This is a genomic window from Henriciella sp. (assembly GCF_029936995.1).
Classification (GTDB): Bacteria; Pseudomonadota; Alphaproteobacteria; order Caulobacterales; family Hyphomonadaceae; genus Henriciella.
Genome location: NZ_JAPYRE010000001.1, coordinates 280,119 through 336,483, shown reverse-complemented (window position 1 = coordinate 336,483; position 56,365 = coordinate 280,119). Strand labels below are relative to the sequence as shown.

At 60.6% G+C, this 56,365-nt stretch carries 57 protein-coding genes (2 of these 57 only partly in view); 15 read left to right on the top strand and 42 right to left on the bottom strand.

All coding sequences use genetic code 11. The features are described 5' to 3' along the window. The 3 genes from Q1K31_RS01670 to Q1K31_RS01660 all read left to right on the top strand — a co-directional run. Positions 1-1,272, top strand: partial view of an amidohydrolase family protein gene (locus Q1K31_RS01670; protein ID WP_300376035.1) — the 3' portion only. It extends 795 nt beyond the left edge of the window; only the last 1,272 of its 2,067 coding nucleotides appear in the window; its start codon lies off the left edge, out of view; the stop codon is at positions 1,270-1,272. Next, entirely contained in the window at positions 1,269-1,754 is a 486-nt protein-coding gene (locus Q1K31_RS01665) for a YaiI/YqxD family protein (protein ID WP_300376032.1), read from the top strand. Before Q1K31_RS01670 ends, Q1K31_RS01665 begins: the two co-directional genes overlap by 4 nt. 130 nt (positions 1,755-1,884) lie before the next feature. Next, positions 1,885-2,280 (top strand): MerC domain-containing protein, encoded by a 396-nt coding sequence (locus tag Q1K31_RS01660; protein ID WP_300376029.1) that lies wholly within the window; start codon positions 1,885-1,887, stop codon positions 2,278-2,280. A gap of 6 nt (positions 2,281-2,286) precedes the next feature. On the opposite strand, the gene Q1K31_RS01655 is transcribed toward Q1K31_RS01660, so the two are convergent. Continuing rightward, positions 2,287-2,940 carry a bifunctional 2-polyprenyl-6-hydroxyphenol methylase/3-demethylubiquinol 3-O-methyltransferase UbiG gene (locus Q1K31_RS01655; protein WP_300376026.1) on the bottom strand — a complete coding sequence of 218 codons (654 nt, stop codon included), beginning with the start codon at positions 2,938-2,940 and terminating at the stop codon, positions 2,287-2,289. A 79-nt stretch (positions 2,941-3,019) separates the two neighbouring features. Beyond that, complete coding sequence (locus Q1K31_RS01650) at positions 3,020-4,171, bottom strand: alpha-hydroxy acid oxidase (protein WP_300376023.1); 1,152 nt, start codon at positions 4,169-4,171, stop codon at positions 3,020-3,022. A 90-nt stretch (positions 4,172-4,261) separates the two neighbouring features. On the opposite strand from Q1K31_RS01650, the gene Q1K31_RS01645 reads away from it, so the two are divergent. Continuing rightward, on the top strand, positions 4,262-4,564 hold the full coding sequence (locus Q1K31_RS01645) for a hypothetical protein (protein ID WP_300376020.1): 303 nt from the start codon (positions 4,262-4,264) through the stop codon (positions 4,562-4,564). Between the two features lie 3 nt (positions 4,565-4,567). On the opposite strand, the gene mutL is transcribed toward Q1K31_RS01645, so the two are convergent. From mutL to Q1K31_RS01580, 13 genes are all read right to left on the bottom strand, one after another. After that, positions 4,568-6,475 carry a DNA mismatch repair endonuclease MutL gene (mutL, locus tag Q1K31_RS01640; protein WP_300376017.1) on the bottom strand — a complete coding sequence of 636 codons (1,908 nt, stop codon included), beginning with the start codon at positions 6,473-6,475 and terminating at the stop codon, positions 4,568-4,570. 120 nt (positions 6,476-6,595) lie between these two features. Next, complete coding sequence (locus tag Q1K31_RS01635; RefSeq protein WP_300376014.1) at positions 6,596-8,080, bottom strand: pitrilysin family protein; 1,485 nt, start codon at positions 8,078-8,080, stop codon at positions 6,596-6,598. Then, the gene (locus Q1K31_RS01630) at positions 8,077-9,492 is read right to left on the bottom strand and encodes a pitrilysin family protein (RefSeq protein WP_300376011.1); all 1,416 of its coding nucleotides are present in this window, start codon (positions 9,490-9,492) and stop codon (positions 8,077-8,079) included. Before Q1K31_RS01630 ends, Q1K31_RS01635 begins: the two co-directional genes overlap by 4 nt. A 52-nt stretch (positions 9,493-9,544) precedes the next feature. Then, entirely contained in the window at positions 9,545-10,021 is a 477-nt protein-coding gene (locus Q1K31_RS01625; protein WP_300376008.1) for a DUF3035 domain-containing protein, read from the bottom strand. Between the two features lie 16 nt (positions 10,022-10,037). Then, entirely contained in the window at positions 10,038-10,574 is a 537-nt protein-coding gene (gene lspA / locus Q1K31_RS01620; RefSeq protein ID WP_300376005.1) for a signal peptidase II, read from the bottom strand. Further along, positions 10,571-13,510 carry an isoleucine--tRNA ligase gene (gene ileS / locus Q1K31_RS01615; protein WP_300376002.1) on the bottom strand — a complete coding sequence of 980 codons (2,940 nt, stop codon included), beginning with the start codon at positions 13,508-13,510 and terminating at the stop codon, positions 10,571-10,573. The genes lspA and ileS overlap by 4 nt, the downstream gene beginning before the upstream one ends. Positions 13,511-13,715: 205 nt before the next feature. Continuing rightward, complete coding sequence (locus Q1K31_RS01610) at positions 13,716-14,216, bottom strand: hypothetical protein (protein ID WP_300376000.1); 501 nt, start codon at positions 14,214-14,216, stop codon at positions 13,716-13,718. A gap of 79 nt (positions 14,217-14,295) precedes the next feature. Beyond that, a complete protein-coding gene (ribF, locus tag Q1K31_RS01605) occupies positions 14,296-15,219 on the bottom strand; it encodes a riboflavin biosynthesis protein RibF (protein ID WP_300375998.1) in 924 nt (307 codons plus the stop codon). Next, complete coding sequence (locus Q1K31_RS01600) at positions 15,219-15,650, bottom strand: MaoC family dehydratase (protein WP_300375996.1); 432 nt, start codon at positions 15,648-15,650, stop codon at positions 15,219-15,221. The genes ribF and Q1K31_RS01600 overlap by 1 nt, the downstream gene beginning before the upstream one ends. A gap of 56 nt (positions 15,651-15,706) precedes the next feature. Then, positions 15,707-16,561, bottom strand: a complete 855-nt coding sequence (locus Q1K31_RS01595) for a TIGR01459 family HAD-type hydrolase (protein WP_300375994.1) — start codon at positions 16,559-16,561, stop codon at positions 15,707-15,709. A gap of 47 nt (positions 16,562-16,608) precedes the next feature. Next, positions 16,609-17,835: an EAL domain-containing protein gene (locus tag Q1K31_RS01590; RefSeq protein ID WP_300375992.1), complete on the bottom strand. Its 1,227-nt coding sequence runs from the start codon at positions 17,833-17,835 to the stop codon at positions 16,609-16,611. Between the two features lie 306 nt (positions 17,836-18,141). Then, positions 18,142-18,930 (bottom strand): hypothetical protein, encoded by a 789-nt coding sequence (locus Q1K31_RS01585; protein WP_300375990.1) that lies wholly within the window; start codon positions 18,928-18,930, stop codon positions 18,142-18,144. Further along, a complete protein-coding gene (locus tag Q1K31_RS01580) occupies positions 18,923-19,777 on the bottom strand; it encodes a fumarylacetoacetate hydrolase family protein (RefSeq protein WP_300375988.1) in 855 nt (284 codons plus the stop codon). Before Q1K31_RS01580 ends, Q1K31_RS01585 begins: the two co-directional genes overlap by 8 nt. Before the next feature lie 117 nt (positions 19,778-19,894). Between Q1K31_RS01580 and Q1K31_RS01575 the strand changes: the two genes are divergently transcribed. After that, complete coding sequence (locus tag Q1K31_RS01575) at positions 19,895-21,577, top strand: DUF262 domain-containing HNH endonuclease family protein (protein WP_300375986.1); 1,683 nt, start codon at positions 19,895-19,897, stop codon at positions 21,575-21,577. A 31-nt stretch (positions 21,578-21,608) separates the two neighbouring features. Here Q1K31_RS01575 and Q1K31_RS01570 read toward each other — a convergent pair whose 3' ends face one another. Continuing rightward, positions 21,609-22,232, bottom strand: a complete 624-nt coding sequence (locus tag Q1K31_RS01570) for a hypothetical protein (RefSeq protein ID WP_300375985.1) — start codon at positions 22,230-22,232, stop codon at positions 21,609-21,611. 125 nt (positions 22,233-22,357) lie between these two features. On the opposite strand from Q1K31_RS01570, the gene pip reads away from it, so the two are divergent. Together pip and Q1K31_RS01560 are read left to right on the top strand one after the other, a co-directional pair. Next, the gene (gene pip / locus Q1K31_RS01565) at positions 22,358-23,314 is read left to right on the top strand and encodes a prolyl aminopeptidase (RefSeq protein ID WP_300375984.1); all 957 of its coding nucleotides are present in this window, start codon (positions 22,358-22,360) and stop codon (positions 23,312-23,314) included. A 96-nt stretch (positions 23,315-23,410) separates the two neighbouring features. Beyond that, complete coding sequence (locus Q1K31_RS01560; RefSeq protein WP_300375982.1) at positions 23,411-23,836, top strand: hypothetical protein; 426 nt, start codon at positions 23,411-23,413, stop codon at positions 23,834-23,836. Positions 23,837-23,884: 48 nt separating this feature from the next. Here the strand turns inward: Q1K31_RS01560 and Q1K31_RS01555 are convergent, their stop codons facing one another. From Q1K31_RS01555 to Q1K31_RS01505, 11 genes are all read right to left on the bottom strand, one after another. After that, positions 23,885-25,303 (bottom strand): sodium-dependent transporter, encoded by a 1,419-nt coding sequence (locus tag Q1K31_RS01555; protein ID WP_300375980.1) that lies wholly within the window; start codon positions 25,301-25,303, stop codon positions 23,885-23,887. 81 nt (positions 25,304-25,384) lie between these two features. Next, positions 25,385-26,557 carry a rod shape-determining protein RodA gene (gene rodA, locus Q1K31_RS01550; RefSeq protein WP_300375978.1) on the bottom strand — a complete coding sequence of 391 codons (1,173 nt, stop codon included), beginning with the start codon at positions 26,555-26,557 and terminating at the stop codon, positions 25,385-25,387. Further along, positions 26,557-28,476 (bottom strand): penicillin-binding protein 2, encoded by a 1,920-nt coding sequence (mrdA, locus tag Q1K31_RS01545; protein WP_300375976.1) that lies wholly within the window; start codon positions 28,474-28,476, stop codon positions 26,557-26,559. The genes rodA and mrdA overlap by 1 nt, the downstream gene beginning before the upstream one ends. Beyond that, the gene (locus Q1K31_RS01540; protein WP_300375974.1) at positions 28,473-29,033 is read right to left on the bottom strand and encodes a hypothetical protein; all 561 of its coding nucleotides are present in this window, start codon (positions 29,031-29,033) and stop codon (positions 28,473-28,475) included. Before Q1K31_RS01540 ends, mrdA begins: the two co-directional genes overlap by 4 nt. A 3-nt stretch (positions 29,034-29,036) precedes the next feature. Further along, positions 29,037-29,942 carry a rod shape-determining protein MreC gene (gene mreC / locus Q1K31_RS01535; RefSeq protein ID WP_300375972.1) on the bottom strand — a complete coding sequence of 302 codons (906 nt, stop codon included), beginning with the start codon at positions 29,940-29,942 and terminating at the stop codon, positions 29,037-29,039. 86 nt (positions 29,943-30,028) lie between these two features. Next, the gene (locus tag Q1K31_RS01530) at positions 30,029-31,069 is read right to left on the bottom strand and encodes a rod shape-determining protein (protein ID WP_300375970.1); all 1,041 of its coding nucleotides are present in this window, start codon (positions 31,067-31,069) and stop codon (positions 30,029-30,031) included. Positions 31,070-31,294: 225 nt separating this feature from the next. Next, positions 31,295-32,827: a 2-isopropylmalate synthase gene (locus Q1K31_RS01525; protein WP_300375968.1), complete on the bottom strand. Its 1,533-nt coding sequence runs from the start codon at positions 32,825-32,827 to the stop codon at positions 31,295-31,297. A 154-nt stretch (positions 32,828-32,981) separates the two neighbouring features. Next, a complete protein-coding gene (locus tag Q1K31_RS01520) occupies positions 32,982-33,725 on the bottom strand; it encodes a VTT domain-containing protein (RefSeq protein WP_300375966.1) in 744 nt (247 codons plus the stop codon). Positions 33,726-33,766: 41 nt separating this feature from the next. Next, positions 33,767-34,627, bottom strand: a complete 861-nt coding sequence (locus Q1K31_RS01515) for a methyltransferase domain-containing protein (RefSeq protein WP_300375965.1) — start codon at positions 34,625-34,627, stop codon at positions 33,767-33,769. Between the two features lie 43 nt (positions 34,628-34,670). Then, positions 34,671-35,075, bottom strand: coding sequence for a cupin (locus Q1K31_RS01510; protein WP_300375964.1), 405 nt, complete (start codon positions 35,073-35,075; stop codon positions 34,671-34,673). Between the two features lie 15 nt (positions 35,076-35,090). Further along, positions 35,091-36,062: an oxidoreductase gene (locus Q1K31_RS01505; protein WP_300375962.1), complete on the bottom strand. Its 972-nt coding sequence runs from the start codon at positions 36,060-36,062 to the stop codon at positions 35,091-35,093. Positions 36,063-36,208: 146 nt separating this feature from the next. Between Q1K31_RS01505 and Q1K31_RS01500 the strand changes: the two genes are divergently transcribed. From Q1K31_RS01500 to Q1K31_RS01475, 6 genes are all read left to right on the top strand, one after another. Further along, positions 36,209-36,805 carry a tetratricopeptide repeat protein gene (locus tag Q1K31_RS01500; protein ID WP_300375960.1) on the top strand — a complete coding sequence of 199 codons (597 nt, stop codon included), beginning with the start codon at positions 36,209-36,211 and terminating at the stop codon, positions 36,803-36,805. Further along, entirely contained in the window at positions 36,802-37,182 is a 381-nt protein-coding gene (locus Q1K31_RS01495; protein WP_300375958.1) for a VOC family protein, read from the top strand. The genes Q1K31_RS01500 and Q1K31_RS01495 overlap by 4 nt, the downstream gene beginning before the upstream one ends. Continuing rightward, a complete protein-coding gene (locus Q1K31_RS01490; protein WP_300375956.1) occupies positions 37,179-37,637 on the top strand; it encodes a Gmad2 immunoglobulin-like domain-containing protein in 459 nt (152 codons plus the stop codon). The genes Q1K31_RS01495 and Q1K31_RS01490 overlap by 4 nt, the downstream gene beginning before the upstream one ends. A 64-nt stretch (positions 37,638-37,701) precedes the next feature. After that, positions 37,702-38,478 (top strand): GGDEF domain-containing protein, encoded by a 777-nt coding sequence (locus Q1K31_RS01485; RefSeq protein ID WP_300375954.1) that lies wholly within the window; start codon positions 37,702-37,704, stop codon positions 38,476-38,478. 64 nt (positions 38,479-38,542) lie between these two features. Next, on the top strand, positions 38,543-39,553 hold the full coding sequence (locus Q1K31_RS01480) for an LLM class flavin-dependent oxidoreductase (RefSeq protein WP_300375952.1): 1,011 nt from the start codon (positions 38,543-38,545) through the stop codon (positions 39,551-39,553). A 55-nt stretch (positions 39,554-39,608) separates the two neighbouring features. Continuing rightward, positions 39,609-40,529, top strand: coding sequence for a DMT family transporter (locus Q1K31_RS01475; RefSeq protein ID WP_300375950.1), 921 nt, complete (start codon positions 39,609-39,611; stop codon positions 40,527-40,529). Between the two features lies 1 nt (position 40,530). Here Q1K31_RS01475 and eda read toward each other — a convergent pair whose 3' ends face one another. The 11 genes from eda to miaA all read right to left on the bottom strand — a co-directional run bounded on the left by eda (position 40,531) and on the right by miaA (position 51,463). Next, entirely contained in the window at positions 40,531-41,172 is a 642-nt protein-coding gene (eda, locus tag Q1K31_RS01470) for a bifunctional 4-hydroxy-2-oxoglutarate aldolase/2-dehydro-3-deoxy-phosphogluconate aldolase (protein ID WP_300375948.1), read from the bottom strand. Then, entirely contained in the window at positions 41,169-42,149 is a 981-nt protein-coding gene (locus tag Q1K31_RS01465) for a glucokinase (RefSeq protein ID WP_300375946.1), read from the bottom strand. The genes eda and Q1K31_RS01465 overlap by 4 nt, the downstream gene beginning before the upstream one ends. A gap of 3 nt (positions 42,150-42,152) precedes the next feature. Next, positions 42,153-43,985, bottom strand: coding sequence for a phosphogluconate dehydratase (gene edd, locus Q1K31_RS01460; RefSeq protein ID WP_300375944.1), 1,833 nt, complete (start codon positions 43,983-43,985; stop codon positions 42,153-42,155). Then, complete coding sequence (zwf, locus tag Q1K31_RS01455) at positions 43,982-45,451, bottom strand: glucose-6-phosphate dehydrogenase (protein WP_300375942.1); 1,470 nt, start codon at positions 45,449-45,451, stop codon at positions 43,982-43,984. Before zwf ends, edd begins: the two co-directional genes overlap by 4 nt. Positions 45,452-45,646: 195 nt before the next feature. After that, positions 45,647-46,063, bottom strand: a complete 417-nt coding sequence (locus tag Q1K31_RS01450; RefSeq protein ID WP_300375940.1) for a DUF3617 family protein — start codon at positions 46,061-46,063, stop codon at positions 45,647-45,649. Positions 46,064-46,179: 116 nt separating this feature from the next. After that, positions 46,180-46,479 (bottom strand): hypothetical protein, encoded by a 300-nt coding sequence (locus Q1K31_RS01445; RefSeq protein WP_300375938.1) that lies wholly within the window; start codon positions 46,477-46,479, stop codon positions 46,180-46,182. After that, the gene (gene ilvC / locus Q1K31_RS01440; protein ID WP_300375936.1) at positions 46,448-47,467 is read right to left on the bottom strand and encodes a ketol-acid reductoisomerase; all 1,020 of its coding nucleotides are present in this window, start codon (positions 47,465-47,467) and stop codon (positions 46,448-46,450) included. The genes Q1K31_RS01445 and ilvC overlap by 32 nt, the downstream gene beginning before the upstream one ends. A gap of 6 nt (positions 47,468-47,473) precedes the next feature. Further along, on the bottom strand, positions 47,474-47,983 hold the full coding sequence (locus Q1K31_RS01435) for a hypothetical protein (RefSeq protein WP_300375934.1): 510 nt from the start codon (positions 47,981-47,983) through the stop codon (positions 47,474-47,476). Then, on the bottom strand, positions 47,980-48,531 hold the full coding sequence (gene ilvN, locus Q1K31_RS01430) for an acetolactate synthase small subunit (protein ID WP_367187510.1): 552 nt from the start codon (positions 48,529-48,531) through the stop codon (positions 47,980-47,982). Before ilvN ends, Q1K31_RS01435 begins: the two co-directional genes overlap by 4 nt. 28 nt (positions 48,532-48,559) lie before the next feature. Further along, positions 48,560-50,338 (bottom strand): acetolactate synthase 3 large subunit, encoded by a 1,779-nt coding sequence (locus Q1K31_RS01425; protein WP_300375930.1) that lies wholly within the window; start codon positions 50,336-50,338, stop codon positions 48,560-48,562. 192 nt (positions 50,339-50,530) lie between these two features. Beyond that, the gene (miaA, locus tag Q1K31_RS01420; RefSeq protein ID WP_300375928.1) at positions 50,531-51,463 is read right to left on the bottom strand and encodes a tRNA (adenosine(37)-N6)-dimethylallyltransferase MiaA; all 933 of its coding nucleotides are present in this window, start codon (positions 51,461-51,463) and stop codon (positions 50,531-50,533) included. Positions 51,464-51,511: 48 nt separating this feature from the next. Between miaA and serB the strand changes: the two genes are divergently transcribed. Beyond that, entirely contained in the window at positions 51,512-52,441 is a 930-nt protein-coding gene (serB, locus tag Q1K31_RS01415) for a phosphoserine phosphatase SerB (protein WP_300375926.1), read from the top strand. 10 nt (positions 52,442-52,451) lie between these two features. On the opposite strand, the gene Q1K31_RS01410 is transcribed toward serB, so the two are convergent. After that, entirely contained in the window at positions 52,452-53,309 is an 858-nt protein-coding gene (locus tag Q1K31_RS01410) for a prephenate dehydratase (RefSeq protein WP_300375924.1), read from the bottom strand. A 285-nt stretch (positions 53,310-53,594) separates the two neighbouring features. Between Q1K31_RS01410 and Q1K31_RS01405 the strand changes: the two genes are divergently transcribed. Beyond that, positions 53,595-54,440 carry a cytochrome c family protein gene (locus tag Q1K31_RS01405; protein WP_300375922.1) on the top strand — a complete coding sequence of 282 codons (846 nt, stop codon included), beginning with the start codon at positions 53,595-53,597 and terminating at the stop codon, positions 54,438-54,440. Positions 54,441-54,443: 3 nt separating this feature from the next. Here Q1K31_RS01405 and Q1K31_RS01400 read toward each other — a convergent pair whose 3' ends face one another. The 3 genes from Q1K31_RS01400 to Q1K31_RS01390 form a co-directional block, all read right to left on the bottom strand. Next, positions 54,444-55,346: an NlpC/P60 family protein gene (locus Q1K31_RS01400; protein ID WP_300375920.1), complete on the bottom strand. Its 903-nt coding sequence runs from the start codon at positions 55,344-55,346 to the stop codon at positions 54,444-54,446. Further along, positions 55,309-55,707 carry a MarR family transcriptional regulator gene (locus Q1K31_RS01395; protein WP_300375918.1) on the bottom strand — a complete coding sequence of 133 codons (399 nt, stop codon included), beginning with the start codon at positions 55,705-55,707 and terminating at the stop codon, positions 55,309-55,311. The genes Q1K31_RS01400 and Q1K31_RS01395 overlap by 38 nt, the downstream gene beginning before the upstream one ends. Before the next feature lie 105 nt (positions 55,708-55,812). Beyond that, positions 55,813-56,365: the end of a Do family serine endopeptidase gene (locus tag Q1K31_RS01390; protein ID WP_300375915.1), read on the bottom strand. The gene runs 926 nt beyond the window's last position; 553 of the gene's 1,479 nt are visible here — the last part of the coding sequence; the start codon falls outside the window, past its right edge — the gene reads right to left on this strand; its stop codon occupies positions 55,813-55,815.

Genomic DNA, 56,365 nt, shown 5'->3' with positions numbered 1-56,365 from the left:
GACCCGGAGACCATGGCACTGACCGAGCCGAAATCCGTGCTGGTCGAGGGCGACCGGATCGCCGCTGTCGAAGCTGCGGACGCGCAGGCTGGCACCGGCGAATATGTCATTGACGGTGAGGGCGGCACGCTGGTGCCCGGCCTGTCCGACATGCACGGGCACATGGGCCAGGACGACGCGATGCTGAACATCGCCGCGGGCGTCACATTCGTGCGCGATATGGGCAATGATAATGAAGTGCTCTCAGAGCTGATCGAAAAGATCGACGAAGGCGTGCTCGCAGGTCCACGCATCATCAAGTCCGGCTTTATTGAGGGCAAGAGCCCCTACAATTCCAATAATGGCATCATCGTCACCAACCAGGAAGAAGCCCTCGAGGCGGTACGCACCTATGGTGAGGATGGCAGCTTCTTCCAGATCAAGGTCTACAACTCGATGAAGGGGGCGTGGGTGCCACAGATGGTCGAGCTGGCCCATGAATACGGCATGCATGTTGCCGGCCATGTCCCGGCCTTCTCACGCGCCGACAAGATGATCAAAGCCGGTTATGACGAGCTGACGCACATCAACCAGGTGATGCTCGGCTGGGTGCTTGAACAGGGCGAGGACACGCGCACGCTGCTGCGGTTGACGGCCCTGTCGCGCCTGCCGGATCTCGACCTCTCCTCCGAAGCTGTAAAGACGACGCTTGACCTGATGGTCGAGAATGATGTCGCCATCGACCCGACCGTGGCGATCCATGAGGCGCTTCTCCTGTCGCGGGATGGCAGTTTCCGCCCGGGCGTCAGCGACTATATCGAGCATATGCCGATCAGCGTGCAACGCGGCGCCAAGCAGGCCTGGTCGAAGATCGAGACCGCTGAAGACGATGCCGCCTATGCCGGGGCATTCGACCGGATCATCGAGACGCTGACCATGATGCGCGAGCGCGGCATCTTAATCCTGTTCGGCACTGATATGGGCGGGTCCTTCAACCTCCACCGCGAACTGGAGCTCTACCAGCAGGTCGGCTTCACACCGGGCGAAATCCTCGCCCGCGCGACACTTGAGTCGGCGGAATATCTCGGACACAGCGAGGACTATGGCTCCATCGAGGCAGGCAAATATGCTGACTTCTTCCTGGTGCCAGGCAACCCGGTCGAGGACTTCAAGGCCATCAAGACGATCCGCATGGTAATGAAGGACGGCACGGCCTACTTCCCGACCGAAATCTATCCGGCCTTCGGGATCGAGCCCTTCACGGACGTTCCGGAGATCGTTGCGCCGGAATGAGTTCTTCACAAGACCAGCCGGGCGGTATCCGCATCCATGTCGATGCCGATGCCTGCCCGGTGAAGGACGAGGTCTACAAGGTGGCGCTGCGCCATGAGGTGCCCGTAAACGTGGTCGCCAACAGTTTCATGCGCGTGCCGCAGCACCGGCTTTTTACCCGCGTGACCGTGCCCGAGGCCCCGGATGTCGCCGATGACTGGATCGCCGAACGCGCGAATGCGGCGTGCGTGGTCATCACCTCCGACATGTTGCTGGCCCAGCGCTGTCTCGAAGCAGGCGCGCGCGTGCTTGCCCCGAACGGCAAGCCTTTCACCGAGAACTCCATCGGCCAGGCTGTCGCCACCCGCGCCATCATGGAAGACCTCCGCGCAACAGGCGAGCAGACGAGCGGGCCGAAAGCCTTCAGACCGGCAGACCGCTCGAATTTCCTCTCGGCGCTGGAAGTGGAAATGCAGAAACTGAAACGCCGCGCGCGGCCATAGGATACCTACCCTCACTTCATCTGCATATTCCGCTACACACAGCCCCTTGTGATAACATTATGTTATAATATAACTATTTTGAGCTAAAGGCATCATTCGAGCACCCGGCAGCCTAACAGAGGACACGAGCATGACATTTATGACCAGACCCGCCCAGATGATGGATGGCTCCGCGCTGACGATCTCTGGGCTTTGCATCATTCACTGTCTCGCCTTGCCCGTCGCGGCCCTTTGGCTCCCGCTTGCCGGTACCTTTGCAGAGGCTGAGTGGATCCACAAAGTGCTCGTTCTGATTGCCCTTCCTGTCTCGGGCATCGCCTTCCTGGGAAGCAGGACCTCTCGCACCGCAAGGGGATGTATATTCCTGGCGGTTGCCGGCCTCAGCCTCATGCTGGCCTCGGCCTTCCTGGAAGCCCTGCATGAAGCCGAAACCGCACTGACGGTTACCGGCGCCCTGATGGTCGCAGCCGCACATATCTGGCGATGGAGACGGCACGCACGCCACGGCCATACGCCGCCCGGATGAGCGGACTTATGGCCCTGTGCTGATCCGCGCCACCTTCTTCGCCACGATAAACTCTGCCGATCGTCCACCGGGCACAAAGTCTTCAGCAATGCTGAACCCCGCACCGGGCAGGTAGCCGCGTAGTTTCTTCGAGGAAAACATGGAGACGTGCGGGGCCTTGCCGAAGAGCCGCATCAGCGGAAGGACCGGGCGGATATAGGGCATGGAGCTTGAGAGGCAGGCCGTCGACTGGATGAAATAACCACCCGGCTTGAGCAGGCTGTTCACTTTCTGCATTACCGCCAGAGGCTCCTTGCAGAGATGGATGATGTTAAGACCGAGTACGACATCGAACTCGCGGTCGCCCGCATCATAATCTTCTATCCCGGCCTGCTTGAAGGTGATGTTCTTCACATCGGCATCCTCGGCGCGCTGGCGGGCGATTTTCAGCATGTTCTCCGACACATCGGTTGCCAGGATATGCTTGGCGTGTGGCGCGTGCAGGATCGCGGTCGAGCCGGTACCGCAGCCGAATTCAAAGACCTCGCTTTCCGGTGTCAGATACTTCCGCGTGAGCTCGAGTTTCTTCTGGTAGGTGTCCTCGTCGGCAATCGGGCTCTCGGCGTAGCTTTCAGCCGTCTTGTCCCAGAAACGCCGGTCCTTTTCAGCAATCGGTAGCATGGCCTTCTTCCTGTCTTGTCAGGACACACCCAATACCATGCCTTACTGATAATTATACCAAGATGGCATGTGCAGCTGATTACATTTTTGGAATGCGCAGAAGCTCCGGATCGAGTTCGGAGATTTTGGTCGCGCCGAGAAGCGCCATCGTGCTGCGGAACTCTTCCTCGATGATTGTGAGGGCACGGCGCACGCCCGCTTCGCCACCCGCTCCGATGCCATAGAGCGAGGCCCGGCCGAGGGCGACACCCGTGGCCCCGCGCATAAGCAGCTTGGCAACATGACTGCCCCGGCGCACTCCACCATCGGCGATGATGTCGGCACGGCCACGCACGGCTTCGGCGATTTCCGGCACAAGGTCGATGGTGGGAACGGAGGTATCGAGTTGGCGCCCGCCATGATTGGAGATCCAGACCGCATCTGCCCCGACATCAACCGCGCGCTTGGCATCCTCGCCGCGCGAAATGCCCTTGATGGCAAAGCCCGGTCCCCAGAACTCACGGATCCACTCGACATCCTTCCAGGTCACCGATCGGGAGAATTGTGAGTTTACAAAGCCCATCAGGCCGCCCTGATCGCCTTTGCCGATCATATGGGAGAAGTTGGCAGGGCTCATTTTAGGGCTGCGGATCAGGTCCCACATCCAGCCGGGTTTTGTCGCCACCTGCCGGGCAAGCGACAGGTTCGGCTTCGGCGGAACTGAGAACTGGTTGCGCGGATCGCGTTCGCGCTTGCCGGCCACGGCAAGGTCAACTGTCAGGAGGCACCCGGTAAAGCCGGCTTCCTTTGCGCGGGTCAGGAACTCCTTCACGATCTCCTTGTCCTTCCAGACATAGAGCTGCACCCATTTCGGGCCGGGATTGGCCTTCGCGATATCTTCCACTGTCTGGGTGGCGAGGGTCGAACAGGCATAGATCACGCCGTGTTCCCTGGCTGCCCGCGCCATGGCCAGCTCCCCCTCGGCCGGATGGAACAGCCGGGTCGAGGCGGTGGGCGAGATGAAGAAAGGCAGGCGCGTGTCCTGGCCCATGATGGTGGTCGAGGTGTCGATCTCCGCGACATCCTTCAGCACGCGCCAGGTCATGCCGTAATCGTCATAGCGCGAAACCGCGCGGCGCAGCGTCACCTCATCGTCGGAACCGCCATCGATATAGTCGAACACCATGCGTGGCAGCTTGCGTTTTGCAATGGTGCGCAGGTCATCGATGTTGAGCGCGTCCTTGAGCTTCATGGCACCCGCCTCCCTCGTTTTTTGTCTTGTTCTTCCGTGAGTAATAGCATCCCCTGCATACGGTCAATTTGAGCAGGGGAAGGTGAGCGGATGGAGACGGCAAGGATACTGAAAGCCTGTGGCTGGAGCGGTCTGATCCTGGCCGCGGGGAACCTCTCTGCCTGCCAGTCGGATCTTGTGGGCGGGCCGTGCAGCTATGAAAGCGATATAATCGAGGCAAAGGTGGCCGGGACTGAAGGGGACACGGTCATGTTCAATGGACCGGATGGGGACTTCCGTCTTCCCGCAAGCTCACTGGAAGGACCGCACGAAACCGGCCAGACCGTGACGCTCGAACGCCAGCGCATCGTCTCCGGCACCTGTACGCCTGTCATGTATAATAAGTCCGGGTAAGCCTCACCGTCGCCCGAACAGTTTCTCGATGTCGGCGAGCTTCAGTTCGACATAGGTGGGCCGGCCGTGATTGCACTGCCCCGAATAAGGCGTGTCTTCCATCTGCCGGAGGAGCGCGTTCATTTCCTCGGCGTTGAGGCGGCGGCCTGCACGCACGGCCCCGCCGCGACAGGCCATGTTGCCCATGACATCCTCGAACCGCTCCTTGAGGGCGAGGCCGGACTCGTATTCGGCGAAATCATCCGCCAGGTCACGGACAAGCCCGGCGGCATCCATATTGCCAAACAGGGCGGGTGTGGCCCGCACGCAGACGGCCCCTGCCCCGAACGCTTCGATCTCCAGACCCATCTCGGCAAGCTCACCGGCACGTTCGATGACGCGGGCGGCTTCATCCTCGCCCATCTCGACCACTTCGGGGATCAGCAGGGCCTGCCGTTTTACCCCGTCCGCCGCCATCTGCGCCTTCATCTGCTCATAGACGAGGCGCTCATGTGCGGCGTGCTGGTCGACGATGACTATGCCGTCCTTTGTCTGGGCAACAACATAGGTCTCGTGCAGCTGGGCCCGGGCGACGCCGAGCGGGAAATCATGCTGGGGCGAAGCATCGGACACGTCCTCGAAACGTGCAGATGGCGCGTCATAGCGCTGGCTATCTTCCGCCATGCCGGACGGTGCGGGCGGGGCAGGCTGCCAATCCTGTTGTGGTGCGGGACGCGGCGGTGTGGACCCGTAGGAATCGCGAAACAGGCTTGAGCGGTCCCAGACCGAAGGGCGGGGCAGCGGCTCATCGCGCGCGCGCTCAGGCGTTTCGCCCTGCATCTTGCCAAGCGCATAGCCTGCAACGGTCGTGCTCGCCCGGTGGCCGGCCGCGGCGAGCGTGTGGCGCAACGAACCGATAATCAGGCCACGGACATTCCCGGCATCGCGGAATCGGACCTCGGTCTTGGCCGGGTGGACGTTCACATCGACCAGCTCCGGATCGCAGTCGACGAAGAGCGCTGCCATAGGATGGCGATCGCGCGCGAGAAAATCCTGATAGGCAGCGCGGATCACACCCGTCAGCATACGGTCCTTTACCGGGCGTCCGTTGACGAACAGGAACTGGTATTGCGCATTGCCGCGATTGAGTGTCGGCAGCCCGGCGAAACCGGACAGGGTGACGCCGTCACGTTCGGCCTCTATAGCGAGCGCATTCTCGCGGAACTCCCGGCCCATGATCGCGCCGAGGCGTTCGAGATGGCCCTCCGGCGTCGGTGTATGTGCAGCATATCGGAATGTGGTTCGGCCATTGCTCTCAAGCGAGAAGGAAACACCGGCATTCGCCATGGCAAGACGCTTGAGCGCATCGGTGACGGCCATCGTCTCGGCGCGTTCGGACTTCATGAATTTGAGACGCGCAGGTGTCGCATGGAAGAGGTCGCGTACCTCTATGCGCGTGCCGTTTTCGCCGCGCCCTGTCCAGGCGGCGGGTTTCGGACCTTCGACACGGCCAGCCTCGACGAAAACTTCGGCGGCATCCTCACTCTCAGCCCTGGAGATGAGGCTCATGCGCGAGACACTGGCGATTGAAGGCAGCGCCTCGCCCCGGAAGCCCATTGTGTGAATGTTCAACAGGTCGATGCGGCCATCATCACCGGGGGCGAGTTTGGAGGTGGCGTGGCGCTCAAGCCCCATCAGCATCTCGTCGGCATTCATGCCGCAGCCATCATCCTCGACACAGATACGTTTCAGCCCACCCGCTTCAATCGATACGGCAATTGAGCTTGCCCCGGCATCGAGCGCGTTCTCGACCAGCTCCTTCACGGCTGCTGCCGGGCGTTCGACGACTTCGCCTGCCGCAATCCGGTTGACCGCATCAGGCGGAAGTTGGCGGATCACGGGCCGCGTGGAGATGCGTGCAGAATCAGGCATGGATGTGAAGTGTAGCAGGATTCCAAAAGCGGGTGCAGGCAGGGCATACCGCTCACCCACAGCAAAAAGGGCGGCCCACCCTGGACCGCCCTCTTCTCAGGTCTTGTCAGGAGGCGTGCCCTATTCGGACTCGCTTGCCTCTGCAGACGCCTCTTCGCCGGCCGCTTCCATGCTCTCTTCATCCGTGGAAGCTTCAGCTCCCTCATCGAGCCCCTGCGGCTGGCCAACGACGAAGAAGCTGAAATTCTCAGGCTTGAGATACTCCGCGGCGACGCGGTTCACATCTTCCAGTGTGACGGCCTGGACGAGTGCATTGCGGCGATCGAAATAATCGACACCTAGGTCTTCGAGACGCACCCCCATCAGGTTCGAGGCGATCTTGGAGTTGCTGTCGAAGGAAAGCGGGTAGGACCCGGTGAGATAGGCTTTCGCATCTGAAAGCTCTTCTTCGGTCACGCCATCCTCGACGATGGACAGCATATTCGTCTTGATGCCTTCGATGAACGCGCCGACGCTTTCATTCTTCGTCTGGCCGCCACCGCGCCATGTGTTGAGATGATCGCCTGTGGAGATGCCAGTATAGACGCCATAGGTCAGTCCCTTTTCGACGCGCAGATCCTTCATCAGCCGGCTCTCGAAACCGCCACCACCAAAGGTGTAGTTCAGCACGTAAGCGGGAAAATAGTCCGCATCGTCGCGCGCCATGGCCGGACTTGTGAAACTTACGAGGCTTTGCGGTTGCGGCAGGTCGACGACGACCGGCTCGGCAAGCGGAGCCTTGAGCTCGACATCGCCGACCGGCTCAAGACCGGTCTCCGCTGGCAGCTCCGACAGGGCGGCATCAAGCAGCGGGGCAAGCTCTTCCGGAGACATAGCGCCGACAGCCGTCACATAGAGGCCCTCATGGGTCATGATCTGGTCCTTGCGCCCGGCAATCAGTTCCGGCGTGATCGCATTGATGCTGGCTTCACTGGTCTCGCGCGAGAACGGATGGTCCGGCATCAGGGCCTGGTTGCGCGCTCGTCCGGCGAGGTAGTTCGCATTCGTCTCACGCGTCTTGATCGAGATAAGCTGCTCACGCTTGAACCGCTCGATCGGGCCGGTATCGAAGCGCGGCTCATTGAGGGCAAGCGCGACGAGGTCCATCGCCTGGGACGCATTGTCTGTCAGCATGTTGGCCGAGCAATAAGTATTCTCATTGCCCGATCCACAGCTAAAGCTCATGTTCAGCTCTTCCATGCGGGTCGCGAAGGCGAGCGAATCCATGTCGCCGGCACCTTCGTTCATCATGTAGGTCATCGCGCCGGTGAGCCCTTCCAGGTCTTCCGGATCGGTGGCCTCGCCCTGCTCCCAGGCCATGCGCACCGACATGATCGGGATGGATGGCTCCTCAACCAGCCAGACGGAAATCCCACCCGGTGTGGTGAATTGCTGGATGGTGGCGAAGTCGCCCTCGTGCACGGTGACGTCGAGGCTTTCAGCCGTATTGGCCGCATCAGCCGGGGCGGTGTCAGCTTGCTGCGGGGCTGCGAAGGCCAGTGGCGCCGCAAGAATGAGCGCGGACGCTGTGGCAGCGCCAAACAGCGGGGTCAGGTTCATTTTCATTGCTCGCTCTCCCCTTCAGATTGGCCTTCGGTCTGGCTTTCATCTTCAGCCGCTGCCTCTTCAGCTTCCGGCAGAAGATGGCCTTCGACATAGTGCCTGTCGTCTGCCAGCACGCGGCGGAGCGCGGCGATGGCATCCTCTTTCGTGACCTGACGGATATCGTCGGGATAATTCATCACGTCCTCAACTGACCCGCCGACAGCCAGCGTGCGGCCATAGAGGTTGGCCATGCTGGACTGGCTGTCACGCTGGTAGATGGAACTGGCGGCCAGCGAATTGCGGGAGCGTTCGACTTCCGCCTCGGTGAAGCCGTTTTCCAGGACCTCGTTGACGACCTCCATATAAGCCGTTTCCAGCGCATCCAGGCTGAAACCGTCAGACGGAGACGCCGAGAGAATGGCCGGTGCACGGTCGTGAAGGGAGAGGTACGCGCCTGAGGACGCCTCGACAGCAATCTTCTGGTCTTCGACAAGCGCCTGATAGAGACGGCTAGTACGTCCGCCGCCGAGCACGTCCATGGCCACATCGAGGGCATAGGCGAAGTCACGGTCCTGCGTATAGGAGGTCGAGAGGTACCAGCGCTGCCATTCCGGCTGGCGCACTTTCGGATCACGATGGGTAATCAGCTGGGTCTCTGCCAGCGGCTCGACATCCTGCCAGCCGCGGGCCGGAGGCTCGGTATCCTCGACCTCGATCGTGCCATAGGTGGCCTTTGCAAGGTCCAGCACCTCTTCCGGCTGGACATCACCCGCAACGACGAGGATGGCCTCCGAGGGAGTGTACCATTTGTTGTAGAAGGCCAGACCATCTTCAGGGGTCAGCGCACCAACCTCTTCCATCTTGCCGATCACGGTGATGTTGTAAGGATGGTCCTGATAGAGCGCGCTAAAAATCTGCTCCTGCAGGATGACGCCGGGATTGTTGTCGATCCGCTGACGGCGCTCCTCCTTGACGACATCGCGCTCTGAAATGAACGGGCCTTCCGGATCGTCATTGATGACGAGATCCGTCATCCGCTCGGCTTCCAGCTCCATCATCGTCCTGAGCTGGTCCTTGGCGACGCGCTCATAATAGGCGGTATAGTCCCAGGAGGTGAAGGCGTTCAGCTGGCCGCCATTGCGCTGGACGATCGAGGTGAACTCTTCCGGGCCGATATCATCGGTCTCCTTGAACATCACATGTTCGAAGAGGTGTGCGATACCGGATTTTCCGGGGTCTTCATCGACTGCGCCAACCTTGTACCACACCATATGTGTAACAACCGGCGCGCGATGGTCTTCGAGGACAACGACGTCCATGCCATTGTCCAGTTCATATGTTGTCGGCGACCAGTCCGCCCCTGCTGTATCCGCGATCGCAGGGCCGGCTGAAATGGCAAGCGCCGCCAGACCCCCCGCAAGAATTGTTCTCATCTTCATCCTCCGGTCCTTGGTCTGGAAACTCTATCTGTGATTTTGTGGCTTGTCAGGTCCCCGGCAGCTTCACCTTGTCGCCGCTACCGCGTGCAATGGTGACATCGCCGCCGCCAGTCGCATTGTCCTCGACAGTGCCATCGCCACGGTAGCCGATGATCTGGTCAGCATCTTCACGGGACTTACGGACAGTGCCGGACTGCTCATAATCCACGACAGAGCGGATCGTCGGGCTCACTGCATTGGCACCGGCGGCGCTCACAAGCGCACGTTCGACAGCACTGGCATCCGCGCCGATGCTCGTACCGAAAGCGGCGGAGACTGGTGCGCGCGACGGGTCGGCTTCAGCTGGAACGGATGTTCCCGCTGCAGGCGGACGCAAGCTGTATTCCGGCGGAACAGACAGGGGAGCCTTGGTCACGACGCGGAATTCGTCCGGTCCGGATGGGCCGCTATTGCCGAACATGGAGCATCCGCCAGCCGCAAGGAGCGCCCCCATCGCCGTCATCGTCAGAATAGCTCGTCTCATTGGCGTCCTCACTCGATTAATTCCTGCTGGTCCCTGTTTCAGACTTGGGACCGGAACGTGACATTAAAAACTGATCGAGAAACAGCAAGACCGCGCCCACAGTTATTGCCGAATCCGCAATGTTGAATACCCACGGGAAATACATTCCCGAAAAGTCCAGGAAGTCAACGACAGCGCCAAACCTCACCCGGTCGACCAGGTTGCCGATGGCCCCGCCGATCACCAGCGACAGTGATAGCGCGGTCAGCCAGCGTTGAGCCCGCGTCAGCCAGATGGCAAAGGCCACCGCAATACCGCTTGTCGCCCCGACCAGCACCCAGCGCATGATCCCGTCAGACTGGAAGGTGCCGAAGCTGATACCCCGGTTCCACAGCATGGTCAGGTCAAACAGCGGTGAGACCTTTATCTGTCCACAGGCAACCGTGACATCCAGGCAAGCCCGCGCATTGAAGGCAGGCGTGTTCAGCACCATCCATTTCGTTACCTGGTCGGAAACGACCACGACGAGGATGAGGCCCAGCCAGGCGTACAGGTTTCCCGCCCGGCTGCTCATGCTGCACCCCGGATCGCACGGACTGCTACCGCATCGCGCGGCGTGATGTCCGGGAACTCAGGATCGGCTGTGGCCGGGTCGAAATACTTCCAGCTGCGCTCGCACTTCACGCCATCGGCCTTCGACGGCACAACAGCCACGCCAGGGGTGTCCTCAAGCCGGTAAGTATCTGCCGGACCTGCCCCTTCTATCAATTTCGCACCCGAAGTGATGAACAGGTCTGCCGGGTTTTCGCCCTCGAACGCCTCGATGAGGGACGCATCCTCGATATAGACATCGGGGCTGGCCTCCAGTGAGGCACCGATCCGCTTTTCCTTGCGCTCGATCTCCAGCGCGCCGGTGACGACGCGGCGGACCTTGAATATCCGCTCCCAGCGCTCGGCATGGGCCGTATCGCGCCAGCTTTCCGGTGTTTCCGGGAAGGTCAGCAGGTGGACACTGTCTGCCCGTCCCGCGAAATGGCTCATCAGGAAAGCCTCTTCGGTGGTGAACGGCATGATCGGAGCAAGCCAGGTGACGAGCCGCTCCAGTATCAGGCTCATCACGGTGCGGTTGGCGCGGCGGCGCAACTCATCCGGCGCATCGCAGTAGAGGCTGTCCTTGCGGATGTCGAAATAGATCGCAGACAGGTCCACGCTGGCGAAGTTCAGCATAGCCGCCATGATGCGTTTATAGTCGAAATTCGCATACGCCTTGCGGACAAGCGCATCGAGTTCGGAAAGGCGGTGCAGCATCCAGCGCTCGAGGCCCGGCATGTCCGCCGGGGCCACGGCATCGGCTTCGCTGTAGCCATCCAGCGCGCCGAGCATGTAGCGCAGCGTGTTGCGCAGGCGGCGATAGGATTCGGCATTGGTCTTCAGCGTGTCGTCGGACATGCGCAGGTCTTCGGTGAAGTCCGAGCTTGCCGTCCAGAGGCGGAGTATCTCGATGCCGAACTGGCCCGCAACCTGCTCCGGTTCGACCGTGTTACCGAGCGACTTGGACATCTTCTTGCCCTCGGCATCGACAATGAAGCCGTGGGTGACGACGTTCTTGTAGGGGGCCATGCCGCGTGTGGCGCAGCACTCCAGAAGCGAAGACTGGAACCAGCCGCGATGCTGGTCTGAGCCTTCGAGATAGACATCCGCCTGCCCCGTCTCGCCATCTATCACACCCCGGTCACGCAGGGTGAAGGTGTGCGTCGTGCCGCTGTCAAACCAGACATCGAGCACGTCCGTGACCTTCTCCCAGCCTGCCGGATCGGCGATGCCTTCGAGGAAGGTTGCCGGGTCTGCGGAAAACCATGCTTCCACACCCCCCGCGGCGATGGCATCGAGGATGCGGGTGTTGACCTCGGCGGCCTTGTCTTCCGGCAGGGCAGCGGTATGCGGCTCGCCTTTCTCATTGACGAGAATGGTGATCGGCACGCCCCAGTTACGCTGGCGCGAGATCAGCCAGTCCGGCCGGTCGGCGACCATCGACGTGATCCGGTTGCGCCCGGAGGCCGGCACGAAGCCGGTCTCATCCAGCGCCTTCAGCGCCATTTCGCGCAGCGGCGGGCTGCCATTGGCGCCCGGCTTGTCCATCGCGATGAACCATTGCGGGGTTGCCCGGCGAATGACCGGCGCCTTGGAACGCCAGCTATGCGCATCGCGGATCATGGTCACACCGCGCGAGAGGAGATTGCCCGCCTCGGTCAGCAGCTTCATGACTTCCGGGTTCGCCTTGCCCGGCTCGCCGCGCTTCTTGCCCGACGTGCGGATCACATCGAGCCCCTGAAGCGCATCCGGCAACTCGTCATGTTCGTAGACGCCGTCTTCGTTGACGATAGCGCGGATGTCGGAGGCCTTGTGACCACTGGCGATCCAGACGAGGAAGTCGTCCTCACCGTGGGCCGGCGCGGTATGCACGAAGCCCGTACCGGCATCATCGGTGACATGCTCGCCCGCGAGCATCGGGATGTCGTGCTTGTAGAAGTCGGACAGGCCGGCGAGCGGGTGGGAGAGCGTCCAGCCTGTCGGGTCCGCGTCGCCAAGGCGCTTGAACGCGCTGACCTTCGCGCTGTCCATGACGCTGTCGGCCAGCGCATCGGCGATGACATATTTGTCGCCCGGATTGGCGAAGGGCGCAAAACCAAGCTCCTCCTCACTCATCACACGCTCGACCTCGTAGAGGCCGTAAGTGATACCAGCGTTGAAGCTGACCGCCTGGTTGGCCGGGATGGTCCACGGCGTCGTCGTCCAGATAATGACGGAAAAGTCCTCGCCCTGTACCGGAAACTTCACCCAGATCTGCGGCACCTTGCGGTCGTGATACTCGACTTCCGCTTCAGCGAGCGCGGTGCGTTCGACCGGGGACCACATCACCGGCTTTGCCCCGCGCACCAGACGTCCGCTCATCGCCACGCGCAGAAATTCCCGCACCGTCGCAGCCTCGGATTCATAGTTCATGGTGAGGTAGGGATTGTCCCATTCGCCCTCGACGCCGCAGCGGCGAAAGCCGTCTTTCTGCACCTCGATCCATTTGGCGGCATAGTCCCGGCAGGCGCGGCGGAATTCGTCGCCCGGCACGTCGTCCTTGGTTCGGCCCTTGGAACGGAACTCCTCTTCCACCTTCCACTCGATCGGCAGGCCGTGACAGTCCCAGCCCGGAATGTAGGAGGCGTCGTATCCGAGCATCTGGTGGCCGCGAACCACCATGTCCTTGAGGATCTTGTTCATCGCCGTGCCGAGATGGATCGGCCCGTTTGCATAGGGTGGCCCGTCATGAAGGATGAAGGGCTTGGCCCCGCGCGCCTTCGCATCCTCGCGCATACGGTCATAGAGGCGCATCTCGTCCCAGCGCTCGATCCATTTCGGTTCCGCCTTTGGCAGGCCGCCGCGCATGGGGAATTCAGTTTTCGGCAGGAACAGCGTGTCGCGATAGTCAGCCGTGGCTGTCTTTGTGTCGTTACTCATGTGTCTTGATCAGTCTCGAACCAGCAGTGTGTCTTTGGGCGAAAGGCAAATCCCGGCTTCAGCGTGACGCCCCTGTTCGAGGGACCCTCACCGCCGAGCCGGGCGGCTAATTCGTATCGCGGAAGGCTTTGGCCAAATCATCATGGCCGCAGGCTCTAGCAGAGCGTTCCCCGGATGTCATCTCCCCGGACGCAAGCCAGGCAGACTACTGGGCCTGGCTGCTTCCCTCAGCCTGATTCAACTGCTCCGTCACCAGGGACACATAGGTCGGGAAAATTCTCATCTCGAACGCCAGATGGGCAGGCGAAACGCCGCCATCGAGAATGAGATAACGCTCAAGTATGACGACTTCAGGCGTGTACCAGAGCTTCAGAGGCGACATTTCCCGGTTGATTGTATTGATTTTCCCGTAACTGACCGTACCGGCTGGCTGATGACGCGCCATCAGCTTGATACCGCGGCAACCGCCCTGCTCGCAGGCTGTGCCAACGGCATAAAATGTGATCCCGTCCTGGGTGCGCACTTCGATGCCGGGAACCCCGTCTCCGCCAATATTTGACGGTTGGGCGGAATGGCCCGCAGACTGCGCGATATTGAGCAGGGACTGCTGGTTGGCGGTGTTGACGTTCACACCATCCTGCGCGTGCGCTGCTCCCGCAAGCCAGCAAGTTACAACGGCCAGAACCGCGATCACACTCAATCTCATGGGATGCCCCTTCAGTTTCTCTCGCGCCAGTCTGACGTGCGAGGGGGGCTTTGTCACCCATGCGGCAGAGAAACAGTCCTCAGGCGCCAGCCAGAACGGCCCGGGCCTGCTCTGTGTCCTTTTTCATCTGCTCGATCATCTCTTCGAGTGACGGGAAATGCAGTTCCGGACGCAGGAATTCGTGCAGCTCGACCTCGAGCGGATGGCCGTAGATGTCGCGGTCGAAATCGAAGATGAAGGTTTCCAGCACCGGGTCACGCATGCCTGTTGTGGGCGTGCGCCCGAAATTGGCAACACCGGGCAGCCAGTCGCCCGCCCGGTCAATGCGGGCCTTCACGGCATAGACCCCGTGGCGGGGATGGATCAGCTCACCCAGGTGGATATTGGCCGTCGGGAAGTCGATCGTGTGCCCCCGGCGTTCACCGCGCTCGACAATGCCGTCAGCGATCCAGGGGTGGCCGAGCATGCTGGCCGCCTTGCGGGGCTCACCCGCGATAAGGGCTTCGCGAATGGCAGTGGAGGAAGCCTTGGCTGTGTCGGGTGTCTCGATCTTCTCCACGACGGTGACACTGAAGCCCAGCGACCGACCAAGCGAGGAAAGCCGCGCGGCATCGCCCATGCGGCCGCGTCCGAAACGGAAATCGAAACCGACCGCGACATGCGTCACACCCAGTCCTTCATGCAGGACGTTGCGGCAGAACTCCTCATCGGTCATCGAGGCCATGTCGGTATTGAACGGCAGCTCGAAGACCGCTTCCGCGCCAAGCTCGATCAGCCGGGCATTCCGGCGGGCTGGCCGGTAAATGCGGAAGGGCGGGTCGTTCGGGCGGAAATGCGCGCGTGGCGGCGGCTCAAAGGTGGCAACGCCAAGCTTTGCGCCATCTATGCGGGCGGCATCTATGACCGCCCTGTGGCCGGCATGCACGCCATCGAAATTGCCAAGCGCGACGGAGAAGCCACGTGCGCTGTCCGGCAGGTGTGTATAGCCCGCATGGACTGCCATCAGTCCTCCCGGCCCGGCACCATGACCTTGGCCTCGCCGCCGACGACGACCTTGCCATTAACCGAACAGGTGATCTTCAACGTGGCACGTTTGCCGCGTTCGATTGTCTCAATGATTTCGGCGCGCGCGGTGACCGTATCGCCGATGAAGACCGGGCGGCGGAAGCGCATCTCCAGATGTGTGAAGATCGCGCCGGGGCCCGGCAGGTCATTGCCAAGGATGCCGGAGATATAGCTCGCCGTCAGCGCCCCGTGGGCCACACGCTGGCCGAAAGGTGTGTTTTTCGCATACTCGTCATCGACATGGATCGGGTTGTGATCACCCGAGACTTTCGCAAAGAGGTCGATATCTTCCGCCGTGATCGTGTGCGTGCGCTCATGCGACATGCCGACACTCAGATCCTCGAATTTGTAACCTTCCTTGGCACTCATCTACCTTACTCCAAATTGATAGGGCCGACGTCTGTTACAATGACAGCGCCCCGGCGTCACCACCTCAAAGCCGGCATGGCATAACGGGCCGATGTTTCATACTTTTCGAGCAGGGCTGCAACCTCAGCTTTGAAATCGTGGCCGTGTTCGGCCAGTCCGGTGCCGACATAAAGGGCGTCATGGCCTTGCTGTGCTGCCCCGCGCATGTCGGTAGCCGGGCTGTCACCGATGCAGAGAACCGAGGCCGGGCTGTCGCCGCGCGCCCGCGCTGCCCGGCGCAATGCAAGCTGGTAAATCGTCGGATGCGGCTTGCCGGGATAGATGACGCTGCCGCCCTCTTCCTCATAGATCGCGGCCAGTGCACCGGCGCACCAGACCAGCCGGTCCCCGATACGGACCTTGATATCCGGATTGGCGCAGATCATCGGCAGGCCACTTCCGGCACCATCCTTCAGTGTTTCGCGGTAATCTTCCGGATCGTCATCTTCCTGGTTAGCCAGTCCGATACACAACATGGTTTCAGCCGCTTCGGGCTCGACGAAAGTCAGGTCCAGGCCACGATAGAGAAACTGGTCCCGCTCCCAGCCACTGTCGACACCCAGGCGCCAGATCTTCTCATCGCTGCGCCGGGCCAGTTCTTCGCGTGTCGCATCCCCGGAGGAGACACAATCGTCGAAACAGCTGTCTGGAACGCCCATCGGCTTGAAGTATGAGATCACCTGCTCTTTCGGCACCGGGGCATTAGTGATGAGGATGACGGTTCCACCCTGGTCGCGATAGCGGCTGAGCGCATCACACGCTTCGGTAAAGGCTCGCCGGCCATTATGAATAACGCCCCACACATCGCACAGGACAGCGTCATATTGTGCGGCAATCTCTCGGAAGCCTTCCGGATGCTCAGGTCTTTTCATGGCAGCTCAGTAGTCAGACGCAGTACAGGCGTCAAACCTCACGAACATCATCCGACGGCACGCAGCCGGGCCATGAACTCCGCCGATGGGGCGGTTGCTTCCATGAGCGAGGACTTGATCGGTTTCGGCGCACCAAAGACGTGCCCCTGCCCATAAGGAATGTCGTATTCGAGAATCTCGACGACATTGACTTCCTCTTCAAGCTTCTCAGCAATCAGCGTCACACCGAAGCGCGAACAGACCGCCGAAACCTCTTCTCCCTGGAGGTGGCGATTTATGGTGGACTGCGGGCGGGGTCCGGACGGGTCACGAAGCTGGTCGATCAACTCGCCGCCATTCATCTTGATGAAACGCACACCGGCATCCTGAAGGCGTGGCAGGTCGATATTGAGGTCATGGGCATGATCAATCGAGAAACGGAAGCCGAGCGCCGTGAGCTGCTCCATACTTTCACGCATTTCGCGGTTACGGTTCTCGAAGCGGTCAGCGGGGATTTCAAAGATAAGCGCCCCGGCAAGATCCCTGTTTTCCCGCATGAAATCCAGGAATTGCGGGAAGAAGGACGGATCGGTCAACGAACTTGGCGAGATGTTGCAGAACACACCGACGCGGCGGTCCCGCTCTGACAGCCTGCGGACAATCTGCACACAGCGAAAAAGCAGCATGTTGTCGATCATTCCCATGAGCCCGGCACGGCGGGCCGCATCGAGGAATTCTGCCGGCAGAATCAGCGAGCCATCCGGGCGACGCAGACGGGTAAAACCTTCGTAGAAAGCGACACGACGCTGGGGCAGGGAAACAATGGGCTGCAGATGCAGGTCAACGCGGCCATCCTGCAAGGCGGCCTTCACACTACGCAGCGCGGCATCTTCACGAGGCGGAGCTTCCGGCGCAGAGTTTTTGGAAAGGCGTCCCTCGAAACTCTTGGCGAGACGTCCAATAAGCCCTTCAAGCTGGCGCATCTCGTTGACCAGCGCATCGCGGCGCTCTGTCAGCTCGTGCTTGACGGTGTCTTCAAGGCTTTCGGTGCGCGACTCGATCAGATCGACGCGCTCACGGTTGCCTGCAATCCCCCGCTCGAGCTTGTAGAAACGTTCTTCCGATTCCGCCCGGCCGGTCACATGCGAGATGATGAGGTGTAGCTGGCCGAGCACCATGGTCGTCACAGCCCCGAGCGCGACGGAAATGCCTATTCCCAGACCTGCATAGAACCAGAGACCGAGCCCGAGCGCGGTACCGAGCGCAATGTAGAAGATGAAAAGTATACCAATCATGACTCACTCAGCCCCGAACACGATTAACGTTAACAAATAGACGCCAAGGGTTAACGAATTCCCAGCATTGAGGTGATTTGCGCAGCTTGCCAATGCCCAAGGTCCGGACACTCCACAGCGTGTTTTTCATGACACACTTTTAATCTTGATGGTGTCTGGAGGCTCAAACCGGTTTGACTTGCTCTGAAACGCCTATAGAACCTGCCCCAAGACCCACGCCTAATAAGTCCGCGGCCTGATTGGCCGGACGGGGGCGTCTCGGGGGAGACCGGGGTCCCGCTTGATCGAGCGGGACCCCGTTGCTTTTCAGCCGCTGGATTTCTCAACAAACAGTGCAGCGTCGAGCGGCCAGACGGCCGCGAGCTCACCATCGCCTCCACATCCAACCGTCACTGTGTTTTCAAGTGTCCCCGGATAACTGCCGGGCTGCATGTCTGCGCTGCTGCTACAGGGCACAAGCAGGGCCTCATGCCACGTCTCGTCGATATCGCGATAGCCGACCCGATAGGCCAGACCGCTGGCCTGCCCGGTCATGGCGCGGACTTTCAGGTCTCCACTGTCATAGACGAGCGCATCCTCACGCACATCCGAGGCGACAGAGAGAAGCGCGGCGACATACCCCCCTGACGGGGCGCCATCTTCCACGAAACTGATTGCGTCCGGCTGCTCATAGGCAAGATTGAGGCCCTCGACAAAGCTCCCGGTTCCCTGCGGACCTGTAACCGGCAGGGCGTCGCCACGGCCTGCCCGCCAGCCGTAATAGCGCAGCTCATCAGCGCCCGCGACATCCTCAGGGTGAAGCGAGAACAGCATCAGGGCATCAAGACTGGCCCGGTCTTCCGGACCGAGCCCATTGGCTGCGCCTGCGGGGGCACCGAACATCAACCGTTTGCCGCCCGCCATGACGAAGGCACAGGGCCGGTCCGTTTCTGCCTTGCACGGCAGGAGCACGAAATCACCCGGAGCGATTGCGGGTCTGGTCGATTCCTGCACCCGGTCAGATGTCAGCTCATTCCCCGCCGGCGAGCAGGCCGCAAGACCTGCCACTGAAAGAGCCAGCAGCAAGCCTGCCGGGATTGCCGCACGCCTAGCCAATCCGTTCAGTCTCCGGCTCTTTGATAACCGGGTTTTCCAGCGTCCCGATCTTCTCGATCTCGACTCGCACGCAGTCTCCGGCCGTCAGCCATTTTGGCGGGGTATGGCCTGCACCAACGCCAGCCGGTGTGCCCGTAAACAGCACGTCGCCGGGCTCCAGCGTGAAGGCTTCACTGAGGTGGGCAATCTGGTCGGTTATGGAAAAGATCATGTCGCCCAGCCGCCCTTCCTGGCGCAACTCGTCATTGACGTAGCCGCGAATGGACAGGCCATCGAGGGGGCCTGCCTCATCGGGCGTTACGAGATACGGACCGAAGGGTGCATGGGTATCGAACCCTTTGCCCATTATCATGGTCGGGCTCGCCTTCTGCCAGTCGCGCACAGACACGTCGCAACCGCAGCTGAAGCCGGCCACGATCTCCATGGCGCGGTCGGCAGGGACGTGGCGGCCATGCTTTCCGATGACAACAACAAGCTCGGCCTCATAGTCCATCTGGTCCGAGACACGCGGCTTGTGGATCGCCCCACCCGGCCCATTGGCGGCGGTAGCCTGTTTATTGAACCATTTCTGAACCTCCGGCGCGTCATTCCTGATGAAGCTGACACTCTCCGAAACATGGGCAGCATAATTCAGCCCGATACCGAGTATCTTGCCGGGCCGGATGACCGGCTGGCGGACCAGGACATCTTCAAGCGCGATGGGTGTAGAGCTGCGCGCGTTCTCTGCGCGCGCGCTAAGGTCCGGCAGGGCCTGGCTGAGACAGCCACGGGCAAGCGGGTAGACCTTGTTACCCTCCAGCAGGCCGCAATGGAGCTCTCCGGCGTGGTCAAAATTTAGCCATCTCATCTTTTTGCGTTGCCCTCCTGTCACACTTGCCCGAAATCAACCCGACAGACAGTGTATCAAGGGGCAAGGACCGCTAGTGAGTAAATCAGACCACTAGTCTTTCCAGCGGGGATTTCAATGGATTCAGGACTGGCCTACCTGGACTCCGGTATACGGGCGCGCGAATGCGGCCTTTCCGAGATTCTCTCGCCCGGCCATGCCCTGAAGATGCCGCCTTACCAGCGCAGTTACTCATGGGAAGAAAACGAGGTCCGCGAGCTTGTCGACGACCTGCTGAATGCCAGCGAGACGGGGCGGTATCATTTCATGGGCGCGGTTGTCCTCGTCGGCATGGAAGACCACAGCTTTCAGGTCGTCGACGGCCAGCAGCGCCTGACAACGCTGACCATGATCCTTGCCACACTGCGCGATCTGGAAACCGATCCGCTGATCCGGTCCGGCATCCATAACCTGATCGGAGACCCGGCCCGGCCCTTGCTGGGGGAGAGTGCCGTCTGGCGGCTGACGCTCAACGATGTCGACAACCCCTTCTTCCGTGAGGCGGTCCAGACCGATGGCGCCACCCGGCGCCGGGATATCGAGACAAGCGCGCATTCCAATCATGAAGGGATGCAGAAGAACCTCACCTTCCTGGACGAAATCCTGAGCGCGCTCTCCATCGAGGCGCGCCGCAACCTGTTCTATGCTGTGCGCGACCGGATCGTGCTTGTGCGAGTCGTCGTGCCCGACTGGGATGGCGGCTACGACGTATTCCGCGTCCTGAATACGCGCGGAAAGGCCCCGAACAGCCACGACATCATCAAGACCGAAATCCTCCAGCACGCCAATTTCAGCGTCGAGGAAGCCGGCCACTATGCCCGCGAATGGCTGGACCATGAGGCTGCACTTGGCGGCGGCGGCCTCGACGAACTCCTGCACATCATCCGCCAGCTCTATAGCCGCAACACAAAGGGCAAGACCGCCAATGTGTTTGCCAAGGCGGTTCTCTCACGGGTCGACCCGCGGACCTTCATCGATTCCGAGCTGCCCCTGTATGTCGAGGCCTACCGCGTCATCCTGAGAGGCGATACCGACCTCGGAGAATATAATGAGCAGCTGCGCGCCACGCTGAACCATCTCAGGCTTCTGGACCACCAGATATGGCGGGTACCGGCTGTGGCCTATCTCTATCACTATCCCGGAAACGGGGTAGAGACCCTGCGATTCTTCCAGCTGCTTGAGCGGCTCGCTTTCGCCATGATGCTGAACTTCACGACGGCCGGGGCACGCCAGAAGCGCTACCAGAAGCTCACCCAGTTGATTCTCAATGGCAAACCCCTGTTTGAAAAGAGCAGCCCGTTGCGCTTCTCGAAGGATGAACGCAAGAAAGTGCGCGAGCGCATGATGGGGCGTTATGCAACCTTCGGCCAGCGCCGGGCCATCGTGCTGCGCGTCAATGCCGCCCTGGAAAACGGCGAGGCGATCACGCTGGAGGACGATGCCACTGTCGAGCATGTCCTGCCGCGGGCCGTTCCAGATGGCTCCTACTGGAACACCACCTGGCCAAACCTCCATGTCCAGCGCGAACTCTGCGAAACACTCGGCAATTTCGTGATCGTGCCCCAGCAGGTCAATCACCGCGCCGACCGGCTGGATTTCCGGGAAAAGAAGAAAATCTTTTTCGGGGATGGTGCGCGCGTCTTCGCGCTGACCGAGGATTTGCGCCACCGCAACACGTGGACCCCTGAAGACGTACGCGCACGCACAGCACAGCTCGTCGACATCATGATGGATGTCTGGTTCGACGGGTCGGGTATCTAGGAGGCGTAACCTGCCTGCCTATATGCCATGTCTAGCTGGCGGCGGAGGTGGACTTGTTGCTTTCAGCATACGCGTCGGCAAGTTCATCAGCCGTTTCGCTGGCAGCATCAATCCGCGTGGCGAAATCAGCGAGCGCACGATCGGTTGTGTCCAGTCCGGCGGTCTGGCCTGCACGTTCCGCGGCAAGGCCCGTGGCCTCGGCAAAGGCGCGGTGGACCTTCTGCGCGGTCACAAGCGCGGTCTCGAAATGGATAAGGTCCTGGCGAACGACCGTGCCGCTGGCCAGCCTGTCACTCGCAAGCGACTGGATCTCCGCGAATCCCTCTGAGGCCGCTGCCGCGTCGGCGGTTATCGTCTCGAACACTGTCGCGGGCGCAGCTTCCGAAGCTGAAATCCGGGTGGCATAGCTTGCGCCCTTGCTGGATGCATTCTCAGGCCCGCTGCTGAACAGGGCGCTCGCATAATCCATGAGCCCGCGCTGTTCGCCAACCCAGCCTTGCGTTTCGGCCGTCTTGGTAAAGGCTTTCGACGAACGGGCAAGTTCGGAGCTTTCCTCCGAGGCACCGGTTTCGACAATTGCCTCCTTGGACACCATGGATACAGTAGCGCACCCGGTAAGTGAAAGGAGAGCGGCGAAGGTCAGTGCTTTGATCATCGATAGTCAACTGGCCCTGAGGACATGCGTCAGAGCGTTTTAGATTGCAGAATAGCTGTTACACGTCCAGAGCTATAGCACATAAAGAATGACAACACATGAAGAGGGCGTGAACAGGTTAGACTATGCTCAAACTTTACCCACCTATCGAAGCCAAGAGAACCGGCCGTCTGAAAGTATCAGACCTGCATGAAATCTACTGGGAAGAGTCGGGCAATCCGGACGGCCTGCCCGTCATTGGCGTGCATGGCGGGCCGGGCGGTGGCTCAAGCCCCGAAATGCGGCGCTTCTTCGACCCCGAACTCTACCGCATTATCCTGTTCGACCAGCGCGGCTGCGGTAACTCCCGGCCGCATTCAGAGCTGCGCGAGAATGACACCTGGGCGCTTGTCAGCGACATGGAAGTCATCCGCGAGCATCTGGGCATCGACAAATGGGTCGTGTTCGGCGGCTCATGGGGCTCGACGCTGTCGCTTTCCTATGCGGTGACTCACACCGAGCGCGTCGTTGGCCTGATCCTGCGCGGCATCTTCATGATCACAGAGGCCGAGATTCAGTGGTTCTACCAGGACGGGGCAAGCCGCATCTTCCCGGATGCCTATGACCGCTATGTCGCCCCCATTCCGGAAGAAGAACGCGGAGACCTGCTTAACGCCTTCCACAAGCGCCTGACCGGCGATGACCGCAAGACCCGTATCGAGGCAGCAAAGGCCTGGGCCTGCTGGGAAGGCGAGACAATCTCCATCCAGGGCCCATCCTCACGCCCGGCCAAGTTCCAGGAAGACGATTTTGCCGACGCCTTCGCCCGCATCGAGTGCCACTACTTCGTCAACAAGGGCTTCTTCCCCGAAGATGGCTGGCTGCTCAAGCAGGCAAAGGAAAAGCTCAAGGGCATTCCCGGCGTGATTGTGCACGGGCGCTATGATGTCGTCACACCGCTGGCGACCGCATGGGCGCTGTCCAAGGTCTGGCCGGACGTGAAGTTGCACATTGTCGGCGATGCGGGCCACTCGAGCCTCGACAGCGGCATCGTCGATCAGCTCATCCGCGCCACGCGAACCTTTGCGAAAAGCTACGGCTAATCTGCTCTATTAATGATTGTAAGCCCACTCAATTGGGAGTTGATATTATATGATGTTCGTGTAATGTGATACTATATCATAAATAGGGAGACTCAAATGAAGCACTTCATTACCCTGTCGACGTTTGCTTTCGCCGGACTGTGTGCGGAAGCCCAGGCCTGCACTGTAAACAGCTTCAGCAGCAAGAATGGAGCGATCTATCTAGAAGCGGAAACGGCGCTTCTACAGGAGCATGACCCGCAAGAGGCGCTTGCCCTGTCAGATACGCTCTTTTCCTCCGAGCTCAACTGCTATGAGCGACAGGCTGTAAGAAAGCTCCGCGCTGCCATCTATGTGGAACTGGGTGAACATACCAACGCGGCCATGATGCTTATACCGCTTGTATCTGACAAAAGCCTGTCAGCCAGTGAGCGCTCCACTCAGGCTCACAATATAGGCCAGATATTTCTCGCAGCAGGCGATGAAAAAGCAGGCAGTAAGTGGCTTAAGATGAGCAAGGATATTGCTTCTGAAGGCAATTAGAGTTCCGGCTGGACGATCAAGCCATCCAGCCGGAAATCCGGGTCTGCCCTACTCCCCCGCAGGCAGCTCTGCGTTCGGACCGAGAAGCATGGTCATGAAACCGGGCAGCGGAACATTGTATTGTTCCTGGATCTTGTCGAAAAAGCCGAAGAACAGGACGAAACCGAGGAACGCCGGCACGAACCAGCGCATCAGGAAACGCCAGACATTCATGATCGTGCCTTCGCCGATTTCTGTCGTCAGCATGTCACGTGAGAGCACCCAACCGGCAAAGATAACCGCCAGAAGGCCGCCGAGCGGCAGCAGCAGGTTGCCCGTCACGAAGTCCATGAAGTCCAGGTATTCCGGCCCGAAGACATAAGCCGAACCGACCAGGAAGAGGATCACGCCCATGCCGAGCGCGGCCCCGAACCTGGTCACGCCCTGGCGTTCCTCAAGCCATGAGACCGACACCTCCATGAGGGAGATCGACGAGGTGAAGGCCGCGAACAGCGCAAGACCGAAGAAAATGATGGCCATGAAACCGCCGCCCGGAATGGAACCGAAGGCAACCGGCATGGAGACAAAGAACAGGCTCGGCCCGCCGGCCGGGTCAAGGCCGACGGCAAAGACGATCGGGAAGATCGCGAAGCCTGCGACCATCGCAACCAGCGTATCGGACCCGGCCACGATGCCGGAAGATTGAGGGATGTTCGTCTGGCGCGACAGGTAGGCACCATAGGTGATCATCAGGCCGACACCGATACCAATGGAGAAGAAGGCCTGGCCGATGGCTTCAAGGAAGGTGTTGAAGCCGACATCCCCCCATTTCGGCGTAAGGAGAAATTCTGCAGCCGCGGCACCGTCTCCGGTTGTCAGTGCGAAACCGACGACCACGACCAGCATGATGAAGAAAGCCGGCATGAGGATGGTGGCAGCACGTTCAATACCGCCTTTCACACCGCGCCCCACGACGAAGATGTTTGCGGCAATAAAGATGCCGAGCAGAAGCAGCATGTACCATTTGGAAACCAGTGGGTGCTCACCCTGGCCGATCGTGTTGTTGAAATTGGTGCCCGAGCTCGCAGCATCCATGCCGGTAAAGTTACCGCCAAGCGCCTGGAACGTGAAAGCCATCAGCCAGGCCGAAATCACAAGGTAAAAACTGAGAATGAAGGTCGCCGTCAGCGTGCCGACCCAGCCGACGATGCCCCAGTTGAGGCTCTTGCCCTCGGCACGGGCGAGCGACTGCACACCCTCAATGGCCGACATGCCGGATTTGCGGCCCATGGAGTATTCCGCCATCAGCAACGGCAGGCCGACAAAGGCCACCGAAACGAGATAGATCACGATGAACGCCCCGCCGCCATTTTCGCCGGCGGTGTACGGGAAACGCCAGAAATTGCCGAGGCCCACCGAAGAGCCCACTGCGGCCATGATGAAGCCGAATTTCGAGCCCCAGGTCTCAGTCTTGCGGCCAATTTCCATATTTTGCTCCCTCCAGGAAATGATTTTCGCGGGACAGTATATATCGTGGGACAGACGTCAACGCATCTGCCGCAATAGGGGTTAAATCACCCCCTGCGCATTCAACCTTTCATCCCGCCCCAGGTGCACCGACATGATGATGCCGAAACAGGCCATCGTCGTGAACATCACTGTGCCGCCATACGAGACCAGCGGCAAGGGCACACCCACCACTGGCACAAGGCCGAGCACCATGGCCACGTTGAACAGGATGAAGAACCCCACCGTCGCCACACAGCCGGCTGCGGCAAACCGGCCGAACAGGCTCGACGAGCCCCGCGCGATAACCATCCCCCAGACGAGGATGATCGCCCAGATCACCAGCAGGCCCGTGGCCCCCAGGAACCCGAACTCCTCGGCAATGACTGTCAGGATAAAGTCGGTATGCTGTTCGGGGATATAGTCGAGCTGGGCCTGGATCCCTTCCATGAAGCCCCTGCCCTGCCAGCCGCCTGAGCCAATGGCGATCTTGGCCTGTTCGATCTGGTACCCGTCATCCAACGTGTTCACTGCCTGGCCTGTCAGCTGCGCCAGAAAAGTGTCGACACGCTCGCGCTGATAGTCTTCCAGGACGAACTGGTAGACCGGCCAGATACTGACCAGGCCCGTCACGGCCACCGCAGCAATGACACGATAATAGAGGCCCGCGAGATAGATCAGGACACTACCGGATGCGAACAGGGCAAGCGTGGTGCCGAAATCCGGTTGCTTGAAGATCAGCGCGGCGGGGATGAGGATCATGAACAGTGCAGGCAGGTGAATGAAGAACCGCCCCGAATCGCTTGTCAGGTTGTTGTGGTAATAGCGGGCCAGCGCCAGGGTGAGTGCCAGCTTCATGAACTCCGACGGCTGTACATTGACCGGGCCGAGCGGCAGCCAGCGCTGCGCGCCGCCGCCACTCACGCCGAAAAGCTCCACACCGACCAGCATGGCGAGCGTCACGAAATAGGCTGGCCAGGCCGCCCTCAGCCAGATCTTAACGGGCACGAGCGCGATGACAAACATGATGCCCAAAGCCACGACAAAGCGGATGGCATGCCGGGCTGGCAGAGCGGATTCGGCCGGATTGGTGTATGTAGAGCTGTAGAGCGCAGCCGTGCCGATCAGCGCCATGCTGATCAGGAGCAGGATCAGCCCCCAGGGCAGTTCACCCAGCGTGCCAGCGAAAGTGCGGTCTTCAAAACGTATATTCGAGGCACGCGCAGCCCGGGCCATCAGGGCGCGCTCCGTTTTGTCGAAACCGATGGCGCAACAGAGGCTGTCTGCCAGCGTGCCGCACGTCGGGAATCCCGGCGGATCGCGGCCGCGAGAATGTCGCGTGCAACTGGCGCGGCCGTACTGGAACCGCCTTCACCGTGCTCGACCACAACGGAAATCGCATATTTGGGATCATCAGCCGGCGCATAGGCGACAAACAGGGCATGGTCGCGCAGTTTGCGGGCAATGTCCTCGCCCTTCAGGATACCACTACGCCGCTCAGCCGCAGAGATCCGGCGCACCTGCGCTGTGCCTGTCTTGCCGGCCAGTCTCGGGCCGCCAAGCCCCAGGTCCCCGGAACGCCAGGCCGTGCCTCCCGTTTCCGACGTCACGCCGTACATCCCCGCCTTCATGACATCCATGATTTCAGGATCCAGCGGTTCGGCATAGGGAATCGGCTCGTTCGGCCGCGGGCCATCCCCAATGATATATGGCTCGATCAGGCGTCCGCGGGCCGCGATTCGGGCCGACATGACAGCCAGCTGGAGCGGGCTCGCCGAGAGATAGCCCTGCCCGATGCCGTAATTGAGCGTCTCGCCCTGATACCACGGCTCTCCGAGCGCCTTGCGCTTCCACTCATCGTTCGGCACCGTGCCGCTGCGGCCGCCGGTCATGCCGAGTTCCCAGCGCTGCCCAAAGCCGAACCGCTTGGACACTTCAGCGATCTTTTCCACGCCCGTTCGCTTGGCGATCTCGTAGAAATAGGTGTCGCAACTGCCCTTGAGCGCCCAGTGAAGGTCCACGGAGCCATGACCACCACGCTTCCAGCAATGCCATGTCCGGTTCCCGAAGCGGTAGTGGCCGGGGCAGTAAACGTGCATGTTCGGATCGATACCGCTCTCGATCGCTGCGGTCGCCACCACCATCTTGAACGTCGAGCCCGGCGGATAGGTGCCGTCATAGGCCTTGTGGTAAAGCGGTGAGCGGTCATTCTCCCGCAAGGCATTATAGTCAGAATAGGAAATGCCGTTGACGAAATCATTCGGATCGAAAGCCGGGGTCGAGACGAAAGCGAGGATCGCGCCCGTTTCAATATCGAGCACGACGGCCGCCCCGCTTTCTTCCCCGAACCGGTCAATCGCAGCGCGCTGGAGTTCAGCATCGATCGTCAGCCCGATATCGCGCCCGGGCACTGGCGCGAGATCGTCACTGTCGAGTTCCCGGATGACACGCCCCGCAGCGTTGGTTTCCAGCTTGCGAAACCCTGGCTCCCCGCGCAGCCACTTTTCAGCATAGCGCTCCACGCCGGACCGGCCTGTCCGCATGTCGGGGTGGCGGAACAGGGTCCGCAGGAGCTTGGCCTCTTCCTGGCTCTTTCCATCCGTCAGGCGGGCCAGGTCATCGCCGCTGGCCTTGGCGACATATCCCAGAACATGAGCGACATCACGGCCGCGCGGATAGGAACGCGTTGAGGCCATATCGACATGCACACCGGGAATTTCGGCCGCCAGAAGCGACATACGCGCGAAGTCATCATAGGAAAGTTCGCTTTTCACGATGGTCGACTGGAAGGAGGCCTGCTGGCGCGCCTGCTGGACGATGCGTCTCTGCTCCTCCTCCGGCAGGTCGATATGCCTTGCCACTTCACGAAGAGACGCTTCCAGATCGTCGGCCTGTTCGCGCACGATAGACACACGACCGGCCTGGCGTTGTGACGCCAGCGGCAGGCCGAACCGGTCAACGATATTGCCCCGCTCCGGCGGCGCGAGTTCGAGCTTTACGCCGTTTTCATCGGCGATCTTCTGGTATCTCTTGCCTTCGACCAGCTGAAGCTGTGCGAGCCGCGCGACAAGGCCGGAGAACATAAGTCCCCCGGCAAGGCCTGCCGTGACGGTCCGCCGGTCGATACTCTCTTCAAAGTCGTTCTGTTTGCTCATGACAGTGTTCCAGCCATTGTGCCGGCCCGGCGGCCAAGGTCAAATACAGGGGCGATCACGATGTGTAGCGCGTAGGTGACAGCATACGCGCTTACCAATGGCGAAAGCTGGACCATGTGATTGCTGTTGAAGCTCGCGAACAGCCAGACAAGCGCAAAACCGGCAGCATAGACAAGGATTGGCGACAGCGTGGTAATGATCGGCGACCTGTCACGGTCGAAATGGTAATGGATCAAGGCACTCATTCCGAATGCTGTCAGGTTGATAAAGCCGAAACAGCCGAGCGGCGCATAGGCCGTCACGTCCTGCACGACACCAAGCAGCATCAGGACGATCATCGGCCGGAAGGCAAGCCCGCTGCGCCCCCAGCCCATGGCGGCAATGAGGGCAGCATAAGGCCAGATAAGCTCCGTCCCGAACACGCTCTTCGGCGTAAGACCGACCAGCCCGATCGCTATGACAAGCACAGTGCCCGCCAGGAGGCGGCTTGTTGGTCCCGCTTCAGCCCAGATACGGCCAAATCCGGAAGGGCGGCTATCGGACTTCTGCCTCGCCATCGCTCAACGTCCTCCCGGATTGCCAGAAGGATCATCGCCCTCTTCCGACGCAGCGGTTTCTGTCGCCTCGTCATCTTCAGGAACATAGGGCTCGATCGGATAGGCTTCCGGCTTCGGAATCTTTGTCGATGGCATCAGGCGGACGAACCCGCCCGTGGCCCGCGTCATGCTGAAATCGACACGCTGGTCGCCACTGCGCTCGACAATTTCACCCACTACAATACCGCGCGGAAAAACACCTCCATCGCCCGAAGTCAGGACACGCTCGCCTTCGATGAAGCTCCCCTTCTCCGGCATGTCGGTGAGCGTGCCGAGATCATCGCGGTCACCGTAGACGATGGCGCGCATACCACTGGCTTCGCCGACGACTGGCACACGCGAGTTGAAGTCTGTCACCAGGAGCACGCGCGATGAGCGCTCGCCAAGCTGGACGACACGCCCGACAAGACCGCCTTCATTTTCTGCGTAGGCCCCCTCTTCCACACCCTGAAGCGCGCCGGCATTCACGAGGATTGCCTCGCGGAACGGGCCATTCGTCTCAGACGTCGTACGGGCGGTGACACCGCGCACGGGCGGCTCCCCCATCATGTTGAGCATGTCCTCATAGGACTCAAGCCTTGCGGCCATGGAGATCGCGACCTGTCTGTAACGGGTCAGCTCGCGAACTTCTGCTTCAAGTTCGCGGATGCGTTCCTCCCGCGCCGAGCGGCCGGTGATGCGATCCCACAGCCCCGGCCGGGCGGAACTTGCCAGCTGGTCGGCCGCCATTGTCCGGGCCGGGTCGACCATGGCGCGGAGACGTGGCGATGTCTGGAGCAGCAGAATGGCGAAAAGGCCGGCGAGGGCAACAAAAAGGGCGTATCGCCTCAATGGGCGGCCTTTAAGTCGCTTTCCTCTCATACGGACCATGGACGTCCCTTCCGGCCTCCGACCACAGATCTAATCCTGAGACGATCCGCACCTGTCTGCAACTGCCGAGTCAGCAGGACTGCGGATCAGACTTCCGGTGACAGCACGTTTTTCATGCGCACCATGTGCTCAAGCACGTAACCACAGCCATGGGCGACGCATTTCAGCGGATCATCGGCAACCATGACGGGCAGCTGGGCCTGCTCGCGGATGACAACATCAAGATTGCGCAGGAGCGCGCCGCCGCCTGTCAGGACAATACCACGGTCCACGATGTCTGCGGCAAGCTCCGGCGCCATGGCCTCCAGTGCCAGGCGGATCGCATCGACAATGTCATTCACCGGGTCGGCGACAGCTTCAGCCATCATGGCCTCGGTCACTTCAACCTCGTTTGGCACGCCGTCGATAGAGCTCCGGCCACGGACCGTCACAGTCAGACCTTCGCCGTTTTCCGGGGCCTTGGCTGAACCAATTTCGTGCTTGATCCGTTCGGCCGACATTTCACCAATCATGATCTGACGGTTCTTGCGCAGATAGTTGATGATGGCGTGATCCATCTTGTCGCCGCCGACACGGACCGAACGCGAATAGACAATACCGCCGAGAGAGAGCACAGCCACTTCCGTCGTACCGCCGCCAATGTCGACAACCATGGACCCGGCAGGCTCCTCGATCGGGAGACCTGCACCAATCGCGGCCGCCATGGGTTCCTCGATCAGCTGCACATCACGGGCGCCCGCGGCAAGGGCGGACTGGTGGATCGCGCGGCGCTCGACGTTCGTGGCGGAGCTCGGCACGCAGATAATGATGAGAGGGGACACAAAGGCGCGGCGATTATGCACTTTCCGGATGAAGTGCTTGATCATTTCCTCGGCCACCTCGAAGTCGGCAATAACGCCGTCACGCATGGGCCGGATGGCTTCCATGTTGAGCGGAGTCTTACCAAGCATCTGCTTGGCCTGGTTACCGACAGCGTAGACGACCTTACGCCCACCCTGGTTCATGTATGATACCACCGAGGGCTCATCGAGCTTGATACCCTGACCCTTGACGTAGACGAGCGTATTCGCTGTCCCGAGGTCGATGGCCATGTCCGTGGAAAGCATGCCGAGAAGGCTACCGATCATATTATCTTGCCGCTTTTTGTCTGTTGCGGCAGACCCCTGACTACCGCATGCCTTTACCTGATTCTCATCAGCCCACTCCCTCCATGCCGTTTCCCCGCATCAAACGCAAGGCCGACACTGACCGTAGGCGGAACGAACCGTTCCGCCTTACCAAACCATAATAATGGCGGGCTCTTCAGCCCGCCCCCTCATTTTTTGGTTAATTGTTTCTAAAACGAAACGTTCTCAGGCCGCCATCCGCTTCATGCGACGGGCTTCAAGTTTGTTCAGCGCATAGATATAGGCCTTGGCGCTGGCCACGAGCGTATCGGGGTCGGAGGCCCGCCCGACCGCCATGATCCCTTCGCCGTTGAGACGCACGCTGACCTCGGCCTGGGCATCGGTGCCCCCAGTAACCGCGTGGACCTGATAGAGGTCGAGCCTGGCATCATGGTCGACGATCTGGCGGATCGCGTTGAACACGGCATCAACCGGGCCATTGCCCTCGCAGCTGGTGGACGCCTCATTGCCATCGACAAGCACGGCGAGGTCGGCCGTCTGCGGTCCTTCAGACCCCGCAATGACCCGAAGGCTGCGAAAAGCGACGCGTTCGCCAATCGCCGAGAGCTGGTCATCTATCAGCGCCAGTATGTCGTCGTCGAAGATTTGTTTCTTCTTGTCGGCCAGCGCCTTGAAACGGCGGAAGGCTTCATCCAGCGAATCCGGATCGAGCTCATAGCCAAGCGAGCCTACCTTGTCGCGAAAGGCATTGCGGCCCGACAGCTTGCCCATGACAAGCGAGCTTTTCGAGACGCCGACATCTTCCGGCTTCATGATCTCGTAGGTCTCGGTATTCTTCAGCATCCCATCCTGATGAATCCCGCTTTCATGGGCGAAAGCGTTCTTGCCGACGATGGCCTTGTTATACTGGATGGGAAAGCCAGTGATACGGCTCACCATCTGGCTGGCGCGTGCAATCCGCGTTGAATCCACCCCCGTCTCGAAAGGCAGGGAGTCACCGCGCACCTTGAACGCCATGACGATCTCTTCAAGCGCCGCATTGCCGGCCCGTTCCCCGAGTCCGTTTATGGTGCACTCAATCTGACGCGCACCATTCTGCGCGCCGGCAATCGAGTTGGCGACCGCAAGCCCGAGGTCATTGTGGCAATGCGTCGACCAGATCACCTTGTCGGAATTCGGGATCGTCTCACGCAGGGACCGGATCAATGCGCCATACTCGTCAGGGTGGGTGTAGCCGACCGTATCGGGCACATTGATCGTGGTGGCCCCGGCATGGATCGCCGCGTCGATACATTTGCAGAGAAAGTCGAACTCTGTCCGTGTGGCATCTTCCGCGCTCCACTCGACATCATCGACGAGATTGCGCGCCTGGGCGACCGAGCGGCCAACGGCCTCCAGCACGGCATTCGGCCCCATCTGGAGCTTGTGCTTCATATGAACGGGGCTGGTGGAGATGAAGGTGTGGATGCGTGGACGGGCGGCCTCGCGCACAGCCTCGCCACAGCGGTCGATATCCTTTTCGGTCGCCCGTGACAACCCGCAGATGGTGGAGGATCTGGAGCGGCGCGCAATCTCACGCACGGCCTCGAAATCGCCTATCGAAGAAGCCGGGAAGCCTGCCTCGATAATGTCGACCCCCATTGTTTCAAGCACATCTGCAAGCTCGAGCTTCTCGGCATGGGTCATGGAAGCGCCGGGCGACTGCTCGCCGTCACGCATTGTGGTGTCGAAAATCAGGATGCGGTTATTGTCACTCATCGGATACTGGCCTGCTGGAAACGTTAGGAAATACGAAGCTCAACGTGTCCCCTGGCCAGGCGCCGGATGTCAGGACCCGGCGGCGACCGGCCAGGGGCCGGTAAGGAGCAGGCTTAGCAGCCTGATATGGGGCAGGTTCTTGCGCATAACGCGACTAATCTGCGTTATCGGCGTCGCTGTCAACCGGTTTACCCTGAAATGGCGCAATAACTTTGCCGGTCTGATGCCTGTGACGGGCAAACAGCCAGACACCGCCAAAAATGATCGCTGCAATGAGCGCCAGCCCGGCGGCAATCAGAGGGGATCCACGCATCGCGGCTGTCAGGCTCTGGCCTGCAAAAGCGACCAGCAGGATCTTGGGAACAATGCCGATAGCCATGCCTGCGACAAAGCCGGGAAAGTTCGCCCGTACCGCGCCGAATGCCATGTTCACGATCAGGAACGGGCCTGTTGGCACATTGCGCACGATAAGGCTCGCGGCGAAGGCATTGCGGTTCACGAAACGGGTGAAGCGTTCTCCGCGCTTGCCGGAAAAGCGCGCCACGGCCGCCTGCCCGCTGAAGCGGCCGAGCCAGAATGTCACCGAGCCGGACACCATGTACGCCAGCCAGGAATATATCGCGCCATAGAGCGGCCCGAAGGCGACAACGGCCGCCCCGATGAGTGCAAACTGCGGTATGCCGACGAATGCGCCAGCCGTGAACAGCGCGATCACGGCTGGCAGCGCCCAAGGCGTGTCTGTCAGCTGCTGCATCTGGGTGATGAAGGCTTCCAGCGAGCCGATGACGCCGGTCTTGCCGAGAACGAAAAGGACGATCACGGCCCCGCCAAAGGCGAGGCCAAGCCAGAGGGCCTGGCGCGAGCGCGCGGCGGGAACGTGACGTTTCTCAGTCTGCATCGCCGCTCCTCTCCATCAGCCGCACGGGTCCGTCAAGGACATCACTCAGGTGTCGGCGGGAGTGCAGCCGCGCGGCGTTCCGGCGGCTGGTTTATCGGCTTCTCGAATTTCATCATGAACTGGTCGGTTTTGCCTCGCACCGCCTCGTCGAACACGCTTGCATCGAGATCATCGTCCGGATTGTCGTAAAGATCATTCTCCGAAATGAGAACGAAACCGGCTTCACGGGCGAGATCGCGCACAATCTGCGGGTCTATGCGGTGCGTGTCCCCGCCGGTCGACGCGGGCGCCCCGCTGGGCGCAGCATGGTCGATCACGATGAAGCTGCCGCCAGGCTTCAGGACACGTTTGATTTCCGGGAAGGACGCTTGCGGATTGCCGACCAGCATCGCCCCGCTTTCCGGTGTGTACCAGAGCTCATGCGGCCCCTGAAACCAGGTCACGACATCCACAGAGGCATCATCAAGCGGGATGTCGTCAAAATTGGAACGGACATATTCGACATTCTCCAGACGCTCGAGGCGCTTTGCTGGCGCATCGCCAAGGAAAGAGTCGAAGGCCGCCGGGTTCTGCATGTAAAGCTCTCCCTGCGGACCGAGATAGTGGGAGAAAATCTCGGTAAAGTAGCCGTCACCCGCCTCCATTTCGAGCAGCGTATCGCCCGGCATCAGCTCCATATAGCTCAGCACCGCTGCGGGCTTGCGCAGCTCGTCGCGTTCCACATCGGTTTCAGGACGCTCTGGATTGACGATGGCCTCATTGATCTGCGCGTCTGAGACATTTGCGGTTCCCATCATGGGCGGGGCAGGCACGGTGGCCTCAGGCAGGTCGCTTTCCTGCATGGAACTACAGGCGGCAAGCATTAGAAGCGGCGCAGCTGCCACCATGATGTGTCTTCTCATTCCGGTCTCCCTCGGGCCTGAAGCCCTTGTATGCGGCCCTGCCTCAGCGCGGCCTGTGGTCTGTACCTTCACCGGCGGTGATGAAAACCGCCGTGGCGGGCGCTTCAAGCACGTCGGCAGTATGCCAGACGCCGGGCGCATTGATAATATATTCGCCAGGCCCGATCGTCGCTTTCGTAGTACGTCCGTCTGGATGCTCCTGGATCAGCCGCATCTGTCCGGACGTGCACAGCACGACTTCGTGGCCCCGTGGATGGACTTCCCAGCTATCCCAGCTTTCACGGAACGTATGCATGGAGACCAGCCGCCCATCCGGGCCGTCATCAGCATGGCGTGCGCCATAGGCCATGTACCATTCCATGTCGCCGGAGAATTCTGGCTCGATCTCCGCCTTTCCCTTCTTTCCCAGGTGAACGGGGTGGGTCTCAAGCCTCGATGGTCCAGACATGCCGAAACCTCCTGTTCAGGCCTCTGCGAGCATTTTCTCACTCATCTTCCAGAGACGATCGGCCTTTGCTTCATCGGTGATCCATTCGCGCGCATGCTGCCAGCGCTGGCTATTCTCGTCGGCCAGCTGGGCAATGTCACAATCCTCGCAATATTCCCCGCCACGCGCTTCGAGCTTGGGCGATGTGGCCGCCCATATCGCTGTCGATGCGCCCTGCTCTGGCGTCTTGAACATGGCCTTGACCCGGTCGGGGATCGTGCCGTCCGGGTTTTTCCAGCCCAACTGCACCATTTCTTCGTCCTCAAGATGGCGCTGAAGATCCGTGAAGATACCGCCGGGATGAGCCGAAAAAGCCTGGAAGCCATTGCCACCCCATTTGCGGTTCAGGGCATTGGCGAAAAGGGCATCGGCGGACTTGGATTGCCCGTAAGCCTGCCACTTGTCATATTCGTGCTGCTCGAAATGCGGATCGTCCCAGTGAACATCTGTCAGGATATGCGCAGTCGATGAAAGGGCCACCACACGGGCATTTTCAGCGCGCTTGAGTGCAGGTTCCAGTCCCAGCGTCAGGGCCATGTGGCCGAGATGATTGATCGCGAACTGCGCCTCCCAGCCCGGCCCGACACGGTCCAGTGGAGAGGCCATGATACCAGCATTGTTGATGAGGATGTGCAGCGGCTCTTCCGCGCCGGTATAATCAGCGGCAAACCGCGTGACGCTTTCCAGGTCAGCCAGATCCATTGCGGCGACCGTGATTTCACCCGGCATTTCAGCGAGAGCCTCCTTTGCCGCGTCGGGTCGGCGCGCAGGCACTGTGACTTGCGCCCCGGCACCAGAAAGCGCACGCACCATCTCAAGGCCGATGCCGCTATAGCCGCCCGTAACGATGGTCTTCAGGCCTGTAAGGTCGTGCCCCTCCAGCACCTCACTGGCCGTCGATTTCGCCCCGAAGCCCGATCCGAGCGGTTTCTGATCCTGTGCAGCCATGCTGGTGAGCCCCTTTTTCCATTTCTCTTGCGTTCCCCGAGGAAGGTGCATCTCCTGCCCCGGTCTGGCAAGGCTGGAGCAGGTCACTTGTCAGAAAATGGCCTTAATTGGATGTGTTATTGTATAGCATGATGCGGAGACAGAACATGACCCCCAGAATTCTCGCCTTGCTGGCCGCCATGATTGCCGCGATCGCGCTTGCGCCCTCAGCGTCGGCCCAGTTCGGGCGCGACCAGATCGCCAGTCCTGACGCCAAGGAGCTTTATGCCGACCGGGCCGTGAAAAAAGGCTGGTATGACGACGCGATCGAGAACTATTCAACTGCCTGCAACGACAAGGACCGCCAGCGTGCGGTCTGGGCCCGCAACTGCCGCAAGCTCGCTGACCTCTATCGCCGGGGCAAGGGCAGCCAGCAGGATTATGGCGCTGCCCGTTCGCTCTACAATGAAGCCTGCCTTAAGGGCCGCGACGCGGAAAGCTGCCGCCAGCAGGCCTATCTGAGCTTTCAGGGTGTCGGCGGAGATGAAGACATGCCTCACGCCCGCAAGCTTTATCAGAAGGCTTGCGAACTCGGCGACCAGACCGGTTGCGGCGGCTATGGTTCGATGCTGTACCGTGGCCAAGGTGGCCCGATGGAGCGCGACAAGGGCAAGCAGTATCTGCAGGATGCCTGCGCGGCCGATGATGAATGGTCCTGCGAACGCGCCCGCGGCTTCGGCCTGCCAGAGCGCACGGGCCTATGAGCCTGCACAGGGGCATCAGTGCACTCACCCTGTCGACCCGTGACATGGCCCGCGCCGTGGCGTTTTACGAAACACTTGGTTTCCGGCTCGATTTTGGCGGGCCGGAAGCAGACTTCTCGACGCTGTGGGCCGGTCCTTCGGCACTTAACCTGACGCGAGAGAGCGGCCACGCCCCGCCCGGATTCTGGGGCCGGGGCATTTTTGAGGTTGAAGATGTCGACGCGTTTCATGCGCGCATCACTGCTGCCGGGATCGAAACCGATTTCGCGCCCCGTGATGCGCCCTGGATGGAACGCTACTTCCACCTCAAGGATCCAGACGGCCACGAGCTGAGTTTCATGACTCCCATCGGCAAGAAGCGGAGCCATCACGAATGACAATCCATGCCTTCATGCTTACCGGACTTGGCGCTGCAGCCCTTGCACTCACCGCCTGCTCGCCTGCCGAAGTAGACAGCAAACCGGAAACGACAGAACCGCAGGAAGGAAGCCCTCAGGCCTCCATTCCCGCAGAAATGGTTATCGACAACCCGCAACCCGGCGCTGAAGTGACCAGCCCTATTCAGCTTGGCGGATCGGTCCCGGGCACCTGGTACTTCGAGGGCAGCTTCCCGCTGGAAATCGTCACGGCGGAAGGCGAGGTGATTACCGAACACTATGCGAGTTCTCAGGGCGAATGGATGACGGAAAAGCCCGTAAAATTTGAATCCGAAATCGAGTTTTCCGTTTCCCAGCCGACACAAGCAACGCTTGTCCTACGCGAAGATGACCCGAGCGGACTACAGGATACACGCGAAGCCAGGGTGCCACTGGTCCTCACGCCCACGCCTTGAAATTCAATAAAATTCAATAGAAGCAGTTACGCGGTTTTTCGCAATCTGGTGGTATCCAGAGCGTATGGAACCGCAGTATCGCCTCCTTGATGCAGGTCGTGGCGCAACAATCCGCGCCCTGACCTTCTTTGGATTTGTTCTGGCGGCCGCCCTGTCACTGGCAACCATTTTTGCAGTGGTTCTTGGACACTTCGGCTATGTGCCGACCAATCAAGGCGAACTTGTCACGACAACACTGGTCATCGCGAGTTGTGTCGCCGCTCCGATGGGGGCGCTCGCGGCACAGAACCAGTACCGCATGGATTGCTATCACTCGACGCTCTACGCCCTGGCCTCGACAGATCCGCTGACCGGCCTCCTCAACCGACGCTCCTTCGAGAAGCTTGCCAATGAAGAACTGATGCGCATGAACCGCACCCAGACCACGGCTGCGATTGCGTTGTTCGATCTGGATCATTTCAAGCAGTTCAATGACATGTATGGCCACGGTTTCGGGGACCGCGTCCTTCTCGAAATTGCCAGCCTCAGCCATTCCGAACTGCGCGGGCCATTTGACCGCCTCGGCCGCTGGGGCGGTGAGGAATTCGTCATACTGTTGAGCAATCTGACCCTGGAACAGGCAGAGAGCGTCTGTGAGCGTCTGCGTCAGCGCATTGAAAGGGCCGAGACCTCTTACAAGGATCGCAAGGGCCGGGTAACAGCCTCGTTCGGCGTTGCTGCGCTTCATCAGAACGATGGATTGGCGAAGGCTCTGGAAGACGCTGACGAGATGCTCTACCGGGCAAAGAACACTGGACGCAACAAGGTAGTCTGCACGGGCAAACTGCGCGTCGTGGCCTGAATTTGAACGGCATTCCTTTGCGGAAGAATTGAGACTCGGTCCCGGCGTTCATAAATAGCTTTGCATGATACCGTTTTCCGTTCTCGATCTCGCCCCGATCGTTGAAGGCAGCGATGCGCGCGAGGCGCTTGCCCGTGCCCGCCGCCTCGCTACCCATGCCGACAGGCTCGACTATAACCGCTACTGGCTGGCCGAGCATCACAACATCCCCGGCATCGCCAGCGCGGCGACATCCGTCATGATCGCTCATGCCGGACAGGACACGGAAAAGATAAGGCTTGGCGCAGGCGGCATCATGCTGCCCAACCATGCGCCCATCATGGTGGCCGAACAGTTCGGGACGCTGGACGCAATCTATCCGGGCCGCATCGACCTCGGCCTTGGCCGTGCGCCGGGTGGCGATCAGGCCGTCGCCCACGCCCTGCGCCGCACCCTGATTGGCGGGGAGGACCGCTTCCCCAAGGAAGTTGTCGAACTGCAGGCCTATCTCGACGACACAGAACCCGGCCAGCGCGTTCAGGCCGTACCGGGAGCCGGGACAAAAGTTCCGCTCTGGATTCTCGGCTCCTCAACGTTCGGCGCCCAGCTCGCCGCACATCTCGGCCTGCCCTATGCCTTCGCATCGCACTTCGCCCCCGGCGCGATGAAGCAGGCCATCTCGATCTATCGCGAGACCTTCCAGCCCTCCGAGCAGCTGAAAGAACCCTATGTCATGCTCGGCTTCAACATGATTGCCGCCGACACTGACGGCGAGGCCCAGCACCTTGCCACATCCCTCAGACGCACCTTCGTCAACCTGCGCCGAGGGACACCAAAACAAATGGCTCCGCCTGATCCGGGCTTTGAGGACGAGATCCTGCCGCATGAACGCACCATGCTGGATCAGGTGCTTTCCTGTTCGGCAATCGGTTCGCCCGAAACGGTGAAGGAGAGCGTCAGCAAGTTCGTCAGCGAGACTGGCGCCGATGAATTGATCCTGGCAACAAGCGTCTTCGACGAGAAAGCACGCATGAGATCCTACGAGATCGCCGCCGATGTCCGCGAGAGCCTGGGTCCCGCAAAGGCAGCGGAATAGCAGGCCCAAACAATCTCTGGCCGGAAGGCAGCTTAGCGGTTACAGGCTCGGCGCCATGCTGAACCGTTTTCTTGCCGCGCCTGTCCTTGTTGCACTCATCGCCATTGCGATGGGCAGCGGTATTGATGCGCTCGTCAAAGGCGTAGCGCCCGGTGCAGGCCTGCATCACCTGTTGGCCTGGCGGTTCCTGTTTGGCGGGATCATCGCTTTTGCCGTCTTCCGCGCCAGGAAACGCCCGCGCCCGTCAAATGCCGCAATACGCTTCCATACAATGCGCGGGCTTTTGCAACTCTTCTGCGCCTTCACCTTCTTCTACGCCCTGACACAGCTTCGCCTGGCGGAAGCCACCGCGCTCAGTTTCACGGCCGCGCTGCTGGTTGCCCCTGTGGCCCGCATCGTCATAGGCGAACAGATCAAGCCCGTCGCGGTCGTTGCGGCTTTCCTGGGGTTTAGTGGCGTGGCCCTGGCCGTCTGGGGGTCCAGCGGGGATGCCAGTGCCGTTGTGGCAGACAACCGGCCACTGGGCCTCATCGCCCTGTTCGTCTCGACAGTGGGTTATGCCTTCGTTCTCGTCCTGCTCAGGATGCGGGCCACGAAGGAAGACGCAGACACGATCGCGATGTTCACCAATGTCGTCCCTGCCATTGCCATGCTGCCCGTGACGGTTGGCCTGTTCGGATTTCCGGCACTGGCGTCCATTCCCTTTTTCCTCGTGCTCGGAATGCTCGGTTACTCGGTCTGGTATCTCATGACGCTGGCCTATGCGCGCGCACCCGCCCAGCAACTGGCGCCCCTGGAATATACCGCGCTAATCTGGAGTGCTGTCTTCGGGCTGGCCTTCTTTGACGAACTGCCCGGATGGCCCCTCTGGGCCGGTGCGGCAATCATCATCGTGAGCTGCCTGATCGTCGCTTTCGCAGGGAAATTCAGCACACGGCGCGAGGCCCGTATGCCGGCCAGTGACCTGCCAGAGTAAGCTAGCTTCCCCGCCGCAACTTGGTCGCTGCCTTCGCCTTCTCCGTGATCGCACTCCAGTCGCCTCTTGCCATCTCGTCTTTCGTGGCGATCCAAGAGCCGCCGACCGCAATGACATTGGGCAGGGAGAGATAATCGGCAGCATTGTCCGGCGTGATCCCACCTGTCGGCATGAAGTCCATGTGCGGCAACGGGCCGGCCAGCGACTTCAGAAATTTGGCGCCGCCAGCCGCTTCTGCCGGGAAGAATTTCAGCACGCCATAGCCCTCATCGAAACGCGCCATCGCTTCGCTTGCCGTCGAGATGCCCGGCAGGATCACACCGTCGTGACGTCCGAGTGCATCCAGCAGCAGGGGCGATGTGCCCGGTGTGACGAGAAAGTCCGCGCCCGCCTTGAGCGCGGCATCCACATCGCCTTCCGAAATGATCGTACCGGCCCCGACCAGCAGCCTGTCCTGCGCGGCCTTCATGATACGGATGACATCGAGAGCTGCCGGGCTGCGCAGTGTGATTTCCGCCGAGGTCATGCCGCCTTTCACCAGTGCTTCGGCCAGAGGCTCGGCATGGGCGGCGTCCTCCACCGTCAGCACTGGAACGACAGGCGCTGCGTCTATCGCGGCCCGGAAGGCGGTCATGGTCTTCATTCTGGATTCCCTTTATCGAAATGCAGCGCGGCAGCGCCGACCAGTGCTGCCTCACCGGACAGCAGGAGGCGGATCGGTATGGGCGTCATATAGCTGCTCATGGGGCCGCGGTCGTTGAAGCGGGCCAGGGCTTCCGGCGCTGCCAGCCAGTTTTCCAGCCGCTCGGCGACCCCGCCCGTGATGACAACGCCGCCCCGCGTGCCATTCATCAGGGCGGCATCCCCCAGCGCAAACAGTGTACCGCGTGCCCTGATCTCGCAGATGTCACGGCAGATTCTGTCGCCTGCCTCAGCACGTGTCATGATCTCGCCCGGCCGCAATTCTTCCCAGCTGACCCCGTCGATCTCGCAGAGGGCCTTGTGGACGGCATTCAGGCCCGAGCCTGACAGCACGAGCTCACGCGAGACGTGGTCGTGTGTTTCACGCAGTTTTTCGGTGAGCGCCCACTCGCGCCGATTAGCAGGCGCGAAAGCGGCATGTCCGCCTTCCCCTGTTAGCACTTTCCAGCCCTGTGTGCCGACCGGGATCAGTGTTGCCATGCCAAGCCCTGTGCCCGGCCCGGAGACAAGGATCGGGTCACGCGAATGGTCGTCAACATCGCCTTCCTTCAAAAGCCGAAAGTCGCTTTCCGGCAATTCGGGAATGGCGCGGGCCATGGCCGCATAGTCATTGACGAGACGCACCCGTTTCAGGCTGGCGCGGTTTTCCAGCCGTTTTTCATCGACGATCCAGTCACGATTGGTCAGCCGGACGCTGCCTTCATCGACCGGTCCGGCAAGGGCGATCAGGGCCTGCTGCGGGGCGCTATTGCCCAGCTTGTCTATATAGACCGAGAGTGCATCATCGAAGGTCTCGAAGTCATCGCCGGGCATGACGCAGACATCGCTGATCACCGAATGACCGGCAAAGCCGCGACGCGCGATGGCAAAGCGCACATTCGTACCACCGATATCACCGACCAGGATGGACTCTGCCACGCTCTATCCTCCCACGGGCAGGAAGAAATCGAACAGGCTGCCCCCGGCTTCAGGGCGACCGGCATTATCGCGGAAAGCCGAGAACATTTCCCGGCCAAGCCCCTGCCCCCGGATGTTCGGGCGGAATTGTGCTGGCTCTCTGGCGGCGAATTCGTCCTCGGACACCTGAATGTCGAGACGGCCGGTTTCAGCATCCAGCCGGATCACGTCACCATCCTGCACCCGAGCCAGTGCACCGCCGCGCGCAGCTTCCGGCCCGACATGGATAGCCGCCGGGATCTTGCCGCTCGCCCCGGACATACGCCCGTCCGTGACCAGCGCGACCCTGTAGCCCTTGTCCTGCAACGCGCCGAGGGCCGGGGAAAGCGCATGGAGTTCCGGCATGCCGTTCGCCGCTGGTCCCTGGAAACGCACGACCGTAATCACATCCCGGTCAAGCTCGCCAGCCTTGAAGGCTTCCTTCAAAGCCTCCTGATTATCGAAGACGCGGGCGGGTGCCTCGATCACCATACGGTCCGGGTTGACCGAAGAGACCTTGATCACACCCCGGCCCAGCGGGCCATCCAGCATACGCAGGCCACCTTCGGGCTGGAACGGATCGGAGACGGGGCGCACGATATCGAGGTCACCGCTTTCTTTTGGCGCATCGCGGAACGCGATCTCGCCATTATCGAGCCAGGGCTCTCTCGCATGGTCGCTGAGCTTGCCCATGAGGGCACGCGCCTCGCCATTGAGCAGCCCGGCGTCTAGCAGTTCCTGCATGACGAAGCTCATACCACCAGCCGCCTGGAAGTGGTTCACATCAGCAGGCCCATTGGGATAGATGCGGCAGAGCAGCGGCGTAATGGCGCTTACATCCTCGAAATCTTCCAGCTCGATCCGGTAGCCGGAGGCTGCCGCCATGGCAGGGATATGCAACGCGTGATTTGTCGAGCCGCCAGTCGCCATTAGGCCGACCATGGCATTGACCCAGCTTTTTGCGTCGATCATTTCCCCCATCGGCGTATAGTCCCGCTTCACCGTCAGCTCGACGACGCGGCGTACGGCGGCCCGTGTCAGGGCTTCGCGCAGCGGCGTGCCGGGGTTCTCGAAAGCCGCGCCCGGCATATGCAGGCCCATCACTTCCATCAGCATCTGGTTGGAATTCGCCGTGCCATAGAAGGTGCAGGTGCCAGGGCTGTGATAACTCTCGGATTCTGCTTTCAGGAGCGCATCACGCCCGACCTTGCCCAGCGCATATTCCTGCCGGATGCGCTGCTTTTCCGGGTTTGGCAGGCCGGACGGCATCGGCCCGCCCGGCACGAAGATGTGTGGAAGCCAGCCGAACCGCAGCGCCGCAATCATCAGGCCCGGCACGATCTTGTCGCAGATGCCGAGATGCAGTGCGCCGTCGAACATGTCGTGGCTGAGCGACACCCCGGAGGCGAGTGCGATCACATCACGGGAAAACAGCGACAGCTCCATGCCCTGCTGGCCCTGCGTGACCCCGTCGCACATCGCCGGCACACCGCCCGCGACCTGCGCTGTCGCGTTCGCCTTGCGCGCCTCGTCCCGGATGATTTCAGGATAGTTCTCATACGGCGCATGCGCCGAGAGCATGTCATTATAGGCAGTGATCACGCCGATATTCGGCCAGTTCGCCCCGAGCAGCTGCGTCTTGTCCATCACCGCACAACCAGCCGAAGCATGGGCGAGATTGCCATCGGCGAGCTTCTCACGCGCAAACCCTTCCGGCTTTCGCGCGCGGATCAGTTCCAGATAGGCTTCACGCGTATCCTTCGATCGCGCCTCGATACGCTCTGTGACCTCTTTGATCTTCGGATGAAGGGTCGTCATTTTCCATTGCTCCACCAGTCGCGGTCATCCTCACGCAGCAACATGCGGGACTCGACCGGGCCATCCTCAAGCCCGGCGGAATAGGTGCGCATCGGCACCTTGGCGTCGTCCCAGGCTTCCAGCAGCCCGTCGACCCACTCCCACGCTTCCTCGACTTCCTCACGTCGCATGAAGAGGGCGAGATTGCCGCGCACGACGTCCATCAGCAGACGCTCATAGGCGTCCGGATAACGCACCTGAAACGTCTCGGCATAAGAGAGGTTCAATGGCAGGGACTGGACACGCAGGCCGCCCGGTCCCGGCTCCTTAATCTGGACATAGAGCTGCACGCCCTCATCCGGTTGCAGACGAATGATCAGCCGGTTGGAATGGGCCTGGTCCTCGCCGAACATCGCATGCGGGGCTTCGCGGAACTGCACCACGATCTCCGAGTGGCGAGAGCGCATCCGCTTGCCGGTGCGCAGATAGAACGGCACCCGCGACCAGCGCCAGTTATCGACCCAGGCTTTAAGCGCAACGAAGGTCTCGGTGCCACTTTCGCCTTCATCAAGCTCCTCGAGATAGCCTTTAACCTGCTCTCCATTGACGGTACCCGGCCCGTATTGCGCGCGTACAGTGTCCCGCCCGGCATATTTGGAGCGGACAGGCCGCAGCGCGTTCAGCACCTTGATCTTCTCGGTACGGATTTCATCCGCCTCGATGGAGTTCGGTGGTTCCATCGCAATCAGACAGAGCAGCTGAAGCAGATGGTTCTGCACCATGTCGCGGACCGCACCGGCACTGTCATAATAGCCTGCCCGGTCACCGACGCCGACATCCTCTGCGACCGTGATCTGGATATGATCGATGGCCGTGCGGTTCCAGAGCGGTTCGAACAGTGTATTGCCGAAACGCAGGACCAGCAGGTTCTGGACGGTTTCCTTGCCGAGATAATGATCGATCCGGTAGATGCGGTCCTCGCTGAACACCGCGCCGACCCCGGCATTGATTGCCTTTGCGGACTCAAGGTCGGTTCCGATCGGCTTTTCCAGCACGAGGCGCGCATCCCCCTTTGCAAGCCCTGCCTTGCCGATGGCCTGGCAAATGGGAACGTAGATTTTCGGCGTGACCGCAAGATAGAATATCGACGGGCGGTCGTCATCGCTCAAGCGCGATGTCAGCGCCTCCCAGTCGGCGTCCTCTTTGGTTGCGTCGAGGCAGGCATAGGAAAGAAGCTTTTCGAACTGCGTCCAGGCTTTCGCATCGAAATCCTCTCCAGTGGACGTCTTGCAGGCATCGCGCGCGAGGCTGCGGAAGTCTGCATCGCTCAACTCACTGCGCGAGACCCCGACGATACGGGAGGCTTCCGGGATCTGCCCGTCAACGAAACGATGGTAGAGCGCCGGCAGCAGCTTGCGCCGCGACAGGTCCCCCGTGCCTCCGAAAATGACGATGTCGAATGTATCGACGGGTATGAATTTTGCCATGTTCCCCAAGTCTGTATGTGGCCCATATACCGGTGTCAAAGCGAAGACAGGCGATCTTCACCAGACAGTCCTCATCTGCCTGTCCTGTGCGCAACGCTGACCGCCAGATACTAGAAATATTGTCTTGTTAGCGCTACCACAAGTGAGGCGCTTTGCAAGCCAGCGGGTCCGGTTTTTTGATAATACAGGAAGGTGTCAGGAACAGGACGGGCTTAGCTTCGTCGCGGACGCGGAGATGATGACCGGCACGCGGCTGTCTGCTGTGCCGGTCCAGCCCGTGGCACTGAGGTTTGCATCCGATGCCCCTGTGACCAGGCGGCCGGTCAGTTCACCGTCAGGCCCACCGGTGCAGCGAAGCGTGAAATGGTAGCCATCGCTCTCCTGGCCGCCGCTCGTGACCCGGCAATTCGGATTGATGTCATTGAGCAGGCTCTCATAAGAGGCCCGGGCCATCTCCTGATCGACACAATGCGTGCCCCGATCGCGCATCGGGATCGGCCCGAGGGCGGTGGTTGCCTCATAAGACCAGAGGCCGGGCGTCACATCTCCCTCCGCGAAGGCCAGAGGTGCCATGAGGAATGGCAGTGTGGCAGCAGCAATTAGGGTTTTCATCCGGTCACATCCTTTGGGTCAGCCATGGAGATATTGCCGTGCAGGCGCTCGCGCACAACACAAGGATGTTTAATTCGCCATTCAGGCAGAATTCAGGCCGGGTGTGGACGAAGTGTTCATGAGGGTTCAGCTTCAGGCCTGAAGCCCAGCACGAAATCGACCACTTTCACTTCCGGCATCTCGCACGGCTTCAGGCGCGGTTTGCCGCCCGCCCGGTAGAGATTGAAGCTGACATGGTCATTACCGCCAAGCTCTTCGCCATAGAGTTTCACGCGGCGGCCGTCTGATGAGCGCTCAAGCGTCACACCCCAGCGCACACCGAAATAGTCGCCCTGGCTGTAGCCGGTCGGCAGCTCAGCCAGGGCGGTCAGGAAATCCGCGAACCTAGTTGCGCGACTTGTCGACGAGGCGGTCATTCTGCGCCCATTGCATCATGCCGCGCAGCTTCTCGCCAACCTCCTCGATGAGGTGGTCGTTCATCCGCGCCCGCTTGGCATGGAAACCCGGCGCGCCGGCCTGGTTCTCCAGCACCCAGTTGCGTGCGAAAGTGCCGTCCTGGATGTCTTCCAGCACCTTCTTCATCTCCTTCTTCGTCTCTGACGTCACGACGCGCGGGCCGGAGACATACTCGCCGAACTCGGCGGTGTTGGAGATCGAGTAGTTCATGTTGGCGATGCCGCCCTCATAGATGAGGTCGACGATCAGCTTGGTCTCGTGCAGGCATTCGAAATACGCCATCTCCGGCGCGTATCCGGCTTCCACCAGCGTCTCGAAGCCGGCCTTGATCAGCTCGACGATGCCGCCGCAGAGCACGGCCTGCTCGCCGAAGAGGTCGGTCTCGGTCTCTTCGCGGAACGAGGTCTCGATGACGCCGGCGCGAGTGTTGCCGATGGCCTTGGAGTATGAGAGCGCGACATCCTTCGCGCTGCCGGTGGCATCCTGATGGATCGCCACAAGTCCCGGCAGGCCAAAGCCGCGCTGGTACTGGTCGCGCAGCGTGTGGCCCGGGCCCTTCGGCGCCGAGAGCGACACGTCCACGCCTTCCGGCGGGCGGATCAGGTTGTAGTGAATGTTGAAGCCGTGGCCGAACATGATGTGCTGGCCTTCGCGCACATGCGGCTCGATCTCGTTGGCCCAGAGCACGGCCTGCTTCTCATCCGGGATGAGGATCATGACGATATCGGCCCATTTGGTGGCTTCCGCCGGGGTCATGACTTTCAGCCCTTCGGCCTCGGTCTTCTTGCGTGAGCCTGAGCCCTCCTGCAGGCCGACGCAGACCTCCTTCACGCCACTGTCGCGCGCATTCAGCACATGCGCATGGCCCTGGCTGCCATAGCCGATGACAGCGACTTTCTTGGACTGAATGAGGCCGAGGTCGGCATCCTTTTCGTAATAGACTTTCACTTTGGCTTACTCCTTGATGCCCGCCAATGCGGGGAATGAACTTTGCAAAAATGGTTTGATGTTGGTGAGAAATACCAACGCCATTCCATTGACGTTGATGTCTGCTTTCTCAGGAAAATCTTTCGTGGTGACGCGAACTGAAAAAGGAGCGTGATTTCTCGTCGTGCCCTTGAAACGCTGCCGTTGAACAGTTTCGACATAGTCGACCTCAAGATTAACGTAGTGAATGATCCGATTGGTTGCGAAATCGAACCGATCAAGCCAATTCACTTGTCGCGTGTACTGAGGATTATGGTATGGGCGCTCAACAATGAGTTGTTCGTTTTTCAAACTGGTATTTTGAACCAAACGCCTCGCGTGGACTGAAAACGAAACCAAGTCACGCACAAAGAGCTCCGATACCTCATTGTTCCATTCAGCCGGAAAAACGGCTTCGGTCATCGAAAAGAGGCTAAGCGCCAAAGAATTTGCTGGTCTGTAGCTCGAAAGTAGAGCCGTCATTTTACCATCGTTCATCCCGCCTCCTTGCCGCGCTTGATCGACAGCACGCCGGTGCGGCTGACTTCTACAAGCCCGAGCGGGTCCATGAGTTCGCTGAACTGGTCGATCTTCTCCGAGGTGCCGGTGACCTCGAAGATGAAGCTCTCATTCGTCGTATCGATGACGTGCGCGCGGAAGATCTCACCAATGCGCAGCGCCTCGACGCGCTTGTCCCCGGTCCCGGCGACCTTGACCAGCGCCAGCTCGCGCTCGATGCCGCGCTTCGACTTCGTGATGTCGATGACGCTCGCCACGGGCACGAGCCGCAACAGCTGTGCCTCGATCTGCTCCAGCATGTGGGCGGTGCCGGTGGTGACGATGGTGATGCGCGAGCGGTGCTTGTCGCGATCCACCTCGGCCACCGTCAGGCTCTCGATGTTGTAGCCGCGTGCGGAGAAGAGCCCGACCACACGGCCGAGTACACCCGGTTCATTGTCGACAAGCACGGCGAGGGTCCGACGCTCCTCGGCTTCCTCCTCATGGTCCATGTCATAGGCGCTTGCAGGGATCGGTTCGCGGCTCATGAAAGTCATCTCCTTAGCGACAGCCGGGCTAGACCAGCTTACGGCCTTCCTCGTCGATTTCATCCCCGGAGATGCTACCGAGAATCATCTCATTGTGCGCCGCGCCCGACGGGATCATCGGGAAGCAGTTCTCCGCCTTCGTGACCAGGCAGTCGAAGATCACCGGCCCGTCATGGTCGATCATTTCGATGATCTTCGCGTCGAGTTCACCCGGCTCGCTGCACTGGATGCCATGCGCGCCATAGGCTTCCGCGAGCTTCACGAAGTCCGGCAGGCTTTCCGAGTATGAGTGCGAATAGCGCTCGCCATGCAGAAGCTCCTGCCACTGACGCACCATGCCCATCCACTCATTGTTGAGGATGAAGATCTTGACGGGCAGCTTGTGCTGAACGGCGGTGGAGATTTCCTGCATCACCATCTGGACGGAAGCCTCCCCGGCAATGTCGATGACGAGGCTGTCTGGATGGGCCGCCTGCACACCGACGGCTGCGGGAAGGCCATAGCCCATCGTGCCGAGCCCGCCGCTCGTCATCCAGCGGTTCGGTTCCTCGAAGTGATAGTATTGTGCCGCCCACATCTGGTGCTGGCCGACCTCGGTCGTGATGTAGGTATCGCGGGCCTTTGTCAGCTCATACAGGCGCTGGACGGCGTATTGCGGACGGATCGAGCCCTCATTCGGCGGATAGGCGAAACAGTCGCGCGCGCGCCACGTATCGATCTGGGCTTTCCAGCCCGACAGGTCCGGCGTCTCGCCCGCCATCTCTTTCCAGCCATCGAGCATGGCCTGCATGGCATTCCTGCAATCGGCAACGACCGGCACGTCCACCCGGATGATCTTGTTGATGGAAGACGGGTCGATGTCGATATGGACCTTTTTCGAGCCAGGCGAAAAGGCAGAAATCTTGCCCGTCACCCGGTCATCGAAGCGCGCACCGATACAGATCATCAGGTCGCAATCATGCATGGCATTGTTCGCTTCATAGGCCCCGTGCATGCCGACCATGCCGAGCCAGTCTGGGTGGCTTGCCGGGAACGCACCGAGCCCCATGAGTGTCGAGGTCACGGGAAAGCCGGTCGCGGCCTGAAGTTCACGCAGCAGGGTCGAAGCTTCCGGCCCGGAATTGATGACGCCACCACCTGTATAGAAGAGCGGCCGGCGCGCCGTCTTCATCAACTCCAGCACATCCCGAATGGCCTGCGGGGCAGGCTCGGTCTTCGGCTGGTAGGTCGGCTTGTAGACGCCTTCCTTGCCGATATAGGTCCCGGTCGAGAACTGGACGTCTTTCGGAATGTCGATGACCACGGGACCGGGCCGTCCGGAGGTCGCGATCAGGAAGGCCTCATGAACCGTGCGCGCCAGGTCTTCCACGTCCGTGACGAGGTAATTGTGCTTGGCGCAGCAGCGCGTGATACCGACCGTGTCGCACTCCTGGAAGGCATCCGTGCCAATCAGGTGGGTCGGGACCTGGCCGGAAATGACCACCATCGGAATGGAATCCATCATCGCATCAGTGATCGGCGTGACCATGTTGGTCGCGCCCGGCCCGGAGGTGACGAGCGCCACGCCGCACTTTCCCGTCGAACGGGCATACCCTTCCGCGGCATGGCCTGCGCCCTGTTCATGGCGCACCAGCACATGGCGGATCGAGGGTTCTGAATAGATCGCGTCATAGATCGGTAGCACCGCCCCGCCAGGGTAGCCGAACATTACGTCGACCCCCTGCTCCTTCAGCGCAGCAATGACGATGTCTGCGCCGGTCATCTGGCGGGCATCGGTATCTGTCTCTGTAAGGGTCTGGGTATCCATGACTGTCTCGTTCAATCCGTTTTCGTTTTTCCTGCGACCTGAAAAGAAAAAAGGGCCTCGTTTGAGACCCTTCCATACGCACCCGTGCCGACATCTCAGATGTCAGTCACGGGTGACCAATAAGTACGACGACCTTCTGCTGGCGCAAGGCTGTTTCCTCCAAATCGCAAATGGGGCATAACCTGCCTCAGCTTAGCGGTCAACCTCCTTGTAAAGGGCAGAAACAACCCTCATCCGGACGGAAAGCTCCGCAGACGGAATACGCGGCCAGAACGGAAATTGCCGCCCGATCCAGGTAAACTGCCGCTTGGCATAGCGGCGCGTATCGCGCTTGGCATTCTCGGCCGCGGTGTTTGCATCTATCTCGCCACGAATGAAGGCAGACAGCCACGGCATGCCGTGGGCCTTCATCGCCGGAAGCTCGGGATCGATGCCGAGGGCGACCAGCTTTCGCGCCTCTTCCATAGCCCCCTCCATGAGCATCCCCTCGAAGCGCTTGTCGATGCGGGCATAGAGTTTGGCGCGCGGCGGCGTCAGGGCGACACCCAGCCATTCATCATTGTTGAGGACCGGCTTGGAGCGCTGGTTCTGGAAGCTCGTGAGCGGTTTGCCCGTGGCGAGCCAGACCTCGTAGGCCCTCGAAAGACGCTGACGGTCATTGTCGTCAATGCGGGCCGCCGCGTCCGGGTCGACCGACTGTAACCGGATCTTGAGACCGCGCACCCCGTCCGCCTTGGCGATCTCGAGAACCTCATGCCGGGTTTCCTCCGGCACGGGCGGGATTTCCGACAGGCCTTGTGTCAGCGCCAGCAGGTAAAGCCCAGTACCGCCAACCACGACAGCCGTCTTGCCGCGCTTCTGGATATCCTCGATGACCGGACGCGCCTGTTCCAGCCATTCGCCGGTGGAAAACCTCTCGCTGACCGGGACGTGTCCGAACAGGTGGTGCGCCACCCCATCCATCTCGGCTTCGCTGGGGCGCGCGGAGATGACATTCAATTCGCGGTAGACCTGCATGGAATCCGCATTGACGATCTCGCCATTGATCTTTCGGGCAATCTGAATGGAGAGGTCTGTCTTGCCGCTGGCGGTTGGCCCATGGATCAGGATTGCAGGTCTCATCATTTAGCAATTAAGAGGTTTGGGGCCCGAGGTTAAGTAAGGACAGTGTCAATGGATGAAAAAACGTCAGATTACAGCCATGTCGTCACAGTTGTGGCACCCGGCGGAGAAAGCCTGCAAATCATTGGCGACACGCTGGAATCCGCGCTGCGTGAGGCAAATGCAAAAGACTTCGGCCCAGTCCGCATGCTGAGTGGTGACGGACACTTCACGGCCATCGAACAGGCTGTCGACACCAGGAACCCGCAACCTTTGCGCAAACAGCTGGAGGCAATTTTCGCCGGCAAGGCGGACATCTGTGTTTCCCCAAGCACAAACCGGCGGAAGAAACTGCTTATCTCGGACATGGATTCTACCATTATCGAGCAGGAGTGCCTTGACGAACTCGCCGATTTCGCCGGCCTTAAGGCAGAAATCTCCGCAATCACCGAACGCGCCATGCAGGGCGAACTGAATTTCGAGGAAGCGCTTCGAGAACGCGTGGGCATGCTGGACGGGCTTGGCCTCGAGACGCTGGAGACGTGTCATCGTGAGCGCATCACGCTGATGCCCGGCGCGGAAACACTCGTGGCCACCATGTCTGCCGAGGGCGCGCGCTGCGTACTCGTTTCTGGCGGCTTCACCTATTTCACCTCCCGCATTGCGGAGATGGCTGGCTTTCACACCCATCAGGGCAACACGCTGCTCGACAATGGCAAGGCGCTGACCGGCAAGGTCGGTGAGCCGATTCTCGGGCGCGAAGCCAAGCTCGCCGCGCTAAACACGGAGATGAAAGAGCTCGGCCTGTCGGCTGAAGAGACGCTTGCCATGGGTGATGGCGCCAATGACCTCGCCATGATCGAGGCCTCAGGTCTCGGCATCGCCTACCGCGCCAAACCGGTCGTCGCCGAAGCGGCCCACTGCGGAATTTCCGTCACGGACCTGACGGCCGCGCTCTATTTTCAGGGCTATTCAGACAGCGAGATCGTCTGGAAGCACTAGGGCTGGCCTGTTACCGCACTGCGCTGTAGCGTTTCGGGTCGCCGGAAAAGACGCCGATGATCTTCAGCGAGCTGGAGAAGAAGCCAAGCTCTTCCAGCGCCAGCTGGACCGGGCGTTCATCCGGATGGCCCTCGATCTCGGCGTAAAACTGGGTCGCGGTGAAAGACCCGTCGATCTGGTAGCTTTCCAGCTTGGTCATGTTGACGCCATTGGTCGCAAATCCGCCCATCGCCTTGTAGAGCGCGGCCGGGATATTGCGGACCTGGAACAGGAAGGACGTGATCGTCGGACCGTCCGTGGCGTCATGCTCAACCGGCTCCGGGGCCATGATGACGAAGCGCGTCGTGTTGTGGTCATGGTCCTCGATATTGCGGGCAAGGATGTCGAGACCATACACCTCGGCGGCCAGTTCCGGCGCGATGGCGGCGACGGACGGATCACCCGTCTCCGCTACGATACGCGCCGCACCGGCCGTATCCGCAGCGATCACGGCCTGGATGCCATTCTCCCGCAGGAAGGCCCGGCACTGGCCAAGCGCCATGATATGGGAATGGGCAACCTTAACCTCGTCCAGCATCGTGCCTTTCAGCGCCATCAGCTGGAACCGGATCGGCATGAAGTGCTCGCCAATCATGTGCAGCGTGGTGCCGGGCAGCAGGTGGTGGATGTCCCCCACCCGGCCGGCAATCGTATTCTCCACCGGGATCATGGCGAGATCGGCCTCGCCGCGCTCGACGGCATATAGAACGTCCTCGAACGTCTTGCAGGCGACAGGCTCCATTTCCGGATACGTTTCCTTGCAGGCGATATGTGAGTTTGCGCCCGCTTCGCCCTGATAGGCGATCCTGCCTGTTTTCATCTCGTTCATTGTCTCGTCCGGATCCTGTCTGAAGCCTGCAAACGCCGCCTGTGGCCCGTGCGCGCCCTGCCATGCGCGAGCTGTGAGCGCATTTCAAGTGCCGATTCGCCCGAAAGCCTTTCTGCCGGACCGCTGGCGCACCATGACCACACCACCACAACACCGCACAAAGTGCGCCGTTTCGCCGCTATATCCCCCCGCGCATCCTGCAAAGCATCCCGTTATATTGCCTCCGACTCGATAGCGTGCCAGAAGGCGCGCGTCACATAAGATAACCAAACAAGGACGATCCCGATGGGCGATCTCTTCTGGAACAAGATTTTCGCGTGCATTCTCGCCGTAGTGCTGGGCATCATGGCGTTGCAGCAACTCTCCAGCATGGTCTTCTCCTCCGGTCATGGCGGCGGCCATCACGGTGAAGAGGAAGGCACGCTCAATGACTGGGCGCACAGCCGGTTTGCCTATTACACCGATATTGCAGAAACCGCGGCTGCTGGTGGCGGCGAAGAGGAAGTCTATGATCTCGGCGCCCTGCTCGCGAATGCCGACGTCAGCAGCGGCGAACGTGCCTTCAAGTCGAAGTGCACGACCTGCCACACCATCGAACAGGGTGGCGGCAATGGCACAGGCCCGAACCTGCACGGCATCATGACGGCGACACACGCCCATAATGACAGCTTTGGTTACTCCTCCGCGATGCAGGCATCCGCAGGCGAGCCGTGGACCTATGAGTCCATCGACAAGTGGCTCGAAAACCCGTCCAGCTATATCCGCGGCACCACGATGGCTTTCGCCGGCCTCCGCCGTGATGACGAGCGCGCCAACGTGATCGCCTATCTCGCTGAAAACACGCCGAACGCACCGGCCTTCCCGGAACCGCTGCCTGAGGAAGAGGAAGATGAAGGCGCAGAGGGCGAAGAAGGTGGCGAAGCCACTGAAGCCTCTGCCGAGGGCGAGGCTGTCGAAACCACTGTCGACTCCGAGACCGCCGAAGAAACTCCACCCGAAGCTACAGGTGAGATTGAGACCCAGGACACCGTAACTGACCGGGATTCCGAGGCCGAAGGCAATGAGAGCGAAGTCGAGCTTGCACCGGACACAGACGCGGATGCTGAAGAAGGCGACAGCGAGGAAGAGTAGGCCTCAGCCTTTCAGCCAGTCAGGTTCAACTTCCCTCAGCGAAGAGATATCAATGCGGCGGGCCCCAATGGGCTCGCCGTAAATTTTTGCGATACGCTGAACTGCTCCACTCAGGGGCTCTGCGGCTACGGCCATGTGCCAGGCATTGGCGTGCAACAGCGTCGAACTGTCCAGCATGATGCCGACATGGCCTTTCCAGAAGACGAGATCGCCCCGCTTCAGCCCATCAGGGGCTTGCCAGTCCTCTACAGCTTCTCCGCACCAGCCAAACTGCATGTCGCTGTCACGCGGCAGCAGTACGCCACATGCCAGATAGGCCGCGCGCGTCAGGCCCGTGCAATCGAGCCCAAGGCTCTCACATCCGCCCCAAAGATAGGGCGCATGCAGAAATCGCTCTGCAACAGAAGCCGCGTCATCTTCGAAAATGCCCGCTTCGGCGACATGCTGCTCAGGCAGCCAGCCGCCACCAGCAAGCTGCAAAAAACGCCCCTCCTGCCCTATCACGCTCAGTTTGCTGCCGAGTGATACCATAAAGAGCGGAGCCGATTTCAGATCAGGCTCTGAATAGGCATAGGTGCGCAGGGCGATGACCTTGTGGTTTGTCTCGTAAATAGCCGCCGACAATGCATCTATCCGCGCCCAACCGACATAGCGATCACGATGCAGCTGAACATGCGCGTAGCCGCCTTCCCGCTCGAACACGCTCAGCGTTTCACCATGCAGCGCCTGGGTAACCATTTCAGCGTCCGCGCGCGGTGCGTCATGCACTGCTACAGCGCCAACACCGACCTGCATCGGCTCACCTGACAGTCCCTGTGGCGGGCTCAGGCGTTTGTCGTTGAATTCCGGCATACCACTCCCGGTCGTGTCAGGCCGCTTTCGGTTCAGGCCGGGCTTCAGTTTCATTCCCGGTCTGTATCTGGGAGATATCCTCACCCGCCCCAGCGGCAACAATAAGGCCGGAGAAATTGCGCAGCCAGTCCATACCCTTGGTCGTACGTTCAACGAAGATGCTACGCATGTCGTTCTCATCACGACGACGGCGCACAAAGCCTGCCTTCTCCAGCATGTCGACCGCCCGTGTGACGGCCGGCTTGGCAAGATTCAAACCGGCCGCGAGCCCGCGCACGGTATGCGGGCCGTTCTGAAGCGCAATCGTCATGAAAATGGCCTGCTGACGGGCCGACAGGTCAAGCTCAGAGGTGCGGACATAGGACGAAACGGCCCGACGCCACAGATCGAGGGACTGTCTTTCACTCATCGCCATGACCGGATTCTCCTTGCCGCGCGTTTTTCGTTTGACTCAAGCGAATCAGAATCTGATTTGCAGAATCCGTAAAGAGTCCCTTAACGCGACAAGGGAAGAAAATTTCTAACGCTCTGGTTTTATTGTAAAAAACATGACCTGCCCGCCCCTGGAAATACGCACGAGCAGACCCTTGCCTCCCGGAGCGTTCTCTGGGCGCAGTGCCTCATGGGCAGCTTCGAGGCCCGATATCTTCTCAAAGCCCATCTCGGTTATGACATCGCCCTTACGCAGCTTGCCATAACTCGGGCCATTCGCGGCAACAGAGTTTACAAGCACTCCACCGACATCACGGGAGATGCCATAACGCCGGCGCGCATCATCATCAATCGTAACCAGTTCCGCCCCAATCGGATTTTGCGCCAAGGCATTTTCCGGCAATGGCTCTCGCGTCTCTTCCGGCGTACTGGATTCCAGCTCACCGACTGTGAAGCTGACCGTTCGACGTTTGCGATCGCGTACGATATCGACCTTCACGGTCTCACCAATTTCGGCTTCGGCAACGATGCGTGACAGGCCACGTACATTCTCGACCACACGCCCGTCGAAACTGAGTACGAGATCGCCAACCTCGAAATCAGACTTCGCTGCCGGGCCATCTTCCTGGATAGATGTGATG

Excerpts from the sequence above, each read along its gene's own strand:
- Q1K31_RS01665 (WP_300376032.1), top strand. The coding sequence starts at position 1,269 with ATGAGTTCTTCACAAGACCAGCCGGGCGGTATCCGCATCCATGTCGAT.
- Q1K31_RS01660 (WP_300376029.1), top strand. The coding sequence starts at position 1,885 with ATGACATTTATGACCAGACCCGCCCAGATGATGGATGGCTCCGCGCTG.
- Q1K31_RS01655 (WP_300376026.1), bottom strand. The coding sequence starts at position 2,940 with ATGCTACCGATTGCTGAAAAGGACCGGCGTTTCTGGGACAAGACGGCT.
- Q1K31_RS01650 (WP_300376023.1), bottom strand. The coding sequence starts at position 4,171 with ATGAAGCTCAAGGACGCGCTCAACATCGATGACCTGCGCACCATTGCA.
- Q1K31_RS01645 (WP_300376020.1), top strand. The coding sequence starts at position 4,262 with ATGGAGACGGCAAGGATACTGAAAGCCTGTGGCTGGAGCGGTCTGATC.
- mutL (WP_300376017.1), bottom strand. The coding sequence starts at position 6,475 with ATGCCTGATTCTGCACGCATCTCCACGCGGCCCGTGATCCGCCAACTT.
- Q1K31_RS01635 (WP_300376014.1), bottom strand. The coding sequence starts at position 8,080 with ATGAAAATGAACCTGACCCCGCTGTTTGGCGCTGCCACAGCGTCCGCG.
- Q1K31_RS01630 (WP_300376011.1), bottom strand. The coding sequence starts at position 9,492 with ATGAGAACAATTCTTGCGGGGGGTCTGGCGGCGCTTGCCATTTCAGCC.
- Q1K31_RS01625 (WP_300376008.1), bottom strand. The coding sequence starts at position 10,021 with ATGAGACGAGCTATTCTGACGATGACGGCGATGGGGGCGCTCCTTGCG.
- lspA (WP_300376005.1), bottom strand. The coding sequence starts at position 10,574 with ATGAGCAGCCGGGCGGGAAACCTGTACGCCTGGCTGGGCCTCATCCTC.
- ileS (WP_300376002.1), bottom strand. The coding sequence starts at position 13,510 with ATGAGTAACGACACAAAGACAGCCACGGCTGACTATCGCGACACGCTG.
- Q1K31_RS01610 (WP_300376000.1), bottom strand. The coding sequence starts at position 14,216 with ATGAGATTGAGTGTGATCGCGGTTCTGGCCGTTGTAACTTGCTGGCTT.
- ribF (WP_300375998.1), bottom strand. The coding sequence starts at position 15,219 with ATGGCAGTCCATGCGGGCTATACACACCTGCCGGACAGCGCACGTGGC.
- Q1K31_RS01600 (WP_300375996.1), bottom strand. The coding sequence starts at position 15,650 with ATGAGTGCCAAGGAAGGTTACAAATTCGAGGATCTGAGTGTCGGCATG.
- Q1K31_RS01595 (WP_300375994.1), bottom strand. The coding sequence starts at position 16,561 with ATGAAAAGACCTGAGCATCCGGAAGGCTTCCGAGAGATTGCCGCACAA.
- Q1K31_RS01590 (WP_300375992.1), bottom strand. The coding sequence starts at position 17,835 with ATGATTGGTATACTTTTCATCTTCTACATTGCGCTCGGTACCGCGCTC.
- Q1K31_RS01580 (WP_300375988.1), bottom strand. The coding sequence starts at position 19,777 with ATGAGATGGCTAAATTTTGACCACGCCGGAGAGCTCCATTGCGGCCTG.
- Q1K31_RS01575 (WP_300375986.1), top strand. The coding sequence starts at position 19,895 with ATGGATTCAGGACTGGCCTACCTGGACTCCGGTATACGGGCGCGCGAA.
- Q1K31_RS01570 (WP_300375985.1), bottom strand. The coding sequence starts at position 22,232 with ATGATCAAAGCACTGACCTTCGCCGCTCTCCTTTCACTTACCGGGTGC.
- pip (WP_300375984.1), top strand. The coding sequence starts at position 22,358 with ATGCTCAAACTTTACCCACCTATCGAAGCCAAGAGAACCGGCCGTCTG.
- Q1K31_RS01560 (WP_300375982.1), top strand. The coding sequence starts at position 23,411 with ATGAAGCACTTCATTACCCTGTCGACGTTTGCTTTCGCCGGACTGTGT.
- Q1K31_RS01555 (WP_300375980.1), bottom strand. The coding sequence starts at position 25,303 with ATGGAAATTGGCCGCAAGACTGAGACCTGGGGCTCGAAATTCGGCTTC.
- rodA (WP_300375978.1), bottom strand. The coding sequence starts at position 26,557 with ATGGCCCGGGCTGCGCGTGCCTCGAATATACGTTTTGAAGACCGCACT.
- mrdA (WP_300375976.1), bottom strand. The coding sequence starts at position 28,476 with ATGAGCAAACAGAACGACTTTGAAGAGAGTATCGACCGGCGGACCGTC.
- Q1K31_RS01540 (WP_300375974.1), bottom strand. The coding sequence starts at position 29,033 with ATGGCGAGGCAGAAGTCCGATAGCCGCCCTTCCGGATTTGGCCGTATC.
- mreC (WP_300375972.1), bottom strand. The coding sequence starts at position 29,942 with ATGGTCCGTATGAGAGGAAAGCGACTTAAAGGCCGCCCATTGAGGCGA.
- Q1K31_RS01530 (WP_300375970.1), bottom strand. The coding sequence starts at position 31,069 with ATGATCGGTAGCCTTCTCGGCATGCTTTCCACGGACATGGCCATCGAC.
- Q1K31_RS01525 (WP_300375968.1), bottom strand. The coding sequence starts at position 32,827 with ATGAGTGACAATAACCGCATCCTGATTTTCGACACCACAATGCGTGAC.
- Q1K31_RS01520 (WP_300375966.1), bottom strand. The coding sequence starts at position 33,725 with ATGCAGACTGAGAAACGTCACGTTCCCGCCGCGCGCTCGCGCCAGGCC.
- Q1K31_RS01515 (WP_300375965.1), bottom strand. The coding sequence starts at position 34,627 with ATGAGAAGACACATCATGGTGGCAGCTGCGCCGCTTCTAATGCTTGCC.
- Q1K31_RS01510 (WP_300375964.1), bottom strand. The coding sequence starts at position 35,075 with ATGTCTGGACCATCGAGGCTTGAGACCCACCCCGTTCACCTGGGAAAG.
- Q1K31_RS01505 (WP_300375962.1), bottom strand. The coding sequence starts at position 36,062 with ATGGCTGCACAGGATCAGAAACCGCTCGGATCGGGCTTCGGGGCGAAA.
- Q1K31_RS01500 (WP_300375960.1), top strand. The coding sequence starts at position 36,209 with ATGACCCCCAGAATTCTCGCCTTGCTGGCCGCCATGATTGCCGCGATC.
- Q1K31_RS01495 (WP_300375958.1), top strand. The coding sequence starts at position 36,802 with ATGAGCCTGCACAGGGGCATCAGTGCACTCACCCTGTCGACCCGTGAC.
- Q1K31_RS01490 (WP_300375956.1), top strand. The coding sequence starts at position 37,179 with ATGACAATCCATGCCTTCATGCTTACCGGACTTGGCGCTGCAGCCCTT.
- Q1K31_RS01485 (WP_300375954.1), top strand. The coding sequence starts at position 37,702 with ATGGAACCGCAGTATCGCCTCCTTGATGCAGGTCGTGGCGCAACAATC.
- Q1K31_RS01480 (WP_300375952.1), top strand. The coding sequence starts at position 38,543 with ATGATACCGTTTTCCGTTCTCGATCTCGCCCCGATCGTTGAAGGCAGC.
- Q1K31_RS01475 (WP_300375950.1), top strand. The coding sequence starts at position 39,609 with ATGCTGAACCGTTTTCTTGCCGCGCCTGTCCTTGTTGCACTCATCGCC.
- eda (WP_300375948.1), bottom strand. The coding sequence starts at position 41,172 with ATGAAGACCATGACCGCCTTCCGGGCCGCGATAGACGCAGCGCCTGTC.
- edd (WP_300375944.1), bottom strand. The coding sequence starts at position 43,985 with ATGACGACCCTTCATCCGAAGATCAAAGAGGTCACAGAGCGTATCGAG.
- zwf (WP_300375942.1), bottom strand. The coding sequence starts at position 45,451 with ATGGCAAAATTCATACCCGTCGATACATTCGACATCGTCATTTTCGGA.
- Q1K31_RS01450 (WP_300375940.1), bottom strand. The coding sequence starts at position 46,063 with ATGAAAACCCTAATTGCTGCTGCCACACTGCCATTCCTCATGGCACCT.
- Q1K31_RS01445 (WP_300375938.1), bottom strand. The coding sequence starts at position 46,479 with ATGACCGCCTCGTCGACAAGTCGCGCAACTAGGTTCGCGGATTTCCTG.
- Q1K31_RS01435 (WP_300375934.1), bottom strand. The coding sequence starts at position 47,983 with ATGAACGATGGTAAAATGACGGCTCTACTTTCGAGCTACAGACCAGCA.
- ilvN (WP_367187510.1), bottom strand. The coding sequence starts at position 48,531 with ATGAGCCGCGAACCGATCCCTGCAAGCGCCTATGACATGGACCATGAG.
- Q1K31_RS01425 (WP_300375930.1), bottom strand. The coding sequence starts at position 50,338 with ATGGATACCCAGACCCTTACAGAGACAGATACCGATGCCCGCCAGATG.
- miaA (WP_300375928.1), bottom strand. The coding sequence starts at position 51,463 with ATGATGAGACCTGCAATCCTGATCCATGGGCCAACCGCCAGCGGCAAG.
- serB (WP_300375926.1), top strand. The coding sequence starts at position 51,512 with ATGGATGAAAAAACGTCAGATTACAGCCATGTCGTCACAGTTGTGGCA.
- Q1K31_RS01410 (WP_300375924.1), bottom strand. The coding sequence starts at position 53,309 with ATGAACGAGATGAAAACAGGCAGGATCGCCTATCAGGGCGAAGCGGGC.
- Q1K31_RS01405 (WP_300375922.1), top strand. The coding sequence starts at position 53,595 with ATGGGCGATCTCTTCTGGAACAAGATTTTCGCGTGCATTCTCGCCGTA.
- Q1K31_RS01400 (WP_300375920.1), bottom strand. The coding sequence starts at position 55,346 with ATGAAACTGAAGCCCGGCCTGAACCGAAAGCGGCCTGACACGACCGGG.
- Q1K31_RS01395 (WP_300375918.1), bottom strand. The coding sequence starts at position 55,707 with ATGGCGATGAGTGAAAGACAGTCCCTCGATCTGTGGCGTCGGGCCGTT.